Source organism: Geomonas paludis (assembly GCF_014193585.1).
Lineage (GTDB): Bacteria > Desulfobacterota > Desulfuromonadia > Geobacterales > Geobacteraceae > Geomonas > Geomonas paludis.
Genome location: NZ_BLXY01000001.1, coordinates 863033 through 920703, shown reverse-complemented (window position 1 = coordinate 920703; position 57671 = coordinate 863033). Strand labels below are relative to the sequence as shown.

Here is a 57671-nt window from a genome sequence, read left to right as displayed (position 1 = left end):
ACCAGGGCCACCCGCGCCCCCAGACCGGCGGCCCCCGCAGCGCAGACCAGCCCCGCGGTACCGGCACCCAGCACCACCAGGTTGTAGCGGTCGGCCGGTTCGGGGTTGTGCCACCCCTCCGGGTGCACGCTCGCCGCAAGCAGGCGGTTTTCCTCGCTGTCCGGCAAGATATCCAGGTCGTTAGTCGTCACGGTCGTTCCCGCTGTGCGCTGCCGCGCCCGGCAACATGCTGAAATATCGTCCATTGAAGGGGCCGAATGAAGCTTTGTTTCGATAATTCCCGGTGCACTTTTGCTCCTTTTCCCTTATCATTTTTATCATAATAACGACAGGGGCGCCGGGCCAATTAAAAGCAGTACGGGGCCCCTTGGGCTAACCCCTTTGAATCACAGCATCGACAGGAGCCGCAGGGCTCATTTGGCCCACAACACGGAGGACCCCATGAGCGGAGCAGTTGGGACGAAGGGCAGGACCGAAATTCGTTCCGAAAGGAGCAGCTCGAAAAATACCGCTAAAACCGCGCGCCTTTCCCGCAACGAACTGGCCGCGGAATTGAAACTTTACGCCGACCTTTACGAGCATGCACCGGTTGCCCACATCACCCTGGACCGCTTCGGGGTCATCCGCGCCGTCAACCTGACCGGAGCCAGCATGCTCGGGGTGGAACGGGACTCCCTGCTGGGCCGCTCCTTTGCCGACCTGTTCAGCGAAACCTCCCGCCCTCCCCTGTCCGAGTTTTTCGAGCGCCTGCTCGCTTCCAACCAAAGCAGTTCCTGCAACGCCCTCCTCTCCGACTCCGGCAATGCCCTGCAACAGCTGCGCATCGAAGCCATCCCCTGCCGGGACGGCTCCGAGATCAGGCTGGCCCTGATCGGCATTACCGAAAGCGAAAGAGCAGCCAAGGCGCTGCAGATCTCCGAGGCGCGCTACCGCGGGCTGTTCGAGGCCGCCAAGGACGGCATCATGATCGTCGATGCCGCCACCGGCGAGATCCACGACGTCAACCCGTTCCTGGTGGAGATGCTGGGATACCAGCGGGACGAGATGGTGGGGAGGCTGCTCTGGGAAGTGCCGCCGCTCACCCCCCTAGCCGCGAGCCAGACCGAGTTCGCCGTGCTCCAGCACCGGGACTACCTGCACAACGACGACCTGCGCCTTTTGACGCGCGACGGCCGCAGCGTGATCGTGGAGGTGGTCCTCACCGGCTACCGCATCGACCGCAGCAAGGTGCTGCAGTTCAATATCCGCGACATCACGGTGCGCAAGAACGCGGAGGAAGCGCTCTTGAAAAGCGAAGAGCAGTGCCGCACCATCGTCAGCAACATCAACGAGTACGTCTACAGCGTCCGCTTCGAAGAGGGCGACATCAAGTCCATCTACCACAGCCCCAAGTGCCTCGACATCACAGGCTACAGCCCGGAGGAATACTACCGCGACCCCCTTTTATGGTTCACCATGATCCACGAAGAGGACCGCAACCAGGTGGTCCAGTTCCTGAACAGCATCTTCGCCGGCGAAGACCAGGACCCGATCCGGCACCGGATCGTGCACAAGGACGGCTCGATACGCTGGATCCTGAACAACTGCGCCGTGCAGCGCATCCGCAAGGGGGGGCGCGTCGCCATCTCGCGCCTGGACGGCTTCATCCTCGACATCACCGACATCAAGCGGGCCGAGGAGAACATCTTCTTCCTGGCCCACCACGACCCGCTCACCAAGCTCCCCAACCGCAGCACCCTCTACGCCAGGATCGAGGACGTGCTCCGGGTGGCCCAGAAAACGCGCACCAGCGTGGCCCTTTTGTTCCTCGACATCGACGGCTTCAAGCAGATCAACGACTCCATGGGGCACGACGTGGGGGACCGGCTGCTGCAGTCGGTGGCGCGCAAGCTCGGTGACTGCACCCGCTCCTGTGACGTGGTGGCGCGCCTCGGGGGGGACGAGTTCGTGGTGGTGCTCTGGGACTGCGGCGTGAGCGAAACCAGCGTGGTGGCTGAGAAGATCGTCAATGCCGGGTTCCCGCTGCAGGGGACCAACGTGATCGTGACCCCCAGCATCGGCATCAGCCTCTACCCCGACGACGGCAAGGATTACCTCGCCCTGCTGAAGCACGCCGACATCGCCATGTACCACGCCAAGAAGCTGGGGGGTAACAACTTCCAGTTCTTCACCCACAAGTTGAACGAGATGGCGCACGAGCGCTTCGCCCTGGAGGCCGAATTGCGGCACGCGCTGGAACACGGCGAGTTCGTGCTGCACTACCAGCCCAAGGTGGACCTGGCCACCGGCCACTTCACCAGCATGGAGGCGCTGATCCGCTGGCAGCACCCGCAACGCGGCCTGATCATGCCGGAGCATTTCATCCAGATCGCCGAGGAAAGCGGCCTTTTGCACCAGATCAGCAAGTGGATCATCCCCACCGTCTGCCGCCAGATCCGGCAGTGGCAGCAGCAGGGGCTGGGGCAGGTCTCCGCCGCGGTCAACCTCTCGGCGAGCTTCTTCCAGCACCGCGACTTCGAAGAGACCATCGAGGCGTCGCTGCTGGAAACCGGCATCCCGCCGGAGTCCCTGGAACTGGAGCTCACCGAGGCGACCATCATGAGCGACCCGCAGCGGGTCCTGGGGAGCATGGCCGCCATGAAGGCGCTCGGCCTGCAGCTTTCCATCGACGACTTCGGCACCGGCTACTCCAGCCTCAGCTACCTGAAGAAGCTGCCGGTGGACAAACTGAAGATCGACCAGTCCTTCATCCGCAACATCGCCCGCGACAACGACAACGCCGCCGTGGTGCGGGCCGTGATCAGCATCGGGCGCAGCATGCAGCTCAGGGTGATCGCGGAGGGGGTGGAGAACGCTTCCCAGCTCGCCTGGCTGCAGGCCGAGGGGAGCGAGGAGGCCCAAGGGTACTACTTCAGCCGCCCGGTGCCGGTGCAGAAGATGACCGCGCTGCTCAGGGAAAAGGCCAACTTCCTGCACAACCCGCGCGGCCGGGTGCAGGCGAGGCAGTTTTAAGTAGCGGTATGCGGGCAGTCCGCCGCTGGCGGGCCTCCCCCTCCCTTGACGGGAGGGGGCCGGGGGGTGGGTGAAGCCGCAAGCCGTGATGGCACCCTCCCACCCCCTAACCCCCTCCCGCAAGGGGAGGGGGAGAAAGAGTGCACCCGGCAGCTGTAAAAAAAGAGGCCGGCGCAGGGAAATACCACCTTCCCCTGCGCCGGCCTTTTTCTCATCAACCCGGTACGGCACGCGCCGCACCGTTACCGGTCAATCCTCGTCGTTGTCGTTGTCGTCGTCGTTCCAGCCGTGATCCCGGTGGCCGGTGTCATCCTCGTCCATTTCCTGCTGCTGCATCGGCCCAAACCGGTGCATCATCTCGTGGTGGTTCCTTTCCATCTCGTCGGTCATCTCGGCCCGCTGGCGCACCATCCTGGCCACGATCCCGGCGACCAGGTCCAGCTTTTTCTCGCGCGGCGCCTGCTCCATGTCGCGCACCAGCGCCGCGAGCTCGGCATCCTGCCCTTTCACCTTCTGCAGCATGCTCTCCATCATCATCCCGTGCCCGCCGGGGCCGCCGCGCCACCCCATCATCCCCGCCCCCTGCCCGGGGGCGCAGCCGGGGGCGCCGCAACCGGCGAGCATCGGCTCGACATGCCGCTTCACCTGGTCCGAGTCGATGCGGTCCTCCCGCACCAACAGCTCCAGGTCCCTCAGATGGCTCTTCACCTGCACCAGGTGCTGGTCCATCATACGCTGCCGCTCGGGCGGCACCTCGCCCGCTACCGACGCGCGGTACTTCTCCATTTCGTCGACGCTGCGCCTCATCTCGGCCACCGCCACCCGCGCCAGCTGCGGCGACACCGTGGTGCCGTCCTCCGCTGCGGCGTAAAGGAGACGGCCGAAGTTGGCGACGTTTCTGTGGTAGGCCATCATCAGCTGCTGCTGGGGGGAGCGCATCATCTGTTGCCCCATCGGTCTCTTCATGACGTACCCGGGGGAACCGGGCACCGCGTCCGCCATCTGGATCGGGCCAGGGGCGGTCGGACCGGCAGCAAAGGCCGGCAAAGCGGCAAGGAGTGCTAACACTGTCAAAACTGTTTTCACTGGCGATCCCCCTGGCTTGAGTCCGAGCCGGGGCGCGCGGCCCCGGCTCTTTGTCTGCAGTGCCACTGGCTAAAGCGGCCTGCGTCCCTGTATCAGGTTCAGTATAACGATGATGATGGCAATCACCAGCAAGAGGTGAATGAAACCACCCAAGGTATAGCTGGTCACCAGCCCCAGCAGCCACAGTACCAGAAGGATTACTACAATGGTCCAAAGCATCTCTGCCTCCTTTGGGAGCCTTCCCTTGCCTGCCGGAGCTCCACCTCGTGTTTCACTTGCCCACCCTGAGGTTGGTCAGGTTGTGCATCAGGCCGAATACGTTCAAAAGCCACAGCACTACCACGATGACCACCACCGCGTTGAGTATCGACTTGATCGATCCCGCCATGGGGATGTAGGTGTTCACCAGCCACAGCAGGACCCCGACCACGATGAGAACCAGTATCACGTGTACCAACGGCATGAAGCACCTCCTCTTGGACCGGCTTTCCGCTGCAACTCGGGGTAGCGCCGCGATCACCAGCAGAGCGACCGCAGCCACCACCGGGCATCCGGGAAACTCCCGCGAAGGCACCCTCCGCAGCGTTGTCTCCACCCGGTGGCAGGCCAGGTGCGGCGCTATTTCTCCAGTTTTTTCTCCGCCTTACCGACGTTCTTCTCGACCTTGCCGGTAATTTTTTCCCCCCTGCCCTGTTGCTCCATGGAAACGTTGCGGGTGGTTTTTCCAACCGATTCTTTAACCTGTCCTTTCAACTCATGCATTTTCCCTTTGCTTTGGTCTTTCGTGCTCGGTTTCATGATGTACCTCCTGAGATGCTTTTGTGCTGGAGGGTGCAGGTTGCATGGTGGCTGCGGTCGCTCTGCTGGCGATCTGACAAGGAAACGGGTAAATAATTAATTTTTATTAATTTTGCAACCTGACAAGTTTATAGTGCGCCGCTTTTGTGTCAAGCGGTGGTGGCGGGAAGCGCGGAACGACAGGGGAGGGCAGTTATTTTTTGTGCTTTGGGGGAGGAACCAGGAACTTGGCGTGGTCGGGGTGCCGGCACAGGTACTGGTGGCCAAAGGACATGGCGTAGGGGCAGGATCGTTTCCTGGGCAGGCAGATGGAAAAGGCGGGGACCAGCGAACGGGTGCGACAGGAGGCGTCGCCGGGCTCACCGGGGGCGGCATCGGAGCCGGAGGCGATCTCCTCGGCGCGATTTTCGGCGTAACCGCGCAGCTTGCTCGGCTCAACCTCTACGCGTTCCGGCGTATCCTCTCGGTCGTCTTTCGTGGACATCTCCAGCTCCTGGCGGGTTTGCTGACTCAGACCAGCGCCAGTATGCGGTGAAGCGCCCTGCAAATAAATAGGAGAATCGGCAGGCCCCACTGCGGCATCTCACACGGTGCCCGGAGGCGGCCCGGGCATTACTTCAAAGAGGTCAACCCCTGGCGCACCGCGTACTTGGTCAACTCGGCAATGCTGAACAGGTCCAGCTTTTTCATGATGCTGTGGCGCTGGTTTTCCACGGTCTTCACGCTGACGCCGAAGGCGAAGGCGATCTCCTTGGCGTTGGAGCCGTTGGCGATGAGCTGCAGGATCTCTCTTTCCCGGGTGGAGAGGTTCTCGTAGGTCGCCGGGACGTCTTCGGGGATGCGCTGCAGGTATTCCTTGATCAACAGCGTGGTGACCCGCGAGGGGAGGTAGGTCTCGCCGGCGGCGACGGCGCGGATGGCGGTGGCGAGCTCGGAAAAGGCGGCGTCCTTGAGCACGTAGCCGTTGGCCCCCGCTTTCAACACTTCGACCACGAAGCGGCGGTCCGACTCCATGGAGAGGGCCAGCACCTTCACCTCGGGGAAGGCGGACGTGATGCTGCGGGTGGCGTCGATGCCGTTGGTGTCCGGCATGGAGATGTCCATGACGATGATGTCGGGGCGCTCCTCGCGGGTCAGCCTGATCGCCTCCGCACCGGTCCCGGCCTCGGCGCTCACCATCATGTCCTCTTCCTTGTCGATCAGCGCGCGCAGCCCTTGGCGCACGATGGCGTGGTCGTCGGCGATCAAAATCTTCATCTTCATCTCTCCCCCCTTACGGCCCTAGCAGGACAGCGGCACCTCGATGGTAGCCACGGTCCCACCTGTTTTCTTGTTGATGACGGTCAAATTCCCGCCCAGATGCTCTATCTTCTGCCTCACGTTGGCGAGGCCGAAACCACCGCTTCGGGTCTCCGCCGCGTCCTGTTCCTGCCCGCAACCTACCCCGTCGTCTTCTACCGCGATCACCAGCGACTGCTCGCACCGTGACAACGCCACCCTGCAGCGCAGCGTCCCGGCATGTTTGACCACGTTCAGCATCAGTTCCCGGACGGCCTGGAAGACGGTGGAGCGGATCTCGTAGGGCAAGGTCTTGTCCCTGCCGTCATCCTCGAATTCGGCCTGCAGCCCGAAATCCACGCTGAGTTCCTCGCCGAGCCAGCGCAGCGCCGCCTCCAGCCCCGCGCTGGCCAGCAGCGGCGGGCGCAGCTGGAAGGTGAGCGACCTGATGTCCTGTATGGTCTGCTGGACCAGGGCCCCGACCGCCTCGGCCTCGTTCTCGCAGTCGCCGCCGGGGACGCTGCTGGCCAGGCCGTCCAGCTTGATCTTGGCCAGGATGAGCCGCTGGCCGACCTGGTCGTGCAGCTCGCTGGCAATCCGGTCCCGCTCCCGCTCCTCCGCCATGGCGAGGTCCAGGGCCATGTCCTGCAGCTTCTGCTGCTGCGCCAACAGCTCGACCTCCACCTTTTTGCGGATCTCGATCTCCTGGGTCAAGTGCTCGTTGATGAGCTGCAGCTTGGCGGTCCTCTGCTGCACTTCCTCCTCGAGGTGCTGGCGCACCCCCGCCAGCATCTCCTCGACCCGCTTGCGCTCGGTGATGTCCAGCACCACCCCCATGACCCCGCTCACCTCCCCTCCCTCCGAGCTGAGGGGCTGGTAGCTTGCCAGCCAGTGGTGCTGCGCCGGGTCGTCCGGATCCGTCCTTCCCTGCACCTCGACGTTCAGGACGCACTCGCCCCGCTCCAGGACGGGGCGCCAACTCTCCGTGATGCGCGCAGCCAGCTCCGGCGGCAGCACCTCGTCGATGCGGCGCCCCACGTGCTCGCAGATGCTCTTGCCGTTGATTCTGGCCAAGTGCTCGTTGAGACGCAGGTAGCGCAGGTCGCGGTCCACGACGAAGAGCCCCACCGGGGTGTGGGTATAGATGTTGGCCAGTTCCTGCAGCTGCATCCGGTAACGCTTCTCGCTGTCGTGCAGGGCCTGGGTGTAGTCCCGGATCTTTTGGGTGACGCTGTTGAAAACCCGGGCCAGTTCCGCCAGTTCGTCCTTCCCCTCGACCTCGATGCCGCGACTCAGGTCCCCGGCGGCGATGACATCGACGCCGCGCTTGATGGCGGCCATGCGCCGGTGCAGCACCCGGTTCAGAAAGGCGGCATTGAGGATGGCGACCAGCGCCATCAGGATGACCAGCAGCAGGGTGAGGTAGATCATCCTCTTGCTGGCATGCTGGAAACGGTCCCGGGCCAGTTGCTGCAGGTTCACCGCCTCCTGCTGCAGCGCGGAGTCCTTGAGCATGATCTGGCTGTAGAGCCGGCTGGCGAATTCATCGTGATGGGCCACCGCCGGATCGGCAGCGGAGACCCGGCGGACCTGCTCGACCAGCCGTTTCGATATCTGCACCGAATCGGCCAGGTCATGCCGGCTTCGCTCCAGGATCTGCTCCGCCGCACCGCCGTCAAGCTGCGGCAACCCCTCTGCCAGCAGGCGCGTGGCGGCGTCGTTGAGGGCGAACCACTGTTGTCTGGCCCGCTCCACGGCAAAGAGGAAATACTCGTCCCGCATGGTGGCACGGTGGAACACGGTGGCCTGGATCTGGTCCGCCACGACGTGGTTCTGCTCGGCCAGGGTGACCTCCCTGGAGGACCAAGCCAGTAACCCCGTCACGATCACGAGCAGCGTGAAGGAGAGCAGCGAGATTATCCTGAGTCTACGGGCGAAGGTCACTTTTCAGCACCTGCCGGTCCACCGCCTGCGGCTTCACCGCCAGAAGCGGGCGCGGGTCCAGGTAGTCCAGGTAGTTGGGCATGGGCGCCTCGCGCACCAGGCGAGACTTCCCGGACCAGCGCGTCTCGTCCTCCAACGAGATCAGCAGGGCGTGGTCCAGGCCTACGGTGCGCGCGCTCTCACCCCAGCACTGGGCAAGCACCTCCCGGGGCAGGCCGGAGGCGGTGGCCACGATGGCCTGGGCCTCGTTGGGGTTGGCGGCGGCGAACTGCTCGGCGCGGACCAGGGCGCGCAAAAGCCGCCGCATCGCCTCCTGGTTCTCCGCCACGTACGAGGTCTTGCCGGCTACGACGAAGGTCTCGGTATAGATATAGGGGTCCTCGAAAGGGACACTTCTCCCGGCAAGGCTCCCGGCGATGATCCTGTAGTCGGGGCCCCAGGTCGACACGGCGTCGACGCGCCCGGCGAGGAGCGCGTCCCGCATCTGCTCCGGCGCCAGGGAGACCGGGATGATGTCCTCGCCGCTCAAGCCATTGGCGGTAAGAAAGGAGGAAAGGAACATGTGGTTGGTAGTCCCGGGCGTGAAGCCGACCCGCCGCCGCATGAGGTCGCCGGGGCTGGTGATACCGCTTTTGCTGTCGGCAAGGATGACGTGATTCTTGTTGGAGGTGAAGATGCTGGCCAGGAGGGAGAGTTTGTGCCCCTGCAGGGCTGCGAACATGACCGGGGTCTCGGCGACTGTGGCGATGTCGGCCTTCCCTTCCAGCACCGCCTGCAGCGCTTCTTTGCCGTAGCTGAAACGGTACGCCTCGACGTCCAGCCCCTCCTCCCGCAGGAAGCCGCGGGCGAGGGCGATGTGGACCAGCGCGCAGTCATGCAGGGTGGCATAGGCCAGGCGCAGGGGGAGGGGCGGACCCGTCTGGTGCCGAACGGGGCTTTGGCAGCCGGCCAGGCACAGCAACAGTATCAGTATCAGCGCGGCTCTCAGCGTCCACTCCTTTAGGTCCGGCGCAGCTTCTGCAGGCTTTGGTGACGACAGCCGCACCCTGACGACTGTCATAAACGCGTGGCATCCACGCTTTATCGCACAGTTTACGACCAAATATATGACAACTAACTAACAAAGTGCAATTAATTTTACGATAGAGTAGGCAATTACCCCCAAGCAGGAAGAAGAAAAAAAAACAAGGGCAGCCTTTTTGAGCCTGCCCTTGTCATACCGATGACTGTTATTGGCGCCCTTTCCGGTGCTATGACTGTATTCCCGTCACTTGGATGCTTTGCCGCTTTTCGCCGGCTTCACGTACTTGGCAAACCGGGCGGGAAGTTTCGCGGACCCTGCCGCGGGGTACTTGGGGAGCTGGGCCGAGAGCCTGGCAATACGCTGGTCCAGCGGCGGGTGGGTCGAGAACCAGGAGCCGTTTTTGGTCGCGGTCGCCTCCAGCTTCTTGAGCTTTTGCAGCACGCTCACCATGGCGCCGGGGTCGTACCCGGTGCGATAGGTCGTCTCCAGCGCGGCCTGGTCCGCCTCGTACTCCATCCCCTGGTCCAGCCCCTTGTCGAACAGGGTGTTCTGCAGGTCCCCCATCATCGATTCGAACTGCTGCCCCTTGGCCCCCTTCATGTTGGCCGCGGTGATGGTGGCAGCCCCCTGCAGGAATTGCGCGCGCCGGATGCTTTTCAGCGCGTGTTTCTCGGCCACGTGCCCCACCTCGTGCGCCAGGACGGCGGCGAGCTCGGCCTCGTTGTCCAGCACGTCGAGCAGCCCGCGGCTGATGAAAACGATGCCGCCGGGGGCGGCGAAGGCGTTCTGCACCGGGCTGTCCAGCACCACGAAGCGGTACGGGATGGTGGAGCGACGGCTGTTTCTGGCCACGGCGTTCCCCACCAGGTTCACGTACTTCTGCAGCGCCTCGTTCTGCACCGGCTTGCCGAAGCGCTGCATGCTGTCCAGCGCGAGGCTCTCACCCACGGTGCACTCGGTCTGGTAGGTCATCTCCTGCGACGAGGAGAGCACCTGGGTGGCCCCGGAAAGGATCTTCCCCTCCTTGGAATCGGGCTTCATCAGGTTGTCGATGGTGTCCTGCCATCCGGCGTGGGCCTGTGCGGCGACCAGGCAGGAGAGCGCGATAAGCGGTAAAAGACGTAGTTTGTTCATGGCTCTCTCCTTACTGGGCGTACTCGCCGATTTTACCTTCCTTGAGGAAGGCCTTGACCTCGTTGTTGGACACCTTGCGCGCCAGGATCTTGTCCAGTTCCTTCTTCAGGGCCTCCGGCGTGCCGTGCTGCTTGGCGTAGGCGGCGGCCTCCGGGGAGAGTCCGCGCACGCTGCGGGCGCTGTCGGCCTTGGCGGTGTTGATCTGGCTCTTCTGCATGCTGGCGCCGAGCAGGCCGTCCCCTGCGCCGACCTCGGCGACCGGCTGGGTGTCGGAAACGCGCCCCGCGTAGACCCACCCATCCTTGCCGTCCACGGTCTGCACCTTGAGCCAGCGCCCCTCCCCTTCCACGAGGGTCAACTCCGCGCCCACCGGCAGGTCGGCGAGGTTGGCCGCACTCACCGACTGTTCCTTCTTGAGGGTGGTCCCCTCGCTCACCACCCACCGTTTTTCGGCGCTAAATGCCTGCCCCGCGCACAGGGCCAGAAGCAGCAGCGCGCCGCCTAAAGCTCTCTTCTCCATGGTTTCACCTCCGTGAATCGGCCGGAGCGGTTCCGGCCGGCGTTGTACGTAGTGATCAAAATCGAACGGCTTCCTGCTCTCCCCCTCCCTTGACGGGCCTGCGCGCCGAAGCGCTTCGTCCCGCGAAGGCGGGAGGGGGGGCTTTTAGCTGGGTCCGGCGGTTTTTTGTCCTTTACTTGTAATCTCCGGTCAGTACGAACGCCCCCCAGTAGCCGGGGTGCGGGTAGCGGTTCCTTACGTGCAGCATGGCCAGCCTGAGCGCCTGGGCCTTGTCGCTGCGGCTGTAGTCCCGGTAGAACTGCTTCATCAGTATGGCGCTGGAGACGTCGGAGACGCGCCAGAGGCTGGAGACCAGGGCATGGGTCCCGGCGAAGAGGAAGGCGCGGTTCATGCCGATCACGTCGTCGCCGCTCTTCACGTCGCCCAGGCCGGTCTGGCAGGCGGAAAGCACCACCAGGTCCGCCTTGATGTCCAGCCCGAACACCTCCTCGGCCTGCAGCCGGCCGTCATTCCTGCCGTCCCTGGCCAGCCGGATCGAGGAGAAGAGCGGGTTGACGGTGTCGAACTCGCCGTGCGAGGCGAGATGAATGATACCGAACTTGGCGATGTTCTCACGCACCCAGCTCTCGGTGGCCCGCTCCCGGGTCAGGGTGGTCACGTCGCTGTAGTTCCAGCGCAGGGTCCCGGCCTCCTTCTCGGCGAAGGGAAGGTCCAGGGCGGAGTTGCCCAGGTCGGGGTTGCCGATGGCCAGGATGCGCAGGTTCTTTCCCGCCTGGCGCCGGGCCAGGGTGTGCCGGTACACCGAGGCGGCGGGGAGGTGGAACAGGGTGTGCCGGTCCACCAGGTAGTCGCGGCCGTCGTAGAGGGTGGCGAAGGAGAGGTAATGCAGGCTGCCGTGCGGCACGATCCCCACCGCCTGCCCCTCGGGCACGCCGGAAAGCGGCTCGGACAGCAGGATCCGGTGCAGATCGCGGGAGTTCTGCTCCAGGGGCTCCAGGTTCTGCAGCATGCGCCGGTAGGTGGCGATCTTCTCCGCCATTTCCCGCGCGGAGGCCTTGAGCACGAAGAGCCGCGAGCCCTGCCGCTCCAGGCGCCAGCACAGGAGCCGGTCCGGAAGCTGGTAATAGGACAACAGCGTCACCCCCGGCTCCAGCAGGGACTCCACCTCGGCCACGGTCACCGGGGCCACCTTGACCAGCGAAAGGAGCTCGGGGCGGCGCCGTTCGATATCGAGCAGGAGATCCTGGTACTCGCCGCGCAGCTTGTCCAGCGCGGCCGCATACATGGTGCGTTCGGCCGGATTCGCCGCCTGCAGGGCGAGCTGCTCCTGTTCCTGGATCTGCTCCCGCAGGCGCGCCTGGCGGTCGTAGAGGTCCTGGTCGGCGCCACCGGAGAGCGAGAGGCGCTGCCGCCCCAGGATGTCGATCAGGTTCCTGGCGCGGGAGCGCTCGGCGACGGCAAAGGCCTCGTCGCTACGGCCAAGCTCCACGAGGAGCCCCACCAGCCCCTGGTAGACGTCCATCTTGTCGGCCAGGAAGCCGTCCTTCAACTGGTCCAGCTTGATCTCGGCGCGCAGCCCCTCCACCGTCTCCAGCGCCTGCCGGTAGGAGGCGACGGCTGCGTCGCGGTCACCGCCCTGCTCCTTCAGCCGCGCGAGACCGAGCAGGGCGCGCCAGCGCACCTCCCGGAGCAACATGGCGTCGGCCAGTTCCAGCGCCTTGGCGTAGCTTTCGGCGGCGGGGCCGCCCTGGTTGCTGCGGGCCCGGGCATCCCCCAGCGCCAGGTGGATCTTGGCCTGATTCACCTTGTCGCCGATGGCGTCGGCAAGAGCCGCCGCCTCGGTGAGCAGCTTCAGCGCGCCCGCCGGGTCCCCCATCTTGAGCCGGGTCTGGCCGAGGTTCCTGAGATCATAGGCGATGGCCCAGCGCGAGCCGAGGGCGCGGTCGATGGCCAGGGCCTGCCCCAGGCTTTCCAGCGCCCCCTGGTAGTCGCCCGACTCGCGCCGCACGAGACCGATGTTGTTCAGCGTGGTAGCGCTCTCGTCGCGGCGCACCTCGAGCTTGCCGGCCAACTCCAGTGCCTGTCGCAGCTCGACCAGGGCGCGCCTGTTGTCCCCCAGGGTCCACCAGATCAGGCCGCCGGTGTTCTTGGCCATCACCTGCTCCAGCGCCCAGTTCTCCTTGAGTGCCGCCTTTTCCACCTGCTCGCGCAGGTCGAAGGCCTCCTGGTAGCGCCCCTGGAACCAGGCGTTGTTCCCCTGCTCCAGGACGATCCTCATCCGGGTCTTCAGCTCGGTGCTGCCCACCTTGGCCAGCGCCTCCCGATAGAGGGCATCGGCGGCGGGGAAGTTCCCCAGGAGGCGCTGGCAGCGGCCGCGCTCCAGGATGGTCTCGGCCTCCAGCGCAGCGCTGCCGCTCTTCGCGTAGAGTTCCTGGGCCTTGCGATAGTAGCTTTCGGCGACGGCGAACTGGTTCAAGCGCAGGTCGAAGATGCGGCCGAGGTTGCGGTACTGGTCGGCCAGGTTCAGATCGTCCTTCAACTGGGCGCGCAGCCCGGCGGCCTCCTCGAAGAGCGAGCGTGCGGCGGGGTAGTCGACCGCGTTTTCCATGACCACTCCGAAGTCGGACAGCGCCGACGCCTGGTCCTTGGTGAGCCCCAGGTCGGCGAAGATGGAGATCCCCTCCTTGAGCGCGGCGGTAGCCTCCTTGAAGTGCTCCAGGCGCCCCTGCAACAGCCCCAGCCGCAACAGGGCGTCGGCGTGCTCGGCGGAGTACGGTTTCTCCTTGGCCAGCCGCTGCACCAGGCTGTCGGCATGGCTCACGGCGCGCTCGGTGAAGCCCGCGCCGAAGGCGCTCTCGCGGGCGTGGCGGTGCAGCGCGGCGCGGTTCTTGGCCAGCTCCGGCGTCGCCTCGGCCACCACGAGGGCGTTGTCGAAGAGGGCCAGCGCCTGGGCGTAGCGCCCGTCGTTGTGCGCCTGCACGGCTTTCTTCACGTAGTCGTTGAAGAGCTTCTTGGCCAGGGTGGCGCTTTCGGCGGCGTTGCCGCCCCAGTCGCCGATCAGGAGCCACTCCCCGGTAAGTTCCCGCCGTGTCTGGGCCAGGGACCCGTCGGCGTAGCCCTTGACGAAGGGGGCGAGATCGGCGGGGCGGTCGGCGACAAGGACGCTCGGCACACCGATCAGGGACGCCAGCTGCCCCAGGTGCCAGGCCTGCGCCGTCCCCCCCTTGAGAGCCAGCAGAAGCGACACCGACTCCCCGTCGGCCAGCTGCACCAGGTCATGGCGCACCCCGGCGGCATCCTCCCAGGCGGCGCTGTACGCCCCGCCGGCACCGGGCCGGTTGGGAGCCGAGGCGAGGAGCCCCGCAGCGGCAGGAAGGGCGAGGGTATGGGCATCGGGGAGGCGGGCCGGCAGCCCATCGGCCGGGAGCTTCACAAACGGCGCCTGTGCAGGCCACAGCCCCGCCGGGTCCAGCACCTGGGTCCGCAGCGGGCGGCGCCCCTCCACGCTCTTCAGCAACTGGCTCGCGCTCACCCCCCAGCTGAGCGGGGTGGCGAAGGCGAACTGTTCCGGCCGCTCATAGATGGCGACTTGGGCGGGGTCGTTGAGACGGGCCGCGACCGCGGCGCGCGGCAGGGTCTCGGCAGTGATGCCGTCCCTGGCACCGAAGGAGAAGACCAGGAAGCGGTCGCCGGGGAGCGCGACCAGGCGCAGCACGGGGCGTCCCGGGAGCCGCTCCATGACGTCGATGGCCTCGGCAGGCTGCGGCGTCAGGGCCCGGCACAGCTTGGCGCCTTTGCCGGAGGAGCACTCCTTGCGGAAGGAGGCGAGGAGCGCCGCGAAGCGCTCCCGTTCACCGGCGCTGCCGCCGGAGAGCGCGGCCGACGAGGCGGCGAGGCGGAGCGCGCCGGGGCCGGCGACCGCGTAGTACGGCGGAAGGAGTTCCAGTTTTTTGCCCAGGAGCGCATCCAGGACGGTCTCTTCCTGTTGTGCGCGCAGTTTCAGGTAGGCGGCGTCCTCCGGTGCGGCCTTGGCGAGAGCGGTGCGCACCCGGTCCAGTTCGGCCAGGTGCGGGGCGGCCTTGGCGAGGAGTTCGACGGTGGCGTCGTCATCGACGCCGAGGAGGCTCCTGCCGAGAATCTGCACCCGCTCCAACTCCGAGAGCCGCTCCACCAGTGCGAAGCCCTGCTCCGGGTCCTTGGCCGAGAGCGCCTCGATGCGCGGGGCGAAGCGCTCGGTGAGTTCGCCGAGGCGCAGGTCGTACTCCGAGGCCGGGAGGCGGTCCAGGAGTTTGAGGGCGCCATCGTAGTCACCCAGCGCCGCCTGTGCGCGCCAGGCCATGGCGTCGTGGCCGGTAGTGCGCGCCTCGGCCAGCGCCGCGGTGTACCCGGCCTGGGCGGCGTCGGCGAGCCCCAGCGAGGCCAGCGCCGCGGCACGGTTCAGGCGCGCCGCCAGGCGCGCCCGCTCAGTAGTCTGACTTGTCAGACTTGTCGGACCAGTCGGACCGGTCTGACCGGTCTGACCCGCGCCAGCTTTCAGAACCTTGTCCCAGGCGGCTATGGCCCGGTACACCAGCGCCTGCCCGCTACCGTCGTCGGGGCGGCCGGAGGCGAGGCGGGCCAGGATGGCGCCGGCGTCGTTGCCGTAGCGGGCCACGGCGTCGGGAGGCAGGGCGTCGCGGTAGGAATCGGCCAGGGCCGAGCAGGCGGCCTGCGACTTCAAAAACTCCGCCACCTCGCCCGGCGCGGCAGTTTCGGGCAGCAGCATGCCCCAGTTGACCAGGTTCAGCATGGCGCCCACGGCGTTGCCGTTCTTGAGCGCGACCGCGGTCGCCTTCCTGAAGCCGGCAGCCGCGGCGGCACGGTCACCGCGCGCAAAAGCGAGTTGGGCGGCGCGGTGGCTCAGAAGCCCCACCCCGAACAGGTCCCCCTCGGCCACCTGGTCCACCCGCTCCGGATAGCGCCCGAGCAGTTCCCTGCACAGCTTCTCCGCGGTGGCGTTGTCCCCCAGGTCGGTGGCGATGCGCGCGAGGTAGCTCTGCGCCAGGCGCCGCTCCTGCTCGGCCGAGAAACCATAGGCGGCCTCGGTGGCGCCCCCCTTGTTGAGGGCGACGTTGGCGGCCACGTTGATCAGCCCGCCGCCGCGCTTGGGCGCGCTCTTCTGCTCGTGGGGGTACTGGTCCAAGAGCGCCAGCACCTCGGTGAAGCCGTCCCGGGACAGCAACAAGAGCCGCTTCTTCTCGGCGCCGGAGGCGGTCTCGGCCTGGCGGTAGGCGGCGATGCTCGCCGAGCGCCGGTTGGCGGCCAGGTTGCCGTGGCGCCCGAGCGCCCGGTTCAGCCGGTAGGCCTGGTCGAAATGCGCCAGGGCCGGCGGGAAGCGTTCGGCGTCGAAGTTGGCAAGCCCGAGCCGGTCGTGCAGCTCCGCTCCGGTCTCCACCAGGCGCGGCACGTTGTCCAGTTCGCGCTCGACGGCACTCGCCATGGCGTTCAGCTCTAGCAGGTACTTGTCCCCCTGCGGCACACCGGCGCAGGCCGCGGCGGCAAGCTTGCGCTGCCGCGCCAAGAGGCTCCGGAGCGCGGCGTCGAACTTCTGCCACCCGGGTGCCGGGGGTGCCTCCACCCGGTCCGCCCCGAGCAGTTCCAGCTCCGCGTTGATGGCCTGCTGTTCGCTAAGCCGCTGTTCCTGCTGGGGGGAGAGCTTCTGCCCGGCGAAGATGCGCTCGTTGACCCGGCGGGTGAGGCGGCCGAACTGCTCCAGGGAGCGCGCCGGGTCCAGGCGGGACTCGGCCAGCTTGAGGGCCCGGCCGTAGCCGTCGATGGCGGCCTGTTTCTCTCCCACCTGGAAGGCGACCGCACCGTAGCGCTGGTCAAAGAGGAGTTCGGTATCGACGTTGTCGAAGGGGACCCTGGCGGCGAGGCGCTGGCTGTAGAAGCTCCAGGCCGTGGCGTTGCGCCCCAGGAGGTAGGCGATGTTGCCGATGTTGAGCGAGAGGTTGGCGCTGTTCTCCGGGTTTTCCTGGGGATGGTTCAAGAGCTTGGCCCGGCGGTAGAGGTTGAGGGCCCGCTCCAGCCCCCCCTGTTCGCCGTGCACCGTCTCCAGCACCTCGGCGATGTAGCCGCGGGTCTGGAAGGGGTACTCGGAACCGGGCAGCCGTTCCGCTGCCCGCGCGATCAGGCGTTCCCCCTCCTTGAGCGCTTCCTTTCCGGGGAGATAGGTGTAGCAGAGCCCGGCGCCGTAGAGGAGCACCGGGTCGTCCGGGTAGGACTGCAGCATCTTCTGGTACAGCGCCAGCAGTTCCGCGGCCTGCCCCTGGGCGGCGACCGACTTGATGTAGCCGCGGTGCGCCTCCAGACTCCTCCCCTCGTAGCGAATCAGGTCCAGAAAAGCGGCGCGGGCGGCGGAGACCTCGCCCAGGCGGTACAGGCTCTCTCCGGCGGCGAGGCTCTTTCTCAGGTAGGCGGCGCGGGCCAACTGGTACAGCGGCGCGTCCTCGGGGTGCTCCCCCATCTCCTTTTCGTACAGCGCCGTCGCCTCGCCGTAGCGCTCCTCGCGGTAGAGGATCTCGGCCAGCGCGAAGCGGGCCGCGGCGGTCGGGGTGGCGACGGGCGGGAACTGCTCCAGCACGGTGCGGTAGGCGTCCTTGGCCCGAACCCAGTCACCCCCGCGGTAGGCCAAGTCGCCGACCCGGTTCCACGCCCCCATGGCGAGGCGCGGCAGGGTGCTCCGGTACTGCTCGGCCAGTGCAGCCAGGCGCTCCCGCGCGTCGGCGTTTTTCGCGGTCAGCTGGTCCAGGATCTCGGCGATGGCTGCCTCGGCCCACTGTTCCTGCCGGTCGTACTTCCTGGCCACCTCGACCAGGGCCGCGACCGATCCTTCGCCTCCCTCGATCCGGGACAAGAGCCGCGCGCGGCGGTAGGCCGCCTCGGCCAGTATGTCGGGAGCGGCGGCTGTTTCGGCCAGCGCCTTCTCGAAGCGGGCGATGGCGGCCAGCTGGTCCTCGGCGCCGGAGCCATATTCGGCCTGGAGCCGGGCGCCGTCGACCAGGGCCCGCGCCGTCGCGCCGGGTCCCTTCCCCTTCGCCGCCCGAAGCATCTCCTCCTGCGCGTCGGCGATGACACCCTTACGGCGTCCCGCCACCACCACCTCTTCGCAGCGACTCTCCGCCTCCAGGCGCAGCCGGGCGATCTCCGCCAGGGCCGCTTCCCGGAAAGCGGCATAGCGCAGCGCAGACTCGGCGTACCGATCCTGTGCCTGGCTGCGCTCGCCGGCCTGCTCCATCAGTCCGGCCAGGGCCAGCGAGGCCAGCGCCCCTTCCCGTGACGGGGCGTCCTCCCGCGCCAGCACGCGCAGGCAGGCAAGGCGCGCCGTGGCCGGGTCCGCCGGCTGACGCTCCAGGATCACCCGCGCGACCTGCCACTGGGCGGCGACATCCGCCTGCTCCGGGATCTCCCCGGCAGCCGGCAGCGACAGCACCTGCCCCCCCGCCGCCGCGCCCGCCACGAAAAGCACGCGCTCTCCGGCGGGAATCGGGGCCGCGGTGGAAAGCAGGCCAGAGGTGAGCGGGAAGGCGGCCGGGAAACCGTGGCTCCCCGCGCGCTTGAGCTGCAGCCGGAACACGGCGCCCCCGTCGGGCCCGTTGGCGGCATCCCCGACTGGGGGCGCGAAACGGGTGAAGAGGAGGGTGTCGCCGTCCTGCCAGACCGGGTAGAGGTCGCGCTCGGCGCCGGCGGTCAACCGGGTCAGGCGCCCTCCCTGTTGCTCCCAGAGCCAGAGGTCGCCCCCCGGATCCTTGTCGCGGGAGACGAAGGCGATGCGGTTGCCGTCGGGGGAGATTGCCGCAAAGGCCGCGTCGATGCCGACGGGGAGCGCTGCCGCCTTGCCGCTGACAAGTTCCAGGCGCACCAGGTCGCGGCGCTCGACGCCGGGAAGCTGGCGCTGGTAGTAGAGCGCGCTGCCGTCGGGGGCGAAGCCCGGGGCGTCCTCGCCGGCGTCGTTGCCGGTGATGCGTTGCGGCGCCGCGCCCGCCCTGGTCAGGTCGATGAGCCAGATGTCCCCTTTGAGATCGTCGCGCTCGTCGGCGTAGGCGAGCCTGGTCCCGCCGGCATCGAAGGCGGGAGCGGAGATGCGCACCGGCCCCTTGGTCAGAAGGCGCGGCAGTTCCGCTGCGTTGCCGCCCGGGTGCAGCCAGAGCTCGTAGCCCGCATCCCCCTTTTCCACCGTGGCGACCCAGCGGCCGTCCCGGGAGCGCGCAGCGTAGAGCACCGACTGCGGGGTGTAGACCGCCGGGGTCGGCGCCACCTCCGGGCGCGAGCGCGGGGCCGGGCGCGGCGCTGCCGGGGCCAGCAGTTCCTCGCCCAGCGGCACCGCCTGCGCCGTTCCGGAGAGGAGCGCGGCGACGACCAGCAGCAGGGTTACTTTTCTGGCTGCGGCGTTCATCGGGTTACCCATTTCCCGTCATCCTCCTGCACCTTGGTGCCGGGGGCGCTGTTCTGGCGGTTCACCCTGGCGAAGACCTTGCGGATAGCGGGCAAGTCCTTGGCGGTGAAGTTCTCGTTGGTCTGCACCACCCTGAGCATCAGGATCTCGCGGGAGCGGTTCACTTCGTTGACCACCTGGCGGAACTCACCCTCGCCGAAGCGCCCGGCAAACGCCTTCAGGTCGGCCGGGGCTTTCTCCGGGACCTCCCGGCTGAAGCTGGTCAGGGTCCCCTCCAGGTTTTCCCCCACCCAGCCGAGTCGTTTCAGGGCCTCGACATCGTCGGCGTGGAAGGCGATGTTCTCCAGCGCCTGTGCTGCCTCCTGCTGTTCCGGCGAATGTTTGGGCGGGGTTTCCACCTTGCCCGTCGGCGACACGCCGCGCACCGACGCCACCAGGAGCACGTCCTCGGAGAGCGCGTTGTAGGTACCCAGCACCTGGTTTTCCAGCGACGTCCGCTCGCTCACCACGTTCACGTCGACCTTGGCCAGCGTGCAGCCGTAACTACCCGCCAGCAGCAGAGCGGCGACGGAGACGCGGGCAAGAATGGACCATTGACGATGGATAATTGACAACGGGGAGTGGTCTAAACGTCGAACGTTGAACGTTGAACGTGTGTTAGTTCTTGGCATTGCTCCTCCTTTTCAGGGACGGCTTACCTTTTTCGTCGATCACCAGCGTGTCGGAACGGACCAGGTCCAGGAGCGTCCTGGACGAGGCGATGGAGACCAGCAGCCGCTTCAACTCGTTTTGGATGGGAAGCTCGGAAAGGCGCAGGCGTTCGATCCTCGGGATGGCGATGTCGATTCCCTTCACCGTCAGTTCCCCCTCGCAGTCCAGGGCGCCGTCGACCGCGCTCACCCGCAGCCCCTTCAGGTCGGCACTCTGCAGGGATTTACGCTGCGCCACGATCTTCTCGTTGCGCTGGTACGGGTCCAGCGCGAACAGGGCGCGGTCCAGGATGCGCGAACTGAAGCGGCGCAGGTTGAGGTTCAGGCGCATTCCCTCCAGGAGCGCCCGCTGCTCGGTGGCAAGCGGCGCCGACAGGCTCAACTCGCCGGTCAGTTCCCCTTCCCCGCCTGGACGCTGTCCCCCCGCCGCCGGGAAGAGGAGCACCGGGTCCAGCTTTGAGAAGTAGCAGTAGGTCGAGAGGACCGGCACCTCGCGGGAGAGGTCGATCAGACCCCGCGCCCGGACCGTGCCACCGCCCACCTCGGCCTGGAAAAAGCTCACCCCCAGGGCCTCGGGTTCGAGCAGGAGATCCGCCTCCAGGGCGCTCGCGTCGATGGGGACGGCGCCGGACTTAAACGATGCGCGGTGCACGCCGATCTTGCGCGGCGCCCCCATCAGCCCGCGCAGGTCCTCGTAGATGCGGGCGGCGAGATCCGAGTTGGCCGCGCCCAGGGGAGCCACCGGCGCCGGACGGACCAGCCCGGTCGAGAGCGGCACCCACTCCTCACCCTTTCCCTGCGCCTGCGCCAGGGCGTAACTGCGGTCGAGCAACAGGTCGGCCCGGACGCCGCTGGCCGCCAATCCCTTGCCGTCCGCCACCCCGAAGTCGCGGCACTTGCTGTAGCCGCGCACCCTGAGTTCACGCGCGGCGGTCAGGTCGACACGCGCGCCGGCGGAGACGTTCCCCGCCAGCTGCCAACCGGCCAGCACCTTCTTGGCCTCCGCCGGGAAGTTCCCCTCCAGGTGGGCGAACATGGTGGCGTCGAGCCGCTTCAAAAGGGTGGCGGCGTCGAACTTGCCCCCCTGGTCCTCGAGGAGCGCATCGATGCGCCCAACGGTAACGTCGGCGATCTGCGAGAGCCCCAGCGAGGCGACCTTCAACTCTTCGGTGAGGCGCAGTTCCTTCCACCCCGCCAGTTCTCCCTGCAGGGTCATGGTCCCGGACTGCAGCGGCAGGGTTCCCGCCGTGCCGGAGAGACCGTCGAGCGACGCGAAACGGAAGCCGCCGTCCACAGAAAGCGGCTCTCCGGGATGCGGCAGGGCCAGGCGCAGTTGGGGCGCCGTGGTCAACCCGTGGACGCGGTAGGTGCCCTGGGCGTTGGGGAGACGCAGGTCCAGGTCGTTCAAGGTGAGCGCCATCTCGGCGCGATCCAGCAACGCGAGGCTCCCCTTCGCCTTGCGCAGCGGATTCTCTTCTTTCGGAAGTCGGGCGACCGGCAGCGGCGCCGCGACATCCCAGGAGGCGGCGGCGAGGCCGGCGGCATCGAGGCCTGCCGGAAGGAACGGGCGCGCGACCGGCATCAGGCGGCGCAGGTCCAGACGCAGATTCCCCTTGCTGGCGGCCAGCTGGCGGCCCTGCCCGGTTAGCGCCGCTTCGGCCTCCAGCGCCAGGGCGTCGGACGCGGACAGCGAGCAGGTGGCACGCTGCACGGTCGGGGTTCCCTGTCCCTTGGGCGGCAGGTGCACCCCCTCGGCGGTGAGACGGGCGTTGAACGGCTGCAGCGTCACGTCTTTACCCTGCTGGTGCGCCTGCACGCTCCGGGCGGAAAGCTGCAGCGCCGGGAGCGCCAGGTCGAGGGCCCCGCCGGTAAAGGCGCGGGCCTTCAGCTCCAGGTCCTCCCGCAACTGTTCCAGCGCCAGCTCGCTCCCCACGCCGACCCGCTCCAGCTCCAGCTGCTGCCGGGCATCCACCAGGGCGCGCTTCCCCTTCAGATCGATCTCGGTCAGGACGAGGCTCAGTCCCCCCTTCATCCCGTCGATCCGCACCGGCTTCTTGCCCGCCACGTCCACCCGCCGTCCGGACCAGGAGAGGTCGGCCGCGACACGCACCGGCTTCATCTTTTTCAGGGGGACCGTTCCCTTGTCGATCGAGAGGGCGAGCCCCTCCCCCTGCAGCGGCCCGCCTGCCAGCGCCAGTTGCAGCCGCGGCAGGTCGAACGCCAATTTCTCTATCTGGATGGTCCCGTCGTTGCCCGGTCCCTGCAGCCGCGCATTCAGCCTGGCGAGCGACGCCGTTCCCTGCAGCTCCCGTAGCGGCAGGTTCTTAGGCAGGAAGGGCGCCGCCACCTGCCGTGCCCGTCCCAGGTCCAGGCGCAGCGACCCCAGTTGCGCCGCGACACTGCGCGACTTTTCGGTGGGGCGATCGACCAGGGCGTGCCAGGAGGCGGTGATGAGCCCGGGGCTGGTCAGGCTCCCCTCGTCGAACGAGACCTGCTGACGCTCATGGTTACTGACCAGCTTCTGGCGCAGGTGCAGGTCCAGGGGCGCGAGCCCCGCCTTCCTGCCGGGGAGCCGGCCCACCGCCAGTCGGTCGCCGTCCAGTGCGAGTGCGACCCGCAGGTCTCCGGTCCGGTCGGTCCGGGCGGTGAGGTCCAGCGCCAACTTGCCGGCGGGTTCGGGGAGAGGTTTCTTGGCGAAGGGTGCCGCCAGTCGGGCAAGCTCCGGGAGAGAGAGGGCAAGGTTCGCCTTGAGCCCCTCCGGCCGGGTCACGCCGCCAGCGGCACTCAACGCGACACCCGGAAGATCCGCCCGCGCCGTCAAGGATGCCGCCGAGGGTTTGATGCTGTAGCTGGCCGTCACCAGGTCGGCCACCTCAATGCCGAGGCTGACGGGCTGCGGCTTACCGCCGTCAACGGCGACCTTCCCGGCAATGGAGCTGCGGATGGGGAGCTTGCTCAGGGAAGGTGCGGCGAGACCGAAGGAGAAGTCGCTCAACAGCAGTTCGCGCTTGGAGACGGGATCGGCGTAGTAGATCTTCATGGGGGTGGCATCTGCCGACAGGCGCAGGTCGACCGGCAGCGGCCACTCCAGGGACTGGAACTTCTGTACCCCTTCCGCAATGCGGGTGAGCGGATCCTTGAGCGGCTTTGCCTCGGGAGGCTTCGGGGGTCCCGGTGCGAGCTCGGCCTCCAGCTTCTTCACCTTGAGGTCAACGCTGACGCACCAGCGCCTGGTTGCCTGATCGCGCGAAAGGCCGGGCTCGAGTTTGAGTTGCTGCAGGGAAGCGTGCAGAAGCGGCGGCGGACCGTCCCCCAGCACCAGGCCGGTAAGGGCGATGCCGTCGGACCAGGATACCTGGAAATCGGACCAGGAAACCGGCTTCTTGAGGGCCTTGGAGATCCCCAGCCGCAAAAGGGACTGCGCGGGGGCAGTGGAAAGGAGGGCGGGCAGGGACGCCACCAGCAGCACCAGCAACAGCACCGCAGACAGCGCCAGGGTGCAGCCGACGAAAATGACGCGTCTGACGCGAAGGGTACTGATGTAGGCAAGGAGGCGACGGCGCATCAGCAAAAGTCCCAAGGTACGCTGGAGTTGCGACAGGAAGGGGAAGAACTCAAACCACGTGCCTTGTTATCATCTCCGTCATTTAAAGTCAAACCCGTTCACCCCTCATCGAGTGGACTTGAGGTACCTGTGGCAGATGTAGCAGAGTTCGTCACCGTCCCGCACCAGGTGCGGTGGCGGCTTTGTCAAATCATGGCAGGATAGGCAGGTCAGTTTGCCCTCCTCCAGTACGCAGCCAGCAGCGAGAATGTCCGCGACTGGGGCAAAATCTTCCACCGTCTTAGGGGGAGGATAGCTGCGCATGACCGGGTGCTCGTTGGAGTACAGACAGTGATCGGTGAGGCAGACGGAAACCGGCCGTTTAGAACCTTCCGAATGACATGCCAGACATTCTGCCATGGTAAGGATGCCATTGGCGCCGGTCTGGTGCGAGATATTGGCGCCGCCAACCTTGAAGAAGAACATGCCACCCAAGGCAACAGCGATCACTGCTTTCAGCCTTAAATGCACCTTCCTTGAGCTAATCATAAGGCACCTATGTGTTTAGACAGGCATTGAACTTCTTAGGACATCCAATGATTTATCTACCACCTTGGCACATCGGCAATCATAGCACAGGGTCCCACGCAGACAACGAGGGCGCAATTATATTGGCCTCATTGGCGACCGCACCCAGTGGCATTTGTGATCATGCTCATTTTAAATATTGACCGAGGCAGCCGTTCTGCTATAGTGAGCGCGTTCATTTTCCCAAGGGAGCAGTCGATGCGTATCAGCGAGCAGGCAAAACAGTTGTGCCGGGCCCGGATCCTGGAAAAGGCCGCCGAGCTCTTTGCCGCGCGCGGTTTCGACCAGACCACCACCCGCGACATCGCCCTCGCCGCCGGCGTTGCCGCCGGCACCATGTTCAACTACTTTCCCAGCAAGGAGACCATGGCCATGACCATGGTGAACGAGGCGCTGGCGCAGGGACGGGAAGAGTTCCTGACCCGGCTGGACGGCAGCGAGTCGCTGGAGGAGGAGCTGTTCCTGCTGATCGGGACGGAACTGCGCCGGCTGCGCCCCCTGCGCCCCTTCCTGGGACCGGTGCTGGAGCGGTCGCTGAGCCCCTTTCCGCGCAAAAGCGTCTGCCCCGAGGGGGAAGCGGCACGCCAGGAACACCTGGAATGCGTGCGGCAGATCATGCACCGCCACGGCTTCGCCGCTACTCCCGAGGACGTCGCCGGCACCATCTACTGGTCGCTCTACCTCGGCATCCTCGCCTCCTGGACCGGCGACCACTCCGAAAACCAGGAGGCCTCCCGGGGCCTCATCGACTACGCCATCCGCACCTTCGTGCAGATGATCTCCGGCAACACGCAGGGAGGCGACCATGCCCGCTGACACCCGGCGCAAAAGAGGGATCGAGGCGCGGGCAGCGCTGCTCGACCTCATGCCGCGCCAGGAAGAAGCGGCACGCAGGCGCCTGGCCGAACTGGTGGAGAGCGTCGCCGCCAGGCGCCCCCCCACCACCTCCTTCTCACGGCTCTGGATCCTCGGGTCACTGCAGGCCAAGGTCACCTGCGCCTATCTCGCCTACTGGCTGCGCAGCCGCTGGGCCGACGCCGACGAGCGGGAGCGGCTCAAAAGCGAGACCCACCTGAAGGCAGCGCTGGAGCTGTTGGGCACCATGGGCTACCTGCGCGGGGCGGTCATGAAGCTGGGGCAGATGCTGGCGACCTTCCCGGACGCCCTCCCCGACGAGTTCGCCCGCCTCCTCCCGGCGCTCCACTTCGAGGCTCCCCCCATGCACTACGCCATGGTGCGCGAGGTCTTCCTGGACGAGTTCGGCAAGGAGCCCCACGAGCTGTTCGCGAGCTTCGAGAAGCAGGCCTTCGCGGCCGCTTCGCTGGGGCAGGTGCACCGTGCCCGGCTTCATTCCGGCGAACTGGTGGCAGTGAAGATCCAGTATCCCGGCATCGCCCGCACCATCGAGGCCGACCTGAAGAACCTGCGCCTGCTCATGCAGCCGATGCGGCTGGGGGAAGACTGGGGCAACGTCGTGGCCAAGTTGGCCGAGGTGGAACGGGTGCTCCTTGCCGAGACCGACTACCTTGCCGAGGCAAGCTTCGCCCAGACCGTGCGCGACTCCTTCACCCGCGAGGACGGGATCGTGATCCCGCGCGTCTACCCCGAATACTCAACGCGCCGGGTACTGACCACGGAACACCTGGAAGGGGTGCACCTGGAGGAGTTCCTGGACGGCAACCCGTCCCAGGAGCTGCGCGACCGCTACACCCACCTGATGACCGTCGCCACCATGCGCATGCTGTACCGCACCCACTGGCTCCTCGCCGATCCCAATCCAGGCAATTACATCTTCATGCCCGACGGGCGGCTGGGTCTGGTCGACTTCGGCTGCACCCGGCAGCTGAGCGACGAAGAGTGGCAGATGCAGGTCGAGGTGGAAGACGCGCTGCTGCGCCGGGACGAGGCAGAGATGGAGCGCCTGGTCGTCAAGGCATCCCTGTACGATTCGGCTGAGCAGATGGGACGGGAACGGCTGGAGTTGATCGGCAGGGTGATCCGCTGGCAACTGGAGCCGTGGCTCAGCGACGGGATCTTCGATTTCGGTGACGAGGATTTTTTCCGGCGCGGCATGGACGCCATGATCGAAGTGACCCGCAAGGGGTTCATGCGCGGCATGCCGGTGCACATCTGGACCACCCGCTTCATCCTGGGGGCGCGGGGCGTCGTGTACCGCTTGAAGGGGCGCTGCGATTTCCAGGGGATTTACCGGCGGGAAAGCGGGCGTGACATGCACCCGTGACCAATCCTCCCTCGCCCTCAGGGAGAGGGTCGGGGTGAGGGCGCCGCTGTCCCCTCCGGCGGGACCGTCCCCTCCCCCGGAGGGGGAGGGCTAGGGAGGGGGAGCGTAGCATCTTGATCCCGCGGCCCCCCTCCCGACCTCCCCCCTCCGGGGGGAGGAGCTTTTAAAAAGACTTTTCCTCAAGGAGGAACCAACCGTGCTGCAACTTTGCGACGTGGTGAAATCGTATGACGGCAAATCGACGGTGACGGCGCTGGCCGGCATCACCCTTTCCATCGGCGCCGGCGAGATGGTGGCCATCATGGGGCCATCGGGCTCGGGCAAGTCGACGCTGTTGAACCTGATGGGGGGGCTGGACGTGCCCACCTCCGGCGAGGTGCTGGTGGCGGGGACCGACCTGGCCCGGCAAAGCGAAAAGGAACGTTCCCTGTTCCGGCGCAGCCACGTTTCCTACATCTTCCAGGCGTACCACCTGATGCCCACGCTGCGGGTCAGACAGAACGTCGCCCTGCCGCTGCGGCTCGCCGGTGTCCCCGCCAGGGAGGCTGACGCCCGCGTGGAGCGGGTGCTGGCCGAGGTGGGGCTGGACCACCGCGCCGACCACCTCCCCGACGAGCTTTCCGGGGGCGAGCGCCAGCGCGTCGCCATCGCCCGCGCCCTGGTCACCGACGCTCCTCTGCTTCTGGCCGACGAACCGACCGGAAACCTGGACAGCGCCCGCGGCAAGGAGATCCTGGCCCTGCTCCGCTCCATCCACGGCCGGCGCGGCACCACCATCGTCATGGTGACCCACGACCGCGAGGCCGCCTCGGCCTGCGACCGCCTGATCCGCCTGCGCGACGGCCGGGTCGAGGACGACGGCGCCGCCCCGGGAGGTGCAAGATGAGGTTCCTGCTGCGGCACCTCTCACTCTCCTACGCCCGGCGCCACCTGGCCAAGACCATCCTCACCCTGTTGGGGGTCGTGGTCGGCGTCACCACCTTCAGCTCCATCAAGACGGCGCAGGACGCGCTGGTGGTCGGCATCGGCTCGACGGTGGACCGTGTCGCGGGCAAGGCGCAGCTCCAGGTGACCATGGAGGGGGGCGTCCCCGAAGCGCTGCAGGAGAGGCTCAGGAACCTCCCCGGCATCCGGGCCACCTCGCCGGTCATCGAGCAGATCGTGGTCCCGGAAAAGGGGGAACTGGGGAGCCTGATGGTGATCGGCGTGGACCTCTTGGGGGACCGGGAGATGCGCGACTACGGCTTCGAAGGTGACGACGCCGACCTGGACGATCCGCTTCTGTTCCTGGCCCAGCCCGACTCCGCCCTCTTCACCCGCGAGTTCGCCAAGCGCGCCGGGCTTGCCACCGGCACCTCGCTCGCCGTCAAGGTCCCCAGCGGGGTCCGCAAGGTGACCGCGCGCGGCCTGATGAGCCCCAAGGGGTTCGCCCAGGCCTTCGGAGGCAACCTCATGGTGGTGGACGTCTACGCCGCGCAGGAGCTCTTCGGCCGCGGACGGCGCTTCGACCGCATCGACGTGCGGCTCCAGGACGGGGTCAGCGTGGCCCAGGGGACCGAGATGCTGCAAAAGGCCCTCGGGCCCGCCTACCGCGTCGAGACCCCGGCGCGGCGCGGCGAGCAGATGGAACGGCTGGTGGCCAACTTCACCGCCGGGTTCAACGTCTCCAGCGCCTTCGCCCTCTCCATCGGCATCTTCCTCATCTTCAACGCCTTCAACGTCTCGGTGAACCGCCGCCGCCGCGACATCGGCACGCTGCGCGCCCTGGGCGCCACGCCGCGCCAGGTGCAGGTCCTGTTCCTCGCCGAGGCGCTCATCATCGGCCTGCTCGGCGGCGCGCTCGGCTGCCTGGCCGGCACCGCCTTCTCACAGGCGCTGTTGGTGAGCATGGGGCAGAGCACCGAGATGGTGTACGGCATCTCCGGTTCGGGCGTCGTGCACCTCACCCCGGCCATCGTGCTGCAGTCCATGCTGCTCGGCCTCGTCGCCTCGCTGGTCGGTGCCTGGGGTCCCGCCCTCTCCGCCTCGCGCATCTCCCCCACCGAGGCCTTCGCCAAGGGGGCGTTCCAGGCCAAGGTGCAGGGCCGGGTGGCGCCGCGTATCGCCGCCGGGGTCGCCCTGGTGGCGGGCGCCGTGGCGCTCGCGTTCAGCAGCGTGGTGAAGGGAAACGCCCTGGTGCTCTCGGTGCTCCTTTTGGGGGGGATCGGGCTCGTGCTGCTGATCGGCCCGCTCTCCCGCGCCGTCCTGGTCGGCCTCGGCCCGCTGCTCACCCGGCTCTTCCCCTCCGCCGGCCCGCTCTCCTCGGATTCGCTCCTGGGCAACCCGCGCCGCAGTTCCGGCACCATCATGGCCATGGCCCTTTCACTCACCTTCGTGCTGGGGCTTGGGGGGTACATGGGCTCCACCCGGCTCACCATCGTGCGCTGGATGGACGACATCCTCACCTGCGACCTGTTCGTGCGCGCCTCGGCCAACTTCTCGCGTCCCGACTTCCTCTACCCCGGCGCAGTGAAAGGGGAGATCCTGGCGCTCCCGGGCGTGCGCACGGTGGAGAGCTACCGCGCCATCAGGCCGCAGTTTCACGGCAGGCAGATCCTGGTCGGTTCGGTGGAGATGGACACCCTCATGCAGCGGGTGCGCTACGACTTCGCCCAGGGCAATCGCGATTCCATGCGGGACGGGCTGCTCAACAAGGAGATGTGCGCCGTCACCGAGAACTTCCATGACCGCTTCGGCCTGAGCGTGGGCGACAAGGTGCCGCTCAACACGCCGGGGGGGATGGTGGAGTTTCCCATCGCCGCGGTGATCCGCGACTACTCCTCGGATCAGGGGGCCGTGTTCCTGGACCGCAAGGTATTTCTCAGGCACTGGCAGGACGACCGGGTCGACATTTACGACGTCTCGGTGACCCCGGGAACCGATCCGGGCAAGGTGCGGGACGCCATCCGCGCCAAGCTCTCCGGCCGCTACCCGGCGCTCATCTCGACCCAGCGCGAGTTCAAGGACGAGATCGGCAAGGCCATCGACGCCTTCTACGCCGTCATGCGCATCACGGTCTTGCTGGCGCTCGGGGTCGCCTTCCTCGGCATCGTCACCTCGCTGCTCATCTCGGTGGCCGAGCGCACCCGGGAGATAGGGATACTGAAGGCGCTCGGAGCGCTCCCGGGCCAGATCGCGAGGAGCGTGGTGCTGGAGGCGCTGGTGCTCGCCATGGTGGGGCTCATGCTGGCGCTTCCCGCCGGCAACCTGTTCGCATCCTTCATGGAGGGGCCGGTGGCCAAGGCGTTCACGGGGTGGGCCATGCCGCATCATTACCCGTGGGAGGTGCTGGGGCAGCTCCTGGTCGCCCTTCCCGTGGTGTCTTTCCTGGCCGCAGGGATCCCCGCACGGCAGGCGGCTGGGGTCAAGGTGACCGAGGCGATTGAGTACGAGTAGAATGCTGCCCCCTCTCCCACTGGGAGAGGGTCGGGGTGAGGGCGTCGGCAGTAGCAACCAGCTTGCCCGTGGCAGCACCCTCACCCGGCCTTCGGCCACCCTCTCCCGGAGGGCGAGGGGACACAGAAAGAGTGGACAGGGCGAATGATTATTTGCCCCCACAGGTACACGCTCCCCCTCCTTGACGGGAGGGGATACAGGAACCATAGAACATTGGCCCCCTCTCCCTGCGGGAGAGGGTCGGGGTGAGGGCGTCGGCAGCGGCAACCAGCTTGCCCATGGCAGTTCCCTCACCCGGCCTTCGGCCACCCTCTCCCGGAGGGCGAGGGGGTGGACAAGAACGTCTTTGGAGGAATAAACATGATGAGAACGATATTGAAACCGCTGCTGCTCCTCGTCGCCGTGGCCATCTGCACGCCGCTTGGTTCCGCCCCCGCACAGGCCGCGCCCGACGCCCGCGCGCTCCTGAAGGAGTCCGAGAGCCGGCACCGCACCAAGACCCAGCAGTACTCGGGCGACCTCACCGTGGTCAACAAGGAGGGGAAAGTCCGCAAAAAGGGGTGGAACAGCTACCGCCAGGGATACGCCGGCGACTCCAAGAACCTGATCCGCTTCACCGATCCCCCCGAGGTGAAGGGGGTGGGCTTCCTCTCGCTGCCGCGCCCGGGCTCGGACAACCCGGACCAGTGGCTCTACCTCCCCTCCATGAAACGTGAGCGGCGCATCGCGCCGCAGGACCGCGACGCCTCCTTCGTGGGGACCGACTTCAACTACGAGGACATGGAGGAGTTCGACCACGAGAAGTACAAGGTCGCGCTGCAGGGAGAGGAGACGCTGGACGGCCAGCCCTGCTGGGTGATCAGCGCCATTCCGCTGGAGAAGGGGAGCAAGTCCATCTACCAGAAGTTGATCCTCTACCTCAGAAAGGACATCCTCTACCTGGTGCGCGAGGACCTGATCAGGAAGGGTGACAAGGAGCCGGCCAAGCGGCTGGTCCTCTCTGACATCAAGAACGTCGAGGGGCACTACGTCGCCGCACGCATGGAGATGACCGACCTGAAGAAGGGGAGCCACACCACGGTGACCCTGAAGCAGATCTCCTTCAACCGTCCCCAGCCCGCCAGTCGTTTCACGCTGCAGAACCTCACCCGTGAGGGGGGCGATTGAGAACCCTCCTCCTGCTCCTAGTCCTGCTGTGCCTCCCCTGCACCGCGCTGGCCGAAGGTTTCTCCGGCTACGCGGAAGTGAAGGGCTTTGCCTACGGTGAGCGCTTCGCCGGCGAGCCCTACGGCGCCGGCTGGGGCACGCTCTATAACAAGTGGGAACAGCGCCTCGCCGAGAGCCAGTTCACCGCCTCCCTGCGCGCGGAATGGCTCACCGCGCCGCAGACGAGCCCGCTGGTTTTCGACCCGGCCGACCGCAAGCTCAGGCGTCCGCCGCTCTCGGTCCCGGAACTGTGGCTGCGCGTCCCGCTCGCCCCGTCGCACGACCTGGAGCTGGGGCGCTTCCAGCTCGGATGGGGCAAGACCGACGGCTACTCCCCCGCCGACGCCTTCCTCCCGCGTGACGTGACCGATCCCTTTGCCGACGAGAAACTGCCGCTGTGGGCCGTCCGCCTGAGCGGACAGGAGGAGAACCTCCGCTACCAGGCGGTGCTGGTGCCGGTGACGACGCCCTGGCGCCTCCCCCCCCTGGGCAGCCGCAACGCCCCCATCGCCTCGGGCGCCCTTCCGGAGGGGACCAGATTCCAGGAACAGGACGACGCCCCGCCGCTTGCCGGCTTCGCCGCCCTGCGCCTCTTAGCGACCCACGGCGACTGGGACCTCGGCGTCTGGGCCAGAAGCGGCGTGCGCCCGGCGCCCATCCTGGAATTCTCGCTCGACCCGGCGCTGCAGACCGGGCCGGTCCCGGTTATCTCGGTGGGACGGCGCTACCCGCGCGAGCACGGCGTCGGGGTCGAGGTGTCGCGGGTGGCCGGTCCCTACGTCGTGCGCGGCGAGGCGGCCGCCCTCTTCTCGGCGGACCCGGAACTGGGCGACGCGCTCATCGGCACCCTGAGCGTCGAGCGCGGCTTCGGCGACGGCACGCTCCTCATCACCCTGGCCGGCAACGCCATCGATCCGCCGGTCGATCCCACGCTCCTCTTCGACCGGGGCCTGCTCCCCGCCCTGATCGTGGCCTGGAACCAGACCGAGGAATGGGGCGCCTGGAAGCTGGTCTGGGACTGCGGCCTCAAGCGCGGCGACGGCCTTATCAAGGGGGAGGTCGGCTACAACATCACCGACACCTGGAAAGTCACCGTCGGCGGGGATCTTCCCTACGGGGCGGAGCGAGGCCCGCTGGGCGCGCTGCACGGCGCGCGGCGCCTGGTGGCGGCGCTGCGCCGCAGCTGGTGACGCGGGCACCGTCTTGACAACGCGATGCAGGAAATTAACCTTTCCCAATTCGACGTACGAGACGGAGGTGCCGCATGGACATCGACCTCACCGTTATGTTGGCCAACATACTGAACGGCATGGGGCCCAAGCTGATATCGAAACACATGAAGGCGCAGGCGGCCGGCGACGAAACCCGCGCCACCATGGCCCTGGCCCAGGTGGTCATCTACACCAAGCTCCTGGAGCGCTACCAGGAAGACGACGAGTACTATCAATTCATCCTGGACCTGCAGCAACTGCGCGAGGCCCAGGAGGAGTTCTACCTCGAGTCCCGGGCCGAGAACAACCGCAAGCTTGCCCTGGTCGTGCTGAGCCGGCTCCGTTTCCTCGCCATGCTGCAGCGCCGCCTTGCCGCCGCCGAACGGGACAAGGCCATGGAAACCCTGCGCACCACCCCTGCCATCGTGCGTCACTGATCCCCTCCGCCGCCCCGCTGACGTATACGCGCCCGCAACCCTTTGCGCGGTATACGTTTTAGACACCGCCCCGACTTTTACGCTACCATCGTAAACCTCTTCGGCACCCAGCCCCGCCCCCAGCGCCACCGCAACGGGTAACCTCCTGCCGAAGCCGGGAGAACGATGGCTTCAATCAGCTCCGAGACCATTTCGGGCATACGCCTTTTCAGCGGCCTCAATCACCACGACCTGCAGCGCATAGCGCAGCGCCTGGAGCTGCGCGATTTCGCCGCGGGCGACGTGATCCTCGCCAGGAGTGAACCGGCGCAGGAGCTCTACGTGATCCTCTCCGGGAGGATCCGGGTCGAGCTGTTGGACCGCTCCGGGCAGATCCTCAACCTCACCGAGTTCGGCATCGGCAACGTGATCGGGGAGCGTGCCATCCTCACCGCCGAGAAACGTTCCGCCGACGTGCGCGCCATCACCGACGTCCAGGCCGCGCGGCTCACCCGGCAGCACTTCGAAGAGCTGCTGGAGAGCATGCCCCTTCTCTACGCCAACCTGAGCCGCATACTAGCCGCGCAACTGGGAAGCTGGGCGCACCGCCACCAGCGCGAGGAGAGCGAGCACCGCGAGGTGATCACCAACATCATCGGCTGGCAGCTGCTCCCCGAATTCGGCGAGTTCCCCGGCACCTCGCAGTGGGTGCGCCTGTTGAACCAGCGCCTGCAGCACCTGGCCGACACCAGGAGCCATGTCCTCATCCTCGGCGAGCCGGGGACCTGGAAGGACCTGGCCGCCCGCCTGATCCATTTCCACAGCACCGGGGACCGCCCGGTCCTCTTCCTCGACTGCGCCTCCCCTCCCCCGGTCATGGGCGAGGAATGTTCCGCCAGCGATTCCGCGCAACAGAACTCGCTCCTTCTGGGGCTCGCCCAGGAGGCCGCCCTGTTCGGCCATGCGCCGGAGGGGGCCATGTACGCGCGCCGGGTCAGGCGCGGCATGATCGAGCTCGCGGCCGGCGGCGACATCATCCTGAGGAACATCGACTGCCTCTCCGGCGCCGTGCAGGAGGAACTGGTCGAGTTCATGGAGAGCGGGCACTTCACCCGCCGCGGCGAGACGAAACTGAGAAGCGCCCAGGTGCGCATCATCGCCACCAGCGGCAAGCCGCTGCGCCCGCTGGTGGAAAGCGGCAAGTTCAACGCGGTGCTCTTCAAGAAGCTCTCCGGCGAGACCCTGGAGCTCGTGCCGCTCAGGGAGCGCAAGAAGGACATCCCGGTCATCGCCCGGAGCCTTCTGAAGTCCCTCAATGCCAAGCACCACAAGCAGGTGCGCCGCCTCTCCCAGGACGCCCTGAACCGCCTGGTGGACCACGACTGGCCCCTGAACGCGAGCGAGCTGTACCAGGTCCTCTCGCGCGCGGTGGTGGTCTGCAACGACGACGAGATCCAGCCCGAGCACATCTCGCTGCAGGGGCACCCCTTCGGCGACGGGCGCTTCAACCTGCTCACCCTTCCGGCCGTGGAGAACCTGGCCCGCAACCCGCGCTTCCCGCGCCTTTTGCGCTGGCTCACCGTGCCGCTCTTTCTCGGCGTCACGCTCTACACCTTGTTCGGGCCGCGCCAGCACAACGCCGCCAACCTGGTCGCCTGGACCATCGGTTGGCCCGCCCTTTTGCTCACCGCCTTCCTGTTCGCCCGCGGCTGGTGCAGCTTCTGCCCCATGGAAGCGATCGGCGAGTTCGTGGGGGTTTCCAGCCGCGTGGTGCGCGACCCCGCCCCCTGGCTGCGCCGCTGGGGACCGTCGCTTTCCTTCGCCGCGCTGGTGGTGATCCTCCTTCTGGAGCAGGCCACCGGCATGTTCAGCTACGCGGGCGCCACCGGCGTGCTCCTCTCGGGGATCCTCTGCGCCACGGTGAGCGCCGACCTGGTCATCGGCCGCCGGGGGTGGTGCAAGTTCCTGTGCCCCCTGGGGCGCATCGTGAGCCTCGTGTCGCGCATTTCGCCCTTGGAGATGCACAGCAACCACAACGTCTGCCTGAGCCGCTGCCGCGTCGACGACTGCATCAAGGAGAAGGGGTGCCCGATGGGGCTGCACCCCTCCGGCGTCGACAGCTCCGACCACTGCGTGCTCTGCCTGAACTGCGTCCGGAGCTGTCCGCACCGCTCCATGCAGCTCGACCTGAGAAACCCCACTTGGGGCGGCTTCAATAGGGCCCGGCGCGGCTTCCGCGAGGCGCTTTTCAGCACCACCCTGGTCGGCGTGGTTATCGCCGCCAAGGGAACGCCGCTGGTCGCCGGGCGCCAGTTGGAGATCTTCTCGCGCACCATCTGGAGCGTGCAGGACTACCTGCTCGCCCTGGGCATCGTCGCGGGCTTCACCCTGCTCGCCTGCCTCGCCTCCGCCTCGGTGCGCGGCACCGGCTGGCGCGCGGTCTTCACCACCAGCGGCCTCGCCTACCTCCCCCTGGCGGTCGCCGGCCTGTTCATGATCTTCTTCAGGGCACTGGTCGAGGGGGGCGCGCAGATCGTCCCGCTCATGATCCATGCGCTCGGGCTGGACCACGTGCTCGACGCGGCGGCGCTGACCCCGGAGTTGGGGACGCTGCGCCTGCTCATCTACCCGCTGCTGCTGCTCGCCACCCTCTTCTCCTGGGTGATCCAGGCCAAGCTGCAGCGCCAGGACGGCCTCCCCTCCCGGGCGCTCATCGGGCACCGCCTGCTCATACTATCCGCCGCGGCCATCTTCATGACTATCCTGTAAAATCATATTGTGAGATAATTGAATCAGCAGTTCCGCCCTATGTCACAGGTGACTCACATTCAGGCATCCAGTTGACACAAGCGGCGGGGGTGCTACTGCTTATTCCGGATATACCACAACCGACAAGGACACTACAGACAAGGAGGCACACGATGAAAAGGATTGCTTTGATTGTCATGGCAGGGTTCCTGGCACTGGGCAGCGTACCGACTTATGCCGCAGACATGGGCATGGGTACGAAAGACGAATGCCTGCTCATCTCGAAGAACTGCAAGAACGAGGTAGACAGCATCCAGCAGAAAATCGCCAAGCTGCAGGGAGAGATCAACAAGGGCGGCAAGGTGTACACCGCTGACGAGCTGAAAAAACTCCACGACAAGCTGAAAGAAGCCAACGACATCCTGGACGAACTGAACAAGCCCGGCCATTAGCATCTCATCGGGCACCACTTCTAGCGCAGACAAAGGCCACCGCGGTTCGCCACGGTGGCCTTCGCCGTCAGAAAAGGGGACACAGAAAAGGGGACAGGCTACTTTTCTATCTCCCCTTTGATCTCGTTCCCAAGGTCCGCCTTGGGAACGCAAAACCTTTCAGAAGCTCCAGCTTCCCTCGGATGCATAGCTAGAGCTATACGCCATATGGGTTCCCAAGCTGGAGCTTGGGAACCAGGAAATACCAACACCATTCGCTAATACCGTCTTTTTCTTTGCATCTACTGCTCGAAGCCAAGCAGGCGGCAACCCGAGCATGCAGAAGTAGCCTGTCCCCTTTTTTGCTTGCCACCCGCAGCCAAACCTGTTACACATTTTTGGTCAAACCGCGGCAGTAGCGCTGCAACTCCGCCCGGCTCAGACTACATACGCATAGCAGCACCGAATTCCTCGTTAAGATGAGGCGTTTGCACAAACACAGGCTACTGCCCGGAAACGTCGAAAGACGCCAATGGGTAGACCAGGTATTGCCGGATTAAGGCTTTACTTAAGGTAGCTGGTCCCCGCGACCTACGTTGTGCACTGCCGAAAACCTACGAGAGGGGAATCACAGGCAGACGTCCAGGCCCGGGTTCTCCCGTGGCCTTTTTTCGTTTCTATCACGTCAAACCGGAAAGGTGGTGGTTCTACAAATTGGACAGTCATAGTAGCGAATATCCGTTACCCATCCCGTTCCTGCGGCGCTAGCCTCGTTTCAAAGCCTTCCTCCTTCCCTGCCTGCTTTGACCCGCTTTCCGCCCAAGAACGGGACATGAAGAAGCAGCGGGGAGTTGTCGTACCCACTCCCTCATAAGTGCAATCACCGATCGGTTCACGCATCGGCGGCAGCTCGTCTGCCCGGCCGCGTGCAGGCCGGAGTGCGAGCAGCGCCGTCATTCGCGCGCGCGTTCCCTCACGGCCCAGTCGCGCCTTGGCGTAACCGTTCCCCGGCATCCCACAGGCGTGCCGGAGCAAGGGCGTGGTCCGCCGCGCGCAGGCGGCCACCAGCAGCACAGATGTGACAGGAGAAGGAAGGATGTTCATGATTTCAAATATACCTACCGGGCGTTCCGCAAAGCACCAGCCGCCCGCCCAGCGCGCAGCGGCGCAGAAGACCGCCACCCAGGGCGCCAGCGAGCGCCGCCTGGTCGAGCTCTGCTCCATGTCGGTGCGCGACTCGCTGAAGGAGCTCGACACCAAGGCCAAGGAAGGACTCACCACCGAGGAGGCCGAAAAGCGCCTCGACGAATACGGCGCCAACGAACTGGCCCACGCCAAGCGCCTGGGCGTCGTGGCCGACCTCCTGGAGCGCTGCAAGAGTCCGCTGGTCATCCAGCTCCTGGTGATCGCCATCATCTCCGGCATCGTCGGCGAGACCAAGTCCGCCAGCATCGTCGGGGCCATGATCATCCTGAGCGTCGGGCTCTCCTTCATCCTGGACCGCCGCTCCGGACAGGCGGTCGAGGCGCTGGGCAAGAGGGTGCAGTCGCGCACCCTGGTGCTCCGCGATGGCGAGGAGACCGAGATCCGCATCTCGGACGTGGTCCCGGGCGACATCGTGCTCCTCATGGCGGGCTCCATCATCCCCGCCGACGTGCGCCTCCTCTCCGCCAAGGACTTCTTCGTCAGCCAGTCGGCGCTCACCGGCGAATCGATGCCGGTGGAAAAGAGCGCGCTGGTAGACAAGGAGCACGAGGCAGGCCTCTCCGCGTGGGAACTCCCCAACGCCTGCTACCTGGGCTCCAGCGTCAACAGCGGCTCGGCCCGCGCTGTCGTGGTCAACACCGGCGTGCGCACCCTGTTCGGCTCCATCTCCGCCTCGCTGGCCGAGAAGCCGGAGGAGACCAGCTTCGACAAGGGAACCCGCTCCTTCACCTGGCTCATGATCCGCTTCATGCTGGTGATGACCGCCGCCGTCTTCATGATCGTCGGCATGACCAAGGGGAATTGGGTCGACGCCCTCCTCTTCGGCCTCTCCATCGCCGTCGGCCTCACCCCCGAGATGCTCCCGATGATCGTCACGGTGAACCTCGCCAAGGGCGCCCTCACCATGGCGGCCAAGAAGGTGATCATCAAGCGGCTCCCGTCGATCCAGAACTTCGGCGCCATCGACATCCTGTGCACCGACAAGACCGGCACCCTGACCCAGGACAAGGTCGTCCTGGAGAAGTACGTCGACCTGACCGGCCGCACCAGCGAGGACGTGCTCACCTACGCCTACCTGAACAGCCACTACCAGACCGGCCTCAGAAACCTGATCGACCGCGCCATCCTGGACCACACCGAGATGAACGTCCAGCTCTGCCGCCTGGTGGACGAGCTCCCCTTCGACTTCCAGCGCCGCCGCATGTCGGTGGTGGTGGACTTCGAGGAGGACCACGTGCTCATCTGCAAGGGTGCGGTGGAGGAGATCTACGAGTGCTGCAGCCACTACCAGATCGGCGAGGAGGTCTTCCCGCTCTTCGCCATGATCCGCGACAACCTGTTCGAGGAGGTCGAGCGCCACAACCGCGACGGCTTCCGCGTGCTCGCCATCGCCTACCGCGAGTTCCCGCGCGAGAAGACCCAGTTCGAGGTGAAGGACGAGTCCCAGATGATCCTCTTGGGCTTCATCGCCTTCTTCGATCCGCCCAAGGCGCAGGCCAGCGAGGCGCTGGGGCTGTTGCAGGAAGCGGGGGTGCGGGTCAAGGTGCTCACCGGCGACAACGGCCTGGTCACCCAGCGGGTCTGCACCAACGTCGGCCTCAAGGCGGACCGGATGCTGACCGGAGCCGAGCTCTCCAAGATCGGCGAGGATGACTTCGCCCGGGTGGTCCAGGACGTCGACGTCTTCGTCAAGCTCTCCCCGGCCCAGAAGGAGCAGATCGTGCGCAGCCTGCGCGCCAGCGGCCACGTGGTCGGCTTTTTGGGGGACGGCATCAACGACGCGCCGGCGCTGAAGGCCGCCGACGTCGGCATCTCGGTCGACTCCGGTGTCGACGTCGCCAAGGAGACCGCCGACATCGTGCTCCTGGAGAAGAGCCTCCTGGTGCTCGAAGAGGGGATCATGGAGGGGCGCCGGGTCTTCGCCAACATCATCAAGTACATCAGGATGGGGGCCTCCTCCAATTTCGGCAACATGTTCTCCGTGATGGGCGCGAGCTACCTGCTCCCCTTCCTCCCCATGCAGCCGGTGCAGATCCTGACCAACAACCTGTTGTACGACTTCTCCCAGACCGGGATCCCGACCGACCGCGTCGACCCGGAACTGGTGGCCAAGCCGCTCAAGTGGAACATCGAGAACATCAAACGCTTCATGTTCTGCGTGGGCCCCATCAGCTCGCTGTTCGACTACGCGACCTTCGCCCTCATGTGGTATGTTTTCGGCTGTGCCGCCTACAACGCCCCGGGCGTCACCCCGCTGCAGCAGGAGGGGCTGGCCAAGCTGTTCCAGACCGGGTGGTTCGTGGAGTCGCTTCTGACCCAGACCCTGATCGTGCACATCATCCGGACCCGGCGCATCCCGTTCTTCGGCAGCTGCGCCTCGCTCCCCATGACCCTGACCACGCTCCTGATCATGGGTATCGGCGCCTGGCTCCCCTACTCCCCATTCGCCGCGGCGCTGAACCTCGTGCCGCTGCCGCCGGTCTACTGGGTCTGGATCATCGGCTTCCTGTTGACCTATTCGATACTGACCCACTTCGTGAAGACCTGGTTCTTCAACCGCTTTGGAGGTGACTGATGGACAGCCTGCTCGACGCACTACAGGAAGGACGACTCCTCGAGATACCTGACGACTACGACAAGGAAGATGCGCTGCGCTTCCTGGCCCACATCCTCGAGGCGGTCCCGTCGCTGCCGCCCGACACCGACGTCGCCGGCCTGATCCTCGCCAAGGAGGGGACCGCCAAGACCGCCCTGGGCAAGGGATGGGCCTGCCCGGACGCACGGGTCCCCTTCGAGGAGGACCTGATCTGCGTCGTCGGCTGGAGCCCGAAGGGGATCGACTATGGCAGCCCCGACGGCAAACCGGTCAAGGTCATCGCCATGTACCTGGTCCCGGAGAACCAGCGCAGCAACTACCTGCGCGAGGTATCCCTGCTGGCCAAGGCGCTGGAGATCTACCCCGAGATCGAGCGCTTGAACGCGGCGGACAGCCTGAACGACATCCGCGACCACCTGCTCGACCTGATCAGCACCACCAAGGGGACCGTGGGCCCCGACTCGCGCGCCCGCATGATCCGCCTGCAAGGCAAGGCCGCTGCGGTGGAGCCCGCCCCCTACGACCTGGCCAACCTGCTCGTCGAGCCGATCACCATCCTGGTGGGCGAGGGGCTGAAGCCGATCGTGCTCGGACACGACCAGGCGCTCGTGGAGCTACTGGAAGGGTTCAAAGGGTTGGCCGGGGAGTTGACCGGGCATAGCGCCTTCAACACCGGCGGCTGGCGCATCGTCAAGCGCAAGGAGGCGTCCTTCACCGGCGAGCGCCTCCTCATCGACTGCCTCGCCCTCAGGACGTCCGGAGGGAAGTGACGCTTGGTAACAGAGGAAGGGACAGGCTCCGTCAGGTGCCTGTCCCTTTAGCGGCACGCTTCTTTCAGCTCAGCCGGCTTCTCAAAAGCTAAAAGGAAGCAAAAGGGGACAAAGCAAAAAGGGGACAGGCACCTGACGGAGCCTGTCCCCTCTGTGAAAGGAGTATCCCTTATGTCGGAAATTAACGATCTGCAGGACAGGCTCGATTCCTCGGAAGCCAGAAACACCCTCAACAACTGGGTCGCCATCGCCGTGGCGCTCATTTCCGTCTTCATGGCGGTCTGCAAGGTGAAGGACGACAACATCGTGCAGGCCATGCTGCAGGCGAAATCGGACCAGGTCGACACCTGGAACGAGTACCAAGCCAAGAAACTGAAACAGCACCTGGCCGAACTGGGGCTGAACCAGGTGGCGGCCCTCGAGTCGCTGGCGCCGGGTAAAGTATCGGCTTCCCTGGCGGCGCAGCAGAAGCAGTACAGCGACAACATCACCCGCTACAAGGTGGAGGAGGCGAAGCTCGCCGACAAGGCCAACGGCCTGGGCAAGCAGTACGACGATCTCAACTACCGCGACGACCAGTTCGACCTTTCCGACGCCACCCTGGCGGTCTCCCTGGCGATGCTGGCCATCACCTCCCTGACCGGGAAGAGGAAACTCCTCTACCTGGCGCTGACCTTCGCTGGCTTCGGCGTGGTCATGGGGGTGGCCGGTCTGTTCGGGCTGGCGCTGCATCCGACCGCCCTGGTGAAAGCCCTCTCCTAACCCTGCCTGCCCGCCCCGGACTTGGCACTGTCCGCGATGGTGTCAAAGAGCCCGGACACCACCTTGGAGAGGTGGCACCCCGACAGGAACTGGCAGTAGCCGCGGTCGTCGGTGATGATCCGTTTCTTGAGCGGCCTGTGCTCGCTCTCCGAGAGCAGTTCGTCGAGGATGCCCCGGATGCTCTTTCCCTTGGGGACCACCTCGATGTCACGCCCGCACCCGGAATCGTCCAGGGCACACACGTACCAAAGCCGCAAGGGGGCGAGCCCCGGGTCGGCCTCCAGGTGACCGCTGGTCTTCACGAAGTTGATCACCTTGAGCGCCAGTTGCAGCTTGGCCATGTTGTAACAGGACTCGTCCACGATGTTGCCGTGCTCGAAGAAGGGGATCACGTGCAGCCACGGCTCCTGGCACACCTGCTCCCCGGTCGGCTTCTGCTCCCGTCCCACCACGAACAGCGCCCACACGTACCCCGTGTAGAACAGCCTGGAGCTCGCCGGGTTGCCGATCACGCTGTGCCCCTCGTACTCGAGGATGAAGGCCTCGCGGTCGGGGTTCAAAAGCTCCTGCTGCGCACCGCAGATCTCCCCCTGGAAGAAGCTGCTCGGCGGCCACAGCCTCCCCGTGATGCTGGCATGCAGGGCGGGGTGGGCGGTGCTGCTTCTGGCCGCCACCGCCTTGCGCAGGTCGGCCAGCAGCTGCTCCTTCCTCTCGTCCCTGACCCGCACCCGTACCGAGTTGTTCTCGTCGCCGAAGCCGTACTGCAAGGTGACCGGGCCGTTCCACTGGTCGCAGCTGCAGATAGGCACGCTCGGTCCCCACAGAAGCCACAGGTTGAAGATGGTCATCTGCTGCGGCGAGAAGGCCCGGTTGGCCATGCGATCGTAACAGGAGATGATCGGGTCCCAGTCGTCGGCGAAGCGGGACATGAGCCCCGCCAGAAGGTTCAGCGGCAACAAAAAGCCGTGCTCGATCTTGACGCTGCAGAGAAAGGAGGCCTGCTCGTCCAGCGAGAGTCTCAATTCCGACACGGCCAGCAGGTACTGCTTGATGCCGTCCTTGGTCTCCTCGTCGTTGAGGCGGAAGACGTCCACCACCTCGATCACCGGCTCCCGCTCCTTGATCTTGAGCGCCCCGAACTTGGCGCGGGTGGAGCGTTTCCACTCGGCCACCTCCTGCCGGTAGGCGGTGTCGTCGTACTGCAACTGGTAGCGCTTGGTCTTCGCGTCGAAGAACCACTTGGGCTCCCGGCGCGGCTTGGGGTGCAAAAGACGCAGTTCCAGCCAAAGCCGCATCTGCCTTCTGAACATAGCGGGGCGGAAGGGCCACGCGGAGTCATAGCAGGCCTTGAGCGTGTTCAAAACGGGGAGGTTTTCCTGGATGGAGAGGCAGCGCCAGACCAGGCGGACGGGGGGGAGCAAGAACCAGAGCAGGTAGAAGAAGGCGGTGGCTACCGCGAGGACTATAGCGACAATTTCCTTGTAGCTTTCCATGGCGAGCCCCCACTGTCAGATTAGGAAAGACTCACATAGTGTAGCGGCCGCCCCGGCTTTTTCAATGATCAGCCCCACCGCCTCTGTCTTTCGGTACCACCTCAATTTTCCGCCCGACCGGCCGATAAGAGCCGTAGCAGCATGCCCTACTCTCTCGTTGCAAGGACGCCCCAGTCAATGAAAGCACGCTTGATCCAGAAACCGGCACTGGCATTCCTGGTACTCATCTGCACCTGCCTGTGCGGCCTCGTCTTCCTGTTCGCCTACCAGCAGGCCAGGGAGTCGGCCATATCGAGGCTGCACGACGAGCAGATGATCCACGCCAAGCAGGCGGCCCAGGGGATCCAGGATTACTTCAGCACCTGGAGCGGCATCCTCAGTTCCATGGCGCGCATGAAGGAGATCGCGGCGGCTGACGCCTCGGGCCGGCAGCAGATGGAGTTCTTCTACGACGCCCACAGGGAGCAGATCCGCTCCTTCACCCGGGTGGACGAAAACGGCATCGTGCTGGTCAGCATCCCGCAGCGCGAGGCGGCCGGCAGGAACATCTCGGCGCAAAAGCACATCCAGGAACTGCTGCGCAACCGTAAGCCGGTGGTGAGCGACGTGTTCAGGACGGTGCAGGGGTACGACGCCATCGCCCTGCACGTGCCGGTTTACGACGGGAGCCGCTTCAGGGGCAGCATCGCCATCGTCATCAACTTCCAGAACCTCGCCAAGCGCTACCTCGACGTGATCAGGATCGGCAAGACCGGCCATGCCTGGGTGATCAGCCGCGACGGGACCGAGCTCTACTCCCCCGTCCCCGGCCACAGCGGCCGGAGCATCTTCGCCAACGGCAGGGGCTATCCTTCACTGCTCGCCATGGTGCAGCAGATGCTGCAGGGGCGCTCCGGCACGGCGACCTATACCGCACCCGCTGACGGGGACCGGCTCGGCACCCCGGCCCGCCAACTCGCCGTCTACCACCCCATAGCCATGGGCAACACCTTCTGGTCCATCGCCGTGGCGTCGTCGGAACGTGAAATACTCGCCTCCCTTACCGCGTACCGCAACCGGCTGGTGCTGGCGGTGCTGATCCTGCTGGCGGGAGGGGTGGCGGTTTCAGCATTCGTGGTCAGGGCCATGGTGATCGTCAAGGAAGAGGAGGCCCACCGTGAGGCGGAGGCGGAGCTGAGGGCGAGCGAGCAGCGCTACCGGGACCTGTTCGAGCACAACCCCGCCCCCATGCTGATCTACGAACGCGGCACCATGGAGATGGTGGCCGTCAACGAGGCCTTCCTGATCGCCTACGGCTACACGCTGGAAGAGGTGCTCGCGCTGCACCTGACCGACCTCTACACGGAAGAGGAGAAACAAAAGATCACCGAGGTGGCGGCGCGGCTGTCCGGCCATACCTATGTCGGCGAGTGGCACCATCGCCGCAAGGACGGCACCGTATTCCCCATCGTGGTCACCTCGCACGACGTCGTCTACAAGGGGAGGACCTGCCGCATCGCCGTCATCACGGACATCACCGAGCGCAAGAAGATGGAGAAGGCGATCGAGGAGGAGTCGCAGTTCAACCGCATCCTCCTGGAACAGTCGCCGGACGGCATCGTCATCATCGAACCGGACACGGCCCGCTTCATCAACTTCAACGGCGCCGCCTGCCGGCAGCTGGGGTACAGCAGGGAAGAGTTTGCGCAGCTGTCGATCTTCGACGTGGAAGCCCAGGAAACGCACGAGGAGACCCGGGGGCGTATTGCCGGGATCCTGGCCAACGGCAGTGGGAGCTTCGAGACGGTGCAGCGAACCCGTACCGGGGAACTGAGAAACGTCGAGGTGCACGCCCAGATCGTCCACATCCAGGACCACCCGGTGTATTACTGCATCTGGCGCGACGTGACCGAACACAGGAAGCTGGAGGAGCAGCTGCGGCAGTCGCAGAAAATGGAGTCGGTGGGACGCCTGGCCGGCGGCGTGGCCCACGATTTCAACAACATGCTCGGCGTCATCATCGGGTCGGCGGAACTGTGCCGGCACCAGCTTCCCGAGGACACGCCGGTCGAGAAGTACCTGGAGCACATCCTGAAGGCGGCCCAGCGCTCCAGCGAGATCACCCGGCAGCTTTTGGCCTTCTCCAGGAAGGAGATCGTCTCTCCCAAGGCGGTCAACCTGAACAGCCAGGTCATCGACGCCCAGAAGATGCTCTGCCGCCTGATCGGCGAGGATATCCGCCTCAACTTCAAGCCCGCCACCTCCATCTGGACCGTTCTCATCGACCCGTCCCAGGTGGACCAGATCCTCATGAACCTTTCGGCCAATTCACGCGACGCCATGCCCGACGGCGGCACCCTCAACATCGAGACCGCCAACGTCCGCCTCGACGCCGATTACTGCCGGCACCACTCCGGCTGTACCCCCGGCGACTACGTCAAGCTGACCGTGAGCGACACCGGCATCGGCATGGACCGGGAGACCCGGGAGCACATCTTCGAGCCCTTCTTCACCACCAAGGGGCTGGGCGTGGGGACCGGGCTCGGGCTCGCCACCGTGTACGGCATCGTTTCCCAGAACAACGGGTTCATCACCGTCTACAGCGAGCCGGGGCACGGCACCGTGTTCTCCATCTATTTCCCGCGCCTGCCCGACGTCGAGGCCGATACCGAGGAGGTCGACGTCGCCATCCCTTCCACCGGCAGCGGCACGGTGCTCCTGGTGGAGGACGAGGAAATGCTCTTGTGGACCACGACCAGGATGCTCGAGGAGATGGGGTACACGGTGATCCAGGCGCAGAGCCCGGCACAGGCGATCGAGATCTGCGGCAAGGGGGAGGCGATCGACCTGGTGCTGACCGACGTGGTGATGCCGGGGATGAACGGGCGGGAGATGACCGACCGGATCAGGGCGATCCGGCCCGAGGTGAAGGTACTGTTCATGTCGGGCTACACCGCCGACATCGTGGCGCAGCGCGGCATCGTCGAGGAAGGGATGCACTACATCCCCAAACCGCTGGACGCGAGGAAGCTCAACGAGAAGATCGCCCAAATGCTGGCGCCGTGACGGCGCCTCATTCCCCGGAGGGGTTCCCAGCCGCAACGGTCAGGTGTTCGGCCGTCCGGTCGTAGTCACCCCGCTCAACGACTGAAGCAGTGCGGCCAGCGCCTCGAGCCCGAACGGCTTGTGCAGGGCCCTGACGAAGCCGTATTCTCGGAAGCTAGCCATGACCGGATCGTTGGAATACCCGCTCATCACCACGAGGCGTGCCCGGGGATCCACCGCCAGGATCTGCTGGGCCGCCTCCCGTCCCCCCATCCCCCCCGGGATGGTGAGATCGGCCAACACCAGGCTGAACGGCGTCCCATCCCGCAGCGCCTCCTGGTAAAGCCTCACCGCTTCCGCCCCGTCCGGGCAGGTGCGGACCTGGTGCCCCAGATGTAACAGCATCCCCTCCGCCAGGTGGCGTATCACTTCCTCATCATCCATCACCAGTATCGAAAGCGGGGCGGTCGCCTCGCCCCGGGGCAGCGTCATCTCAGGCTCCCGCGGCTGAAATCTCCTCTCCAGAGACGGCAGGTATATGGTGAAGGTGCTCCCCTCGCCGACACGGGAATCGACACTGAGGCTGCCGCCGTGCCTGTTCACGATGGAATATGCCGAGGCCAGCCCCAGTCCCCTCCCCTTCGGTTTGGTGCTGAAGTAGGGGTCGAATACCTTCTTGAGGGAAGATTCGGGGATGCCCTCCCCGTGATCGGTGAACGCTATGCGCACGTAAGGGCCGGGGGTGAGCTTCGCGGGGTTGCCCGGTTCGAGAACAAGTTCGCGCGCCGTGATGTTGAGCACCCCGCCGTCAGGCATGGCTTGCACCCCGTTGATGATGATGTTGCGAAAAGCCTGGCACATCTGTCCCACGTCGGCCTGGACCGCGCTTAGGGCCCCGGGGATGTCGACGACCCCCTTTACGTTGGAACCGCTCAGGGTGAGGGAAAGAGCCTCGTCGACCAGGAGCGCCACCGAGGTCACCTCCCTGACCGGCGCTCCCCCGCGGGCAAAGGTGAGTAGTTGCTTGGCCAGGTCCGCGGCGCGCAGCGCCGCCTTCTCCGCCCCCTCCAGCAGCGGTTGGGAGCCGTGCTCCGGCTCTATCTGCAGTTTCGCAAAGGAGATGTTGCCGAGGATGCCAGTCAGGATGTTGTTGAAGTCATGAGCTATGCCGCCGGCCAGCACCCCCAGCGATTCCAGCTTCTCCATCTTGAGCCGCTCGTCTTCCAGCGCCTGCTCCGCCCTGCGACTGCGATCCCACTGCCGGCTGAAGATAACCGCGAGGGCGATGGTTATGGTCAGGAAGACCAGCATGAAAAAGACGCCGTGGTAAACCTCCTTGTACCAGTTGGCAAGATAGTCGGAGGTGGCCAGGGCCACGAAGACATAGAGCGGCTGCGACAGCGAGATCTTCCTGTACGAGTAGATGCGATCGCGCCCGTCGATGCTGCTTTTGGCCAGGTAGGTGCCGGATGCTCGCCCGGAAGCCAGCAAGGCCTCGAACTGCGGCGAGTTGATTTTTAGTTCCGGCGCACCCGGCGGCCGGCTCAGTTTCGGGTAACGCGCCAAGAGGGTCCGGTCCGCCGCCACCAGCGACAACAGGCCCTGTTTGCCTACGTCAACCTTGGAGAAGCTTTGCGAGAGGTAGTCGAGCGTGATCCCGGCATAGACCAGACCGGCGAACGAGCCATCGGGGAAGTTGACTCGCCTGGACAGCACAACCATCCATTTCCCGGAGATACCTCCTACCAGGGGGTTCGAGATTACCAAGCCGAGGTGCTGATTGTCGCGCTGGGCACTGAAATAGTCCCGGTGGGCGAGGCTCTTGGTGGTGGCGGGTGTGACTTCGGGGCCGTAGATGGCCATACCGGCGGGATCGGTGGCCCTGAGAGCTACCAGCTCCGGGAGCCTCTTGTGCTGGCGCACGATGAAGTGATTCAGATCCTTTGACGCCACCGCCCCAGTTCTTAACTGGCGCTCATATTCATCGCAGACCGCGAGCAGGGCGACATCTATCTTGGAGAGGATGCCGGTGATGTTGGCATCGAGCACCTTGGCCAAGTTCTGGGTCGTTATCTCGCTCCGGCTGCGATACGCTTCCCGGCTTTGCAGGACGACGAACGTTATCATTGCCGCCACGAGAAGGTTCAACACCAGCACACCGGAAAACAAGTGGCGTTTGAGAACGTCGACCGACTTGGCCAAGGCTGTATCAGGCTCTGTATTTGGATTTGCCATATCCATAACGCTCAAACCGATACTGTCAGTTGCAGAACATCAAATGACTGCCTAGTCCAGTAATTTTGCTGCAATTGTTCCGGCATGGCAATGTGTGCAATGAAAAAACATGGCAATGAAACAAAAAGAGCCCCTTTGCTCACACCCGGACACGCGGATGGCAAGAAACTTTTTAGTTGACACTTTTCATGTGAAAAGATAAGTGTGAACCCGCTCAAATGTCGACATACCCACTTTGGGGATTGCATTGCAATGGAGGGAACCATGACCCGCTTTTCCACCTTACTGGTACCGCTAACCCTCGCCCTGACTCTTTGCACCAGTTACGTCCATGCCGCAGTACTCCCCGGCGCCGTCGGCGTCCAGGCGCCCCATCCCAGCCCCGTACTCCCCCGCAAACACGTCCTGCCCGGTAAAACCGATGACCGCGCGCCGCTCCGGAAGAAGTACAGGGAGGGGGAACTGCTGGTAAAGTTCAAAGCCGGGGTCCCGTCGGAAAGGAAAAAGAACCTCCACAAGAAGCACGGCGCGGAGAAGCTCAAGGAGTTCGAGGCCCTGCGCCTGCACCACCTGAAGCTGAAAAAGGGGATGACCGTCGAGGAGGCAGTGAAGCTGTACCAGGCGGACGCGGACGTGCAGTACGCCGAGCCCAACATGGTCTTCCAGTTGCAGGCGCAGCCCAACGACCCGCTCTTCGCCTGGCAGTGGGGGCTGGAGAACCTGTGGCGGGGCAACCCGGGGGCGGACATCAAGGCGCCCGCGGCCTGGGATATTACCACCGGCAGCGCCGACGTCGTGGTCGCCACCATCGACAGCGGCATCGACTATACCCATCCCGACCTGGCCGCCAACGTGTGGGGCAATACCCAGGAGATTCCCGGCAACGGCATCGACGACGACGGCAACGGCTTCATCGACGACGTCTACGGCATCAACGCCATCACCGGCTCGGGCGACCCGTTCGATGACAACGGGCACGGCACCCATGTTGCCGGCACCATCGGCGCCGTCGGCAACAACTCGACCGGCGTGGTCGGGGTCAACTGGAACGTGAAGATCATGGCATGCAAGTTCGTGGACGCCGCAGGCCAGGGCAACACTTCCGACGCCATCACCTGTCTGCAGTACATCAGGCAGATGAAGGAGCGCGGCGTACCGGTGATCGCCTCCAACAACAGTTGGGGCGGTGGCGACTACTCACAGGCGCTCCTCGACGCCATCGACAACCAGGCCGGCACCCTCTTCGTCGCTTCCGCAGGCAACTACACGCAGGACAGCGACAGGATCCCGTTCTACCCCTCCGCCTACCCCTCAGCCGACATAATCTCCGTTGGTGCCAGCGACAGCATGGACGAGGTCGCCTATTTTTCCAACTACGGCAAAAAAAGCGTCGACCTGCTCGCACCGGGCGCCAACATCGTCAGCACCCTCCCCGCCGTCAACGAGTGGGGCTTCGCCGGCGGATACGGCGAACTCTCCGGGACCTCGATGGCCGCCCCCCACGTCACCGGCGTGGTGGCACTCGCCAAGGCGGCGGATCCCTCCCGCAACGCCAGCACACTGCGCAACCTGATCCTCACCGGCGGCGATACCATTCCTGCCGCGCAATGGAACACACTGACGGGAAAACGGCTCAGCGCTTACGGGTCGCTCACCTGCTCGGACCAGAGGCTGTTCGCCGTGCAGCAACTCCCAGCCACGCTTACTCCCGGCGTGCCGACGGTCATATCGGCCCTCAGCATTTCCTGCGGATCGCCCTTGGGCGACGTCACCGTCACCACCTCCGGCGGCGAAAGCATCACCTTGCACGACGACGGCATCGCCCCCGACACCGTTGCCGGCGACGGGATATTCTCAGCGTCCTGGACCCCGGTGAGGAACCCGGAGCAGCTCATGTTCACCTCGCCGGCGGGAAGCGAACAGGTCTTGCTGCCCACGCCGTCCATCGTCCACTTCGTGCCCGCCGCCAACGTCGGTCTCCCCTACCGTCAGCGGTTGAAGGCTACCGGCATTACCGGGTCGCTGCAGTGGTCCGTGGCCGAAGGCGCCCTGCCGCCCGGTCTCACCCTGGACCCCGCGACGGGGGAAATATCGGGAGTCCCGACGGTGAGCGGCATCTGGCCGGTACGCGTGGCACTGGGGCAAGCGGTCATGCGTGTTGTGAACCTGCACGTACAAAACTCGCCGGTCGTGGAGCGCTGGGCCGCGGTAAAGGGAACCTCCGTAGATGATGCCGGCGACGCCGTTGCCGCCGACGCCGAGGGGAACTCCTACGTGCTCAGCACCATGTACGACCTTGCCAATGAGTCGATTCTGCTGGTCAAGTACGACCCGACTGGTAACGAGGTCTGGTCCTACCGCTACGACAGCCCGGGCAGGGATTTCGGCTCGGCAGTGGCAGTGAATGCCGCCGGCGAGGCCTTCATCTCCGGCAGCCTCGATGACAGCTACTACCTGGTGCTGAAAATCAGCCGCGACGGTGAACTGCTGTGGGAAAAGGCCTACAGAGTGGCCACTTATGCGTATGCCGATGACATCGCCGTCGGCGCCGACGGCGCCATTTACATCGCCGGCAACACCCTCGATACGGAAAACTTCAAGAACCAGGTCATGACGGCAAAACTGTCCCCGGCCGGAGACGAGTTGTGGCACCGGGTCTACGCCAGCCCGATCGATGGCAGCGCCCGTGCGGTCGCCGTCGACGACTCCGGCAATGTTTACGTGGCAGGCAGCGAAGGCGGGCACCCCGATTACGACTACAACTTCCTGCTGATGAAATACGATGCGGCAGGACAGCTCTTGTGGGTCAAGACGGAAGACAACGGGACGCTGCAGGACCAGTGGGAAGGTCTAGCCCTTGACCCCGCCGGCAACCCCTACGTCTCCGGCCACCGCATCGGGATGCAGGTGACCAGGAAGTACGACACTGATGGCAACATGCTCTGGAGCGCCGATTACGACGGCATGGGCACCCCCAACGGCTATGACATAGCCGTCGACAGCAGCGGCAGGGCCTACGTCGCCGGGTTCACGAACGGCCATGGTTCCGACTTCAACATCCTCTGCTATTCTCCCGAAGGTCAACTGCTCTGGAACCGCACCAGCGACTCCGGCGGCCCGCTCGACTACGCGTCCCCGATGCAAACCGGCGACGTGGCGCTCGCAGTGGCGCTGGGCCCCTCGGGCCAGATCTTTGCCACCGGCTTAAGCGGGAACGGCAGCGACTACGACATACTGACCATCGAATATGGGATCGCGCCGCTCAGCGTCATCTCGTCGCAACTCCCCCCCGGGCTGATGCTGATCCCTTACCGGTATCCGATAGCCGCCACCGGTGTTGCGCCCTTCAACTGGTCCCTCACGGCCGGGGCCCTGCCGCAGGGGCTCAGCCTTGACCCCGTCACCGGAGAATTGAACGGCACCCCCACCGCCTCCGGCACCTTCACCTTCACGGTACGGGTAAGCGACGCCCTGGGGCGGGTGAGCAGCGAGCGGGAGCTAACGGTTTCGGTGACCAACCTGAGTGCAGGCTTCACCCTCAACCAGTTGATCGGCTATGCACCTTTTGCCGTGCAGTTCACCGACACCACCGCCGGCGCGGCCTCCGACTGGGCCTGGGATTTCGGCGACGGTACCGGCAGCACCAAGCAGCATCCCGCGCACGTGTACACTGCAGCCGGCACGTACCTCCCCTCGCTCACCGCTTCCAACGCATATGGCAGTTCCACCGCGGCCCCGAGCAGCGTAACCGTCCTGGCCTGCATGAATCAACGGGCCAGGGTCACCACCGTCTCGCTCCCCCCGGCATCCTTTGACGATCCGCAAGGCGCCTATGCACAGGCGCCCGGCGACGGCTCGATCCTGCTACAGGCCTACGACTTCCCCGGCGATCTCAGCTTCGATCGCGACATAACCGTGAAGTTGCGGGGCGGGTTCGACTGCCAGTACTACAGCAACAGGGAGACGACGGGGATACTCGGGAAACTGGCGGTGAAAAGCGGGAAGGTCGTCGTGGAGAGCCTCAGATTCAAGTGACGTTGCGGAAGGGGAAAAACAAAAGGGGCCAGCTAATTCTAGCTGGCCCCTTTGCTTTCCAGTGGTACCAGAGACGGAATAGAACCGCCGACACGAGGATTTTCAATGCTGAGCCCTGGGCGCCAACAGCGTGACTACGTGGTCACTCCGTATTTAATCGCGGGGCGGCTTCTCTTCTTCCACTCATCAATATCCAGTACATGGTCATGGGCAGTGACAAATGAACTACACTTCCTATGCCTTCAAAATTGAGAAGAGCACCTACTCCTGAGGCAACAGCAAAACGACACCCCAAGGCTACAAAAATAACGTTCATCAACATGACGCAAACAAGCCCGATGATGGTCATCCCCAGCATCTCCCAATCGCCCTTTTTCTGCAGCGGCACCATCAAGCCGACGTACAAGGCAACATTCACCTGCTCCAACATGTTTTCCAGGACGATACTTGCCCCGGCACTGCGGTAAACCATCATATCGCCATCCCAGACAATCGAAGCCAAAGGGTCATGGCTTATCAGTCTGTAAAAAACCGAACTTGCCTGTGCCATTAAGTCCCCGTAGACATCTTGAGAAAACAACATCAGTCCATAGGCGCTTAAGGACCCCGCGACAGTTAGTCCAACGCGCCGTGCTGCCGACTTGGAGACGAAGAAGCGGCCATTGACCCACAGGGTCCAGATGGCAAAAACGATAAGGGCGAAGCCGATCACCCAGAGATAGTCGTGGGCGAAATCAAAGGCGGGCCTTGAGAAGGAGCCTACGACGCCGGATATGAGCAAACGTAAGGCGTTGGCCAATACTACCGCTGGCACTGCGATGGCAAGACCGAGCAACCGGTAAGAGAGGCTGTGGCGGGTATAGAGGAGAATCGCCGTAGCCAAAATTGCCATATAGTCGACTGCGGTGCACTGGTTGATGATCCGCATGGCAAAGCCGTTTACTGTGAGAATGTCGGCGTTACTGGTCATAGCCACCCCCAGCACTGTACCAACCGCCTTTGTGACCAGGATGGTTACGTCACGACATGCGATCTGGCAGGAAACAGGGATGGACGCCATCAAAGCCGTCACAGAGATAACGCAAAACATGAACAGGACGGCAAAGACGGAGCCAGGCTGCAGGGCTTGGTTATCGGAATTACGCAACAAAGGCATGGTTACTTGCGCATCTTCCAGAACCCGTATGCGGCAACCGCGACCATGGTTACGGCACTCATCTCGGCATTGCCTACTGGAGTCGAGGGGATGCTCGGCGGAGGGGGAGGGCCGGCCCAGCTTGCCGTGCAAAGGCTGCCTAGGGCGATGGCTGCCAGAAGTAGTTTTTCCGCGATTTGGTGGAGATCTCGTTTCATAGTTGGCTCCTTACTATGGTTGTTCAGCGGTAATGAAAAATGTCGTTGTTTTGCCCGGCCCCGGTGCAGGGAAGACATACTCCCCTTGCCTCAGGTCGATGTTCTTTTTATCAATCAATATCAGCTTCAGCGCCGGGGGCAATGAGCTACCTTCAGCCTGGAGTTCCAGCGTAAGCGGCGTCCCTTTGGCCAAGCTGGAACTGATTACCAATTGCCACTGCTGGTTTTTGGCTGGGGAGCGAACATCCCCCTTCAGTTCCCTCATGGCAGGCTTCCATTTCGGCTGCGGAATGACGGTGCTGATGTACGGCTCGCCCATGTCCGCATTCAGGTTCCCGGGGTGGATCGTGTCATAGGCGTTGTCGAAACCGTTATCTGCCTTGGGGTGTTCTCCAATGACCACGTAGTCGTAGAGGGAGCCGCTCGAGACCCTGATGGTGGCGGTCATGGGTTCGAAACCCATGGCCGCCACACTGGTAAGACACAAGGTTGCAACTATCACTGCGAACTGTCTTAAGATATTCGGCCTCATCTTACTGAATGGTCAGGGTGTGGTTGACGGATTCCAGGTTGATGATCCAGTAACCTTTCCAGGGTTCCACTTGCGGGTTGTTGCCCAAGATGGTCCAGGAGTCGTAGGTCGTACCGTTCCACCAGTAGATGCTGCCACCAATCTTGTTGGTGTTGATGGCGTCGGAGAGAGGGTTTCCATCCACGAGCCAGGTGGTTCCGATGTTGGTTTTGTTGGCGACATTGGGATTGGCGATCATCGTCCAGCCCGGCTTCAGGGTCACAGTCACGCTGGCGGGGACGGCTGCGCCGTTGTAGGTCAGCAGGGTGCTGCTGCCGGACGCCTTGGCGAAATATCCCAGGCCAGGGGTAAGCGCTGTCACCGTTTTGTAGGAGCCCAGCTGCGTAGTACTGCTCTCTGCGGTGGCGCCGGTGGGGATCCACTCATAGATGGAGCTGACCGGGGTGGCGAAGAAGCTTGTCGGGGGGACTCCGGTCGTGTTGTAAGGCACTGCAATGATGTTCCAGCCGTTATAGAGTGGCGTCTTGACGCTGATCAGCTCCGTGGCCCCCTCCTGGTCGGAAGCAACCGTATAGGTATAGATGGTATTGGGCTTCAGCGAACCACTGTCGGCAAAGCTCGTCTGGGGTCCGCTGTAGATCGACGTGGGCGCTTTGCCTCCCTCTGAACGGTACACAGTGAAACTGGAGCCCGGTTTCAGGCCGCTAAAGCTCGCTGCGGGCTGCCCGGTGGCGTTAACGGTGTAGATGGCGCTTTTGGCAGTTTCCAGCGTTGTGCCATCCTTTGCGAAGAACTTGATCGTCTTGGTTCCGACCACAGCAATCGCGGTGCTGTAGACCGCGGATGACGTGGAGGGAGTGCTGCCGTCGGTGGTGTAGTAGATGGCGGCGGAGGGGGTGTTGGCCTTCAGCTTCACCATCAGGGTGCCGCCGGCATAAGTGCCTGCAGGCGGATATGCGGTAGTGGTCAGTATGGTCCCGGTAAAGTTCGGGTCGATCTTGAATGAGGCCGAGACGGTGCAGTTGCTGGTAATTGCCGCAGTGGTGTACACGCTGCCGATCAACGTCCCTCCGCAACCGGTGATCGAATTGACCATGTAGCCTTGAGCCGGTGTCACGGCCAGAGCGAGTTGGTAGCCGCTGTAGACTGCCTGGCTGACCGGGGTGACACTACCGCCCGTCCCTGCAGAGGCGGTGACCGTATAGCTAGCGGGCGCCGCCCCGGCCAGTGTTACCGATTGGATATCCCCTTGGGTTGTGTTGCCAGAGCTGTCAGTCGACACGGGCGCTACGTAATATGTTGTACCCGGCACCAGATTGTATAGAGCAGCAGAATGGCTGGTTCTCGAACCGGCGATGGCTATCTGGGCAGTAAGCGTGAAGGGGGTGGTGCCGTATTTAAGGACCGTCGACGATTGTTCGTCGCTTGCCCAACTGACGTTGATCTGGCTGGAAGTAGTCCCCCTGGCCGATACTGCGGAAATCACCGGGGGGGTGGTGTCGGCCAATGCGGCGGTAGTGAAGGTGTAGACCGCGGAGGTGGTCGTGTTGTTCGACGGGTCGGTCGACTGCACCTTGAAGTCGTAGGTGGTATTAGGTGACAGGTTGGTCAGCGCCACAGAATGACCGGCGGACTTGGTAATGTTGCCGGCGAAGCTTGACAGGCTCTGCCCCGAAAGGCCGTAAAAAACCTGTGAGTCCGCTATCTCGTCGGTCAGCCAGTGAATACGGGCCATAGTGGTGGTTGTCACAGTTGCCCGGGGAGTATCCGTGATCAGCGGCGGCGTTATGTCGGGGAGTGACGGCGTCACGAAACCTTTGCCCGAAGCACCGACCAGGGCGTCGCTTAAGATGAAGGAATAATTCATCGCCATATAGGTGGACGGTTTGCCGGCCGAAGCCACTACCGTGTTGCCTGACATGTCTGTGCAGGAAACCTGGACGTTGTAGGAGGTGTTGGGGGTCAGGTTGGTCAGGGTAATCTGATGGTCGTTGACCTTCTCGCTGTTCGATTTCTGGTTGCCGGTGGTGCCGTTGGCTCCATAATTCACCACCGTGTCGCACGGCTTGTCAGTGCTGAAGGCAACGGTTGCAGCGGTGTCAGTTGAGTAGACGATGCTGGCTTCTTCAGTAATGACCGGCGCCTTGGTATCAGGGTTCACGTCCGTGGTGAAGGTATAGATCTGGCCGGTGGCTGTGTTGCCAGTGGAATCGGTCGCCTGCACGCGGAAGTAGTAGGTAGTGCCGGGCAGCAGGCCGGTCAGCGGGCGGTTGTGCGTGGTAAGCAGTTGTGCCTTGGCGTCTGCTGTGCCGAATGATTGCGTAGTGCCGTACTGTATGGTGGTACTTGACGGCTCGTCGGTCTCCCAGTAAAGCACAGCCGATTGGTGGGTGGTGTTCTTTACGATCGGCGCCTGGGTAAAGATCGGCGGCTTGGTGTCGGGCGCGGCCGACGTGGTGAAGGTTTTGGCAGTGCTCAGGGTCGGCCCGTTATTGAAGGCATCCTTAGATGACACGGTATAGCTGTAAGTTTTGGTAGCGGCAAGTCCGGTGATCGTCATGGAGTGGTTCGTGGCCAGGCTGTTGTCTGAGAGAACGCCATAAACGGTGCCGTCATTCCAAGAGACACCGCTGGTTGAAGGCTCATCGGTCTTCCATACTATGGTGGCGCCAGAATCGCTGACATTGATCGCCATGGGGCCTTCGATGATCACCGGAGCGGTGGTGTCCGGCGCGGCAACAGTCGGGAACGAGATGACAGACGAGGATGTGGGACCGTTATTGGAAGCATCGGTCGCAGCAACTTTCAAGTAGTAGACCGTCTCCGCCGTGAGGCCCGTCAGTGTTACGCGATGACTGGTGGCAAGGGTAGCGTCGGCTACAGTCAGGTTGGGTGTACTAGAGAGGCCATACGCGACCGAACCGGTGGAGGGTTCGTTAGTCGTCCATTCCACCACCGCCGATGTATCGGTGATACTGCTAATAGTCGGACCCGTGAGGATCTCCGGCGGTGTTTTGTCCGCTGTCGGCTTGGTGGTAAAACTGACGATCGAGCTTGTGGCCGGGCCGTTGTTCGCGGCATCGCTGGCGGTCACCTTGACGTAGTAGGTGGTGTTGGCGCTCAAGCCGGTGAGCGACTGAGAGTGGGTTGCTGTGAATGCCGATTCCGGAATAGTAGTACCCGTCGGCGGGTTGCTGGTGCCGTACACCAACGCGCCTTTAGCAGGCTCGTTGGTTTGCCATTCGATGGTGGCAGTGGTATCGCTGTATGATGACACAGTCGGGCCAGAGATGATGATGGGGGCACTGGTGTCTGGCATGGAAAGGATGATGTTTTGGAGCACACTCTTTGTAACATTCAAGTTATTGACAACTGTCTGCGCAAAGCCGCTGCCAGTGGGGGGGATGATGGTTTCAGAGTATCCCGATCCGGCAATGAGGACCATGCTGTAGTTGCCTGAAGCATCCGATTTGACGGGTGAGTAGCTATAAGCGTTAGACACATAGTAAGAGCCAACACTTTGTGCTACCGATCGTCCCGGCTGATCTACTGTCACATTGCCGACCGCAACGCCGTTGCTGTCAGTGGTCTTCCCGCTCATCGTCACAATGGGAATCGTTATGTTCTGGGTGGTATTGCCTGAGATCGCCAGGTTCTGCGCTATGCCGTATCCCTCGAAATATTTCGGCGTCGGCACATTTGTCGTAGTTCCACAGTTCCCGTAGTAAGTGTATGATCCCCCATAGAGATTGACTCTATACGTCCCACTAGCCAAAGCGACAGAATAATTGCCGTTGGCATCCGTACAGGCGGAACCGGCTGACACACCGCTGGTATTGTCTTGTATCTGAACGTAAACATTCTGAATGCCGGCCCCGCCAGGGTTTTTGACGACACCGCTCAG

36 protein-coding genes and 1 riboswitch (1 of these 37 cut by a window edge) are annotated in these 57671 nt (G+C 64.8%); of the genes, 15 read left to right on the top strand and 21 right to left on the bottom strand.

All coding sequences use genetic code 11. The annotated features are described in order from the left end of the window. On the bottom strand, positions 1-191 hold the 5' portion of the coding sequence (locus H7687_RS03715) for a mercuric reductase (protein ID WP_246404554.1). The gene continues 1339 nt to the left of window position 1, outside the view; 191 of the gene's 1530 nt are visible here — the first part of the coding sequence; it begins with the start codon at positions 189-191; its stop codon lies beyond the left edge, outside the window. A 250-nt stretch (positions 192-441) separates the two neighbouring features. On the opposite strand from H7687_RS03715, the gene H7687_RS03710 reads away from it, so the two are divergent. Next, positions 442-3012, top strand: a complete 2571-nt coding sequence (locus H7687_RS03710) for a sensor domain-containing protein (RefSeq protein WP_183345225.1) — start codon at positions 442-444, stop codon at positions 3010-3012. Between the two features lie 249 nt (positions 3013-3261). Here the strand turns inward: H7687_RS03710 and H7687_RS03705 are convergent, their stop codons facing one another. The 14 genes from H7687_RS03705 to H7687_RS03640 all read right to left on the bottom strand — a co-directional run bounded on the left by H7687_RS03705 (position 3262) and on the right by H7687_RS03640 (position 24033). Then, positions 3262-4098 (bottom strand): hypothetical protein, encoded by an 837-nt coding sequence (locus H7687_RS03705; protein ID WP_183345223.1) that lies wholly within the window; start codon positions 4096-4098, stop codon positions 3262-3264. Between the two features lie 69 nt (positions 4099-4167). Further along, positions 4168-4317, bottom strand: a complete 150-nt coding sequence (locus tag H7687_RS03700; RefSeq protein WP_183345221.1) for a lmo0937 family membrane protein — start codon at positions 4315-4317, stop codon at positions 4168-4170. A 52-nt stretch (positions 4318-4369) separates the two neighbouring features. Beyond that, complete coding sequence (locus H7687_RS03695; RefSeq protein WP_183345219.1) at positions 4370-4561, bottom strand: Thivi_2564 family membrane protein; 192 nt, start codon at positions 4559-4561, stop codon at positions 4370-4372. 155 nt (positions 4562-4716) lie between these two features. Next, positions 4717-4896, bottom strand: coding sequence for a CsbD family protein (locus H7687_RS03690; RefSeq protein ID WP_183345217.1), 180 nt, complete (start codon positions 4894-4896; stop codon positions 4717-4719). A gap of 193 nt (positions 4897-5089) precedes the next feature. Continuing rightward, complete coding sequence (locus tag H7687_RS03685; protein WP_183345215.1) at positions 5090-5380, bottom strand: hypothetical protein; 291 nt, start codon at positions 5378-5380, stop codon at positions 5090-5092. A 128-nt stretch (positions 5381-5508) separates the two neighbouring features. Beyond that, positions 5509-6159, bottom strand: coding sequence for a response regulator transcription factor (locus tag H7687_RS03680; protein ID WP_183345212.1), 651 nt, complete (start codon positions 6157-6159; stop codon positions 5509-5511). An 18-nt stretch (positions 6160-6177) separates the two neighbouring features. After that, positions 6178-8118, bottom strand: coding sequence for a sensor histidine kinase (locus H7687_RS03675; RefSeq protein ID WP_183345211.1), 1941 nt, complete (start codon positions 8116-8118; stop codon positions 6178-6180). Beyond that, on the bottom strand, positions 8102-9178 hold the full coding sequence (locus H7687_RS03670; RefSeq protein WP_183345209.1) for an ABC transporter substrate-binding protein: 1077 nt from the start codon (positions 9176-9178) through the stop codon (positions 8102-8104). The genes H7687_RS03675 and H7687_RS03670 overlap by 17 nt, the downstream gene beginning before the upstream one ends. Positions 9179-9385: 207 nt before the next feature. Then, the gene (locus H7687_RS03665; protein WP_183345207.1) at positions 9386-10276 is read right to left on the bottom strand and encodes a M48 family metalloprotease; all 891 of its coding nucleotides are present in this window, start codon (positions 10274-10276) and stop codon (positions 9386-9388) included. A gap of 10 nt (positions 10277-10286) precedes the next feature. Next, entirely contained in the window at positions 10287-10796 is a 510-nt protein-coding gene (locus H7687_RS03660) for an SH3 domain-containing protein (protein ID WP_183345205.1), read from the bottom strand. A gap of 172 nt (positions 10797-10968) precedes the next feature. Continuing rightward, on the bottom strand, positions 10969-19242 hold the full coding sequence (locus H7687_RS03655) for a CHAT domain-containing protein (protein ID WP_183345203.1): 8274 nt from the start codon (positions 19240-19242) through the stop codon (positions 10969-10971). Then, positions 19227-19844 (bottom strand): DUF1318 domain-containing protein, encoded by a 618-nt coding sequence (locus H7687_RS03650; RefSeq protein WP_246404552.1) that lies wholly within the window; start codon positions 19842-19844, stop codon positions 19227-19229. The genes H7687_RS03655 and H7687_RS03650 overlap by 16 nt, the downstream gene beginning before the upstream one ends. Before the next feature lie 43 nt (positions 19845-19887). Further along, on the bottom strand, positions 19888-23505 hold the full coding sequence (locus tag H7687_RS03645) for a translocation/assembly module TamB domain-containing protein (RefSeq protein ID WP_183345199.1): 3618 nt from the start codon (positions 23503-23505) through the stop codon (positions 19888-19890). 105 nt (positions 23506-23610) lie between these two features. After that, the gene (locus H7687_RS03640) at positions 23611-24033 is read right to left on the bottom strand and encodes a cytochrome c3 family protein (protein ID WP_183345197.1); all 423 of its coding nucleotides are present in this window, start codon (positions 24031-24033) and stop codon (positions 23611-23613) included. A 237-nt stretch (positions 24034-24270) separates the two neighbouring features. On the opposite strand from H7687_RS03640, the gene H7687_RS03635 reads away from it, so the two are divergent. From H7687_RS03635 to H7687_RS03580, 12 genes are all read left to right on the top strand, one after another. Then, positions 24271-24888 (top strand): TetR/AcrR family transcriptional regulator, encoded by a 618-nt coding sequence (locus tag H7687_RS03635; protein WP_183345195.1) that lies wholly within the window; start codon positions 24271-24273, stop codon positions 24886-24888. Continuing rightward, complete coding sequence (locus tag H7687_RS03630) at positions 24878-26314, top strand: ABC1 kinase family protein (RefSeq protein WP_183345192.1); 1437 nt, start codon at positions 24878-24880, stop codon at positions 26312-26314. Before H7687_RS03635 ends, H7687_RS03630 begins: the two co-directional genes overlap by 11 nt. A gap of 196 nt (positions 26315-26510) precedes the next feature. After that, positions 26511-27200, top strand: coding sequence for an ABC transporter ATP-binding protein (locus H7687_RS03625; RefSeq protein WP_183345190.1), 690 nt, complete (start codon positions 26511-26513; stop codon positions 27198-27200). Beyond that, positions 27197-29749 (top strand): ABC transporter permease, encoded by a 2553-nt coding sequence (locus tag H7687_RS03620; RefSeq protein ID WP_183345188.1) that lies wholly within the window; start codon positions 27197-27199, stop codon positions 29747-29749. The genes H7687_RS03625 and H7687_RS03620 overlap by 4 nt, the downstream gene beginning before the upstream one ends. Before the next feature lie 360 nt (positions 29750-30109). Further along, the gene (locus H7687_RS03615; RefSeq protein ID WP_183345186.1) at positions 30110-30916 is read left to right on the top strand and encodes an outer membrane lipoprotein-sorting protein; all 807 of its coding nucleotides are present in this window, start codon (positions 30110-30112) and stop codon (positions 30914-30916) included. Next, positions 30913-32145 (top strand): hypothetical protein, encoded by a 1233-nt coding sequence (locus H7687_RS03610; RefSeq protein WP_183345183.1) that lies wholly within the window; start codon positions 30913-30915, stop codon positions 32143-32145. Before H7687_RS03615 ends, H7687_RS03610 begins: the two co-directional genes overlap by 4 nt. A 74-nt stretch (positions 32146-32219) precedes the next feature. Further along, positions 32220-32603 (top strand): hypothetical protein, encoded by a 384-nt coding sequence (locus tag H7687_RS03605; protein ID WP_183345181.1) that lies wholly within the window; start codon positions 32220-32222, stop codon positions 32601-32603. A gap of 165 nt (positions 32604-32768) precedes the next feature. After that, a complete protein-coding gene (locus tag H7687_RS03600) occupies positions 32769-35351 on the top strand; it encodes a sigma 54-interacting transcriptional regulator (protein WP_183345180.1) in 2583 nt (860 codons plus the stop codon). Positions 35352-35503: 152 nt separating this feature from the next. Continuing rightward, complete coding sequence (locus H7687_RS03595) at positions 35504-35782, top strand: hypothetical protein (RefSeq protein WP_183345178.1); 279 nt, start codon at positions 35504-35506, stop codon at positions 35780-35782. A 442-nt stretch (positions 35783-36224) separates the two neighbouring features. Then, a riboswitch (M-box (ykoK) riboswitch) is annotated at positions 36225-36393 on the top strand. A 464-nt stretch (positions 36394-36857) separates the two neighbouring features. Then, positions 36858-39542, top strand: coding sequence for a magnesium-translocating P-type ATPase (gene mgtA, locus H7687_RS03590; protein ID WP_198424605.1), 2685 nt, complete (start codon positions 36858-36860; stop codon positions 39540-39542). Beyond that, positions 39542-40333: a PTS sugar transporter subunit IIA gene (locus H7687_RS03585; RefSeq protein ID WP_183345176.1), complete on the top strand. Its 792-nt coding sequence runs from the start codon at positions 39542-39544 to the stop codon at positions 40331-40333. Before mgtA ends, H7687_RS03585 begins: the two co-directional genes overlap by 1 nt. A 171-nt stretch (positions 40334-40504) precedes the next feature. After that, complete coding sequence (locus H7687_RS03580) at positions 40505-41095, top strand: DUF4337 domain-containing protein (protein WP_183345175.1); 591 nt, start codon at positions 40505-40507, stop codon at positions 41093-41095. On the opposite strand, the gene H7687_RS03575 is transcribed toward H7687_RS03580, so the two are convergent. Continuing rightward, complete coding sequence (locus tag H7687_RS03575; RefSeq protein WP_183345173.1) at positions 41092-42588, bottom strand: hypothetical protein; 1497 nt, start codon at positions 42586-42588, stop codon at positions 41092-41094. The two genes, H7687_RS03580 and H7687_RS03575, sit on opposite strands and share 4 nt — an antisense overlap. 177 nt (positions 42589-42765) lie before the next feature. Here H7687_RS03575 and H7687_RS03570 point away from each other — a divergent pair, with 177 nt between their 5' ends. Then, positions 42766-45633, top strand: a complete 2868-nt coding sequence (locus H7687_RS03570; RefSeq protein WP_183345171.1) for a hybrid sensor histidine kinase/response regulator — start codon at positions 42766-42768, stop codon at positions 45631-45633. 39 nt (positions 45634-45672) lie between these two features. Here the strand turns inward: H7687_RS03570 and H7687_RS03565 are convergent, their stop codons facing one another. Continuing rightward, complete coding sequence (locus H7687_RS03565) at positions 45673-47739, bottom strand: hybrid sensor histidine kinase/response regulator (RefSeq protein WP_183345169.1); 2067 nt, start codon at positions 47737-47739, stop codon at positions 45673-45675. A 372-nt stretch (positions 47740-48111) separates the two neighbouring features. On the opposite strand from H7687_RS03565, the gene H7687_RS03560 reads away from it, so the two are divergent. Further along, positions 48112-51882 (top strand): S8 family serine peptidase, encoded by a 3771-nt coding sequence (locus H7687_RS03560; protein ID WP_183345167.1) that lies wholly within the window; start codon positions 48112-48114, stop codon positions 51880-51882. Between the two features lie 142 nt (positions 51883-52024). Here H7687_RS03560 and H7687_RS03555 read toward each other — a convergent pair whose 3' ends face one another. From H7687_RS03555 to H7687_RS03540, 4 genes are all read right to left on the bottom strand, one after another. Further along, positions 52025-53038 carry an exosortase/archaeosortase family protein gene (locus H7687_RS03555; RefSeq protein WP_183345165.1) on the bottom strand — a complete coding sequence of 338 codons (1014 nt, stop codon included), beginning with the start codon at positions 53036-53038 and terminating at the stop codon, positions 52025-52027. A gap of 2 nt (positions 53039-53040) precedes the next feature. After that, entirely contained in the window at positions 53041-53235 is a 195-nt protein-coding gene (locus H7687_RS03550) for a hypothetical protein (protein WP_183345163.1), read from the bottom strand. Positions 53236-53248: 13 nt separating this feature from the next. Beyond that, positions 53249-53683 carry a hypothetical protein gene (locus tag H7687_RS03545; RefSeq protein WP_183345161.1) on the bottom strand — a complete coding sequence of 145 codons (435 nt, stop codon included), beginning with the start codon at positions 53681-53683 and terminating at the stop codon, positions 53249-53251. A gap of 85 nt (positions 53684-53768) precedes the next feature. Continuing rightward, positions 53769-57464 carry a fibronectin type III domain-containing protein gene (locus tag H7687_RS03540; protein ID WP_183345159.1) on the bottom strand — a complete coding sequence of 1232 codons (3696 nt, stop codon included), beginning with the start codon at positions 57462-57464 and terminating at the stop codon, positions 53769-53771. Positions 57465-57671: the final 207 nt, after the last annotated feature.

Bases quoted from the DNA above. Each gene is read 5' to 3' on its own strand.
- H7687_RS03710 (WP_183345225.1), top strand. From the start codon at position 442: ATGAGCGGAGCAGTTGGGACGAAGGGCAGGACCGAAATTCGTTCCGAA.
- H7687_RS03700 (WP_183345221.1), bottom strand. From the start codon at position 4,317: ATGCTTTGGACCATTGTAGTAATCCTTCTGGTACTGTGGCTGCTGGGG.
- H7687_RS03695 (WP_183345219.1), bottom strand. From the start codon at position 4,561: ATGCCGTTGGTACACGTGATACTGGTTCTCATCGTGGTCGGGGTCCTG.
- H7687_RS03690 (WP_183345217.1), bottom strand. From the start codon at position 4,896: ATGAAACCGAGCACGAAAGACCAAAGCAAAGGGAAAATGCATGAGTTG.
- H7687_RS03685 (WP_183345215.1), bottom strand. From the start codon at position 5,380: ATGTCCACGAAAGACGACCGAGAGGATACGCCGGAACGCGTAGAGGTT.
- H7687_RS03680 (WP_183345212.1), bottom strand. From the start codon at position 6,159: ATGAAGATGAAGATTTTGATCGCCGACGACCACGCCATCGTGCGCCAA.
- H7687_RS03670 (WP_183345209.1), bottom strand. From the start codon at position 9,178: ATGACAGTCGTCAGGGTGCGGCTGTCGTCACCAAAGCCTGCAGAAGCT.
- H7687_RS03665 (WP_183345207.1), bottom strand. From the start codon at position 10,276: ATGAACAAACTACGTCTTTTACCGCTTATCGCGCTCTCCTGCCTGGTC.
- H7687_RS03660 (WP_183345205.1), bottom strand. From the start codon at position 10,796: ATGGAGAAGAGAGCTTTAGGCGGCGCGCTGCTGCTTCTGGCCCTGTGC.
- H7687_RS03655 (WP_183345203.1), bottom strand. From the start codon at position 19,242: ATGGGTAACCCGATGAACGCCGCAGCCAGAAAAGTAACCCTGCTGCTG.
- H7687_RS03645 (WP_183345199.1), bottom strand. From the start codon at position 23,505: ATGCGCCGTCGCCTCCTTGCCTACATCAGTACCCTTCGCGTCAGACGC.
- H7687_RS03640 (WP_183345197.1), bottom strand. From the start codon at position 24,033: ATGATTAGCTCAAGGAAGGTGCATTTAAGGCTGAAAGCAGTGATCGCT.
- H7687_RS03635 (WP_183345195.1), top strand. From the start codon at position 24,271: ATGCGTATCAGCGAGCAGGCAAAACAGTTGTGCCGGGCCCGGATCCTG.
- H7687_RS03630 (WP_183345192.1), top strand. From the start codon at position 24,878: ATGCCCGCTGACACCCGGCGCAAAAGAGGGATCGAGGCGCGGGCAGCG.
- H7687_RS03620 (WP_183345188.1), top strand. From the start codon at position 27,197: ATGAGGTTCCTGCTGCGGCACCTCTCACTCTCCTACGCCCGGCGCCAC.
- H7687_RS03615 (WP_183345186.1), top strand. From the start codon at position 30,110: ATGATGAGAACGATATTGAAACCGCTGCTGCTCCTCGTCGCCGTGGCC.
- H7687_RS03605 (WP_183345181.1), top strand. From the start codon at position 32,220: ATGGACATCGACCTCACCGTTATGTTGGCCAACATACTGAACGGCATG.
- H7687_RS03600 (WP_183345180.1), top strand. From the start codon at position 32,769: ATGGCTTCAATCAGCTCCGAGACCATTTCGGGCATACGCCTTTTCAGC.
- H7687_RS03595 (WP_183345178.1), top strand. From the start codon at position 35,504: ATGAAAAGGATTGCTTTGATTGTCATGGCAGGGTTCCTGGCACTGGGC.
- mgtA (WP_198424605.1), top strand. From the start codon at position 36,858: ATGTTCATGATTTCAAATATACCTACCGGGCGTTCCGCAAAGCACCAG.
- H7687_RS03585 (WP_183345176.1), top strand. From the start codon at position 39,542: ATGGACAGCCTGCTCGACGCACTACAGGAAGGACGACTCCTCGAGATA.
- H7687_RS03580 (WP_183345175.1), top strand. From the start codon at position 40,505: ATGTCGGAAATTAACGATCTGCAGGACAGGCTCGATTCCTCGGAAGCC.
- H7687_RS03575 (WP_183345173.1), bottom strand. From the start codon at position 42,588: ATGGAAAGCTACAAGGAAATTGTCGCTATAGTCCTCGCGGTAGCCACC.
- H7687_RS03570 (WP_183345171.1), top strand. From the start codon at position 42,766: ATGAAAGCACGCTTGATCCAGAAACCGGCACTGGCATTCCTGGTACTC.
- H7687_RS03565 (WP_183345169.1), bottom strand. From the start codon at position 47,739: ATGATAACGTTCGTCGTCCTGCAAAGCCGGGAAGCGTATCGCAGCCGG.
- H7687_RS03560 (WP_183345167.1), top strand. From the start codon at position 48,112: ATGACCCGCTTTTCCACCTTACTGGTACCGCTAACCCTCGCCCTGACT.
- H7687_RS03555 (WP_183345165.1), bottom strand. From the start codon at position 53,038: ATGCCTTTGTTGCGTAATTCCGATAACCAAGCCCTGCAGCCTGGCTCC.
- H7687_RS03550 (WP_183345163.1), bottom strand. From the start codon at position 53,235: ATGAAACGAGATCTCCACCAAATCGCGGAAAAACTACTTCTGGCAGCC.
- H7687_RS03545 (WP_183345161.1), bottom strand. From the start codon at position 53,683: ATGACCGCCACCATCAGGGTCTCGAGCGGCTCCCTCTACGACTACGTG.